Source organism: Bacteroides sp. FSHCM14E1, from assembly GCF_019633785.1.
GTDB lineage: Bacteria > Bacteroidota > Bacteroidia > Bacteroidales > Bacteroidaceae > Bacteroides > Bacteroides hominis.
Genome location: NZ_JADKYL010000002.1, coordinates 1 through 57,671, shown reverse-complemented (window position 1 = coordinate 57,671; position 57,671 = coordinate 1). Strand labels below are relative to the sequence as shown.

General features: G+C 44.2%; 46 protein-coding genes (1 of these 46 running past the window's edge). 26 read left to right on the top strand and 20 right to left on the bottom strand.

Annotation, left to right across the window (positions count from 1 at the left end):
- From ISX59_RS03220 to ISX59_RS03210, 3 genes are all read left to right on the top strand, one after another.
- Positions 1 to 1,252: the 3' portion of a M23 family metallopeptidase gene (locus ISX59_RS03220; protein ID WP_032539827.1), read on the top strand. 401 nt of this gene lie to the left of the window's left edge; 1,252 of the gene's 1,653 nt are visible here — the last part of the coding sequence; its start codon lies beyond the left edge, outside the window; its stop codon occupies positions 1,250 to 1,252.
- A 70-nt stretch (positions 1,253 to 1,322) separates the two neighbouring features.
- Positions 1,323 to 2,960: a C69 family dipeptidase gene (locus ISX59_RS03215; protein WP_032530190.1), complete on the top strand. Its 1,638-nt coding sequence runs from the start codon at positions 1,323 to 1,325 to the stop codon at positions 2,958 to 2,960.
- A gap of 106 nt (positions 2,961 to 3,066) precedes the next feature.
- Positions 3,067 to 4,812 carry a phospho-sugar mutase gene (locus ISX59_RS03210; RefSeq protein ID WP_005776243.1) on the top strand — a complete coding sequence of 582 codons (1,746 nt, stop codon included), beginning with the start codon at positions 3,067 to 3,069 and terminating at the stop codon, positions 4,810 to 4,812.
- A gap of 330 nt (positions 4,813 to 5,142) precedes the next feature.
- On the opposite strand, the gene ISX59_RS03205 is transcribed toward ISX59_RS03210, so the two are convergent.
- The 4 genes from ISX59_RS03205 to ISX59_RS03190 form a co-directional block, all read right to left on the bottom strand.
- Entirely contained in the window at positions 5,143 to 5,721 is a 579-nt protein-coding gene (locus ISX59_RS03205; protein ID WP_032539861.1) for a DUF4369 domain-containing protein, read from the bottom strand.
- Positions 5,722 to 5,809: 88 nt separating this feature from the next.
- A complete protein-coding gene (locus ISX59_RS03200; protein ID WP_220575672.1) occupies positions 5,810 to 6,709 on the bottom strand; it encodes a BT1926 family outer membrane beta-barrel protein in 900 nt (299 codons plus the stop codon).
- A gap of 22 nt (positions 6,710 to 6,731) precedes the next feature.
- Positions 6,732 to 9,131, bottom strand: a complete 2,400-nt coding sequence (locus tag ISX59_RS03195; protein ID WP_220575671.1) for a hypothetical protein — start codon at positions 9,129 to 9,131, stop codon at positions 6,732 to 6,734.
- 436 nt (positions 9,132 to 9,567) lie between these two features.
- Positions 9,568 to 10,509 carry a site-specific integrase gene (locus ISX59_RS03190; RefSeq protein ID WP_220575670.1) on the bottom strand — a complete coding sequence of 314 codons (942 nt, stop codon included), beginning with the start codon at positions 10,507 to 10,509 and terminating at the stop codon, positions 9,568 to 9,570.
- A 508-nt stretch (positions 10,510 to 11,017) separates the two neighbouring features.
- Between ISX59_RS03190 and ISX59_RS03185 the strand changes: the two genes are divergently transcribed.
- A complete protein-coding gene (locus ISX59_RS03185; RefSeq protein WP_122330305.1) occupies positions 11,018 to 11,914 on the top strand; it encodes a histidine decarboxylase, pyruvoyl type in 897 nt (298 codons plus the stop codon).
- Positions 11,915 to 12,041: 127 nt separating this feature from the next.
- Here ISX59_RS03185 and nudC read toward each other — a convergent pair whose 3' ends face one another.
- The 6 genes from nudC to cdd all read right to left on the bottom strand — a co-directional run bounded on the left by nudC (position 12,042) and on the right by cdd (position 18,166).
- Complete coding sequence (gene nudC, locus ISX59_RS03180) at positions 12,042 to 12,821, bottom strand: NAD(+) diphosphatase (protein WP_220575669.1); 780 nt, start codon at positions 12,819 to 12,821, stop codon at positions 12,042 to 12,044.
- 31 nt (positions 12,822 to 12,852) lie between these two features.
- Entirely contained in the window at positions 12,853 to 14,442 is a 1,590-nt protein-coding gene (locus tag ISX59_RS03175) for an ABC-F family ATP-binding cassette domain-containing protein (RefSeq protein WP_220575668.1), read from the bottom strand.
- A gap of 273 nt (positions 14,443 to 14,715) precedes the next feature.
- The gene (locus tag ISX59_RS03170) at positions 14,716 to 16,092 is read right to left on the bottom strand and encodes an FAD-dependent oxidoreductase (RefSeq protein WP_220575667.1); all 1,377 of its coding nucleotides are present in this window, start codon (positions 16,090 to 16,092) and stop codon (positions 14,716 to 14,718) included.
- Between the two features lie 59 nt (positions 16,093 to 16,151).
- Entirely contained in the window at positions 16,152 to 16,754 is a 603-nt protein-coding gene (locus ISX59_RS03165; protein WP_005809464.1) for a DUF417 family protein, read from the bottom strand.
- Between the two features lie 87 nt (positions 16,755 to 16,841).
- Positions 16,842 to 17,681: an AraC family transcriptional regulator gene (locus ISX59_RS03160; RefSeq protein ID WP_005776259.1), complete on the bottom strand. Its 840-nt coding sequence runs from the start codon at positions 17,679 to 17,681 to the stop codon at positions 16,842 to 16,844.
- Between the two features lie 2 nt (positions 17,682 to 17,683).
- Complete coding sequence (gene cdd, locus ISX59_RS03155) at positions 17,684 to 18,166, bottom strand: cytidine deaminase (protein ID WP_005809459.1); 483 nt, start codon at positions 18,164 to 18,166, stop codon at positions 17,684 to 17,686.
- Positions 18,167 to 18,283: 117 nt separating this feature from the next.
- Between cdd and ISX59_RS03150 the strand changes: the two genes are divergently transcribed.
- From ISX59_RS03150 to ISX59_RS03105, 10 genes are all read left to right on the top strand, one after another.
- Positions 18,284 to 19,183 (top strand): glucosaminidase domain-containing protein, encoded by a 900-nt coding sequence (locus ISX59_RS03150; protein ID WP_220575666.1) that lies wholly within the window; start codon positions 18,284 to 18,286, stop codon positions 19,181 to 19,183.
- A 298-nt stretch (positions 19,184 to 19,481) separates the two neighbouring features.
- Entirely contained in the window at positions 19,482 to 20,729 is a 1,248-nt protein-coding gene (locus ISX59_RS03145; RefSeq protein WP_005776262.1) for an efflux RND transporter periplasmic adaptor subunit, read from the top strand.
- 120 nt (positions 20,730 to 20,849) lie between these two features.
- The gene (locus tag ISX59_RS03140; RefSeq protein WP_005809456.1) at positions 20,850 to 22,115 is read left to right on the top strand and encodes an ABC transporter permease; all 1,266 of its coding nucleotides are present in this window, start codon (positions 20,850 to 20,852) and stop codon (positions 22,113 to 22,115) included.
- A 21-nt stretch (positions 22,116 to 22,136) separates the two neighbouring features.
- Positions 22,137 to 23,405, top strand: a complete 1,269-nt coding sequence (locus tag ISX59_RS03135; protein WP_005776265.1) for an ABC transporter permease — start codon at positions 22,137 to 22,139, stop codon at positions 23,403 to 23,405.
- 21 nt (positions 23,406 to 23,426) lie between these two features.
- Positions 23,427 to 24,731 carry an ABC transporter permease gene (locus tag ISX59_RS03130; protein WP_022012343.1) on the top strand — a complete coding sequence of 435 codons (1,305 nt, stop codon included), beginning with the start codon at positions 23,427 to 23,429 and terminating at the stop codon, positions 24,729 to 24,731.
- A 6-nt stretch (positions 24,732 to 24,737) separates the two neighbouring features.
- Positions 24,738 to 26,045, top strand: a complete 1,308-nt coding sequence (locus ISX59_RS03125; RefSeq protein WP_022012342.1) for an ABC transporter permease — start codon at positions 24,738 to 24,740, stop codon at positions 26,043 to 26,045.
- An 18-nt stretch (positions 26,046 to 26,063) separates the two neighbouring features.
- The gene (locus ISX59_RS03120) at positions 26,064 to 27,371 is read left to right on the top strand and encodes an ABC transporter permease (RefSeq protein ID WP_005776268.1); all 1,308 of its coding nucleotides are present in this window, start codon (positions 26,064 to 26,066) and stop codon (positions 27,369 to 27,371) included.
- Between the two features lie 3 nt (positions 27,372 to 27,374).
- Complete coding sequence (locus ISX59_RS03115) at positions 27,375 to 28,664, top strand: ABC transporter permease (RefSeq protein WP_122200236.1); 1,290 nt, start codon at positions 27,375 to 27,377, stop codon at positions 28,662 to 28,664.
- 22 nt (positions 28,665 to 28,686) lie between these two features.
- Positions 28,687 to 29,994, top strand: coding sequence for an ABC transporter permease (locus tag ISX59_RS03110; protein WP_005809443.1), 1,308 nt, complete (start codon positions 28,687 to 28,689; stop codon positions 29,992 to 29,994).
- 5 nt (positions 29,995 to 29,999) lie between these two features.
- Complete coding sequence (locus ISX59_RS03105) at positions 30,000 to 31,271, top strand: ABC transporter permease (protein ID WP_032537352.1); 1,272 nt, start codon at positions 30,000 to 30,002, stop codon at positions 31,269 to 31,271.
- Positions 31,272 to 31,447: 176 nt separating this feature from the next.
- On the opposite strand, the gene ISX59_RS03100 is transcribed toward ISX59_RS03105, so the two are convergent.
- Both ISX59_RS03100 and ISX59_RS03095 read right to left on the bottom strand, forming a co-directional pair.
- Positions 31,448 to 32,359, bottom strand: a complete 912-nt coding sequence (locus ISX59_RS03100; protein WP_005809439.1) for an AraC family transcriptional regulator — start codon at positions 32,357 to 32,359, stop codon at positions 31,448 to 31,450.
- Complete coding sequence (locus ISX59_RS03095; RefSeq protein ID WP_005809437.1) at positions 32,356 to 33,255, bottom strand: AraC family transcriptional regulator; 900 nt, start codon at positions 33,253 to 33,255, stop codon at positions 32,356 to 32,358. The genes ISX59_RS03100 and ISX59_RS03095 overlap by 4 nt, the downstream gene beginning before the upstream one ends.
- Before the next feature lie 180 nt (positions 33,256 to 33,435).
- On the opposite strand from ISX59_RS03095, the gene ISX59_RS03090 reads away from it, so the two are divergent.
- The 10 genes from ISX59_RS03090 (at position 33,436) to ISX59_RS03045 (ending at position 46,833) form a co-directional block, all read left to right on the top strand.
- Entirely contained in the window at positions 33,436 to 34,701 is a 1,266-nt protein-coding gene (locus tag ISX59_RS03090; protein ID WP_220575665.1) for a carboxymuconolactone decarboxylase family protein, read from the top strand.
- 162 nt (positions 34,702 to 34,863) lie between these two features.
- Entirely contained in the window at positions 34,864 to 35,529 is a 666-nt protein-coding gene (locus ISX59_RS03085) for an ABC transporter ATP-binding protein (protein ID WP_005819156.1), read from the top strand.
- Positions 35,530 to 35,715: 186 nt separating this feature from the next.
- Entirely contained in the window at positions 35,716 to 36,381 is a 666-nt protein-coding gene (locus tag ISX59_RS03080; RefSeq protein ID WP_005776280.1) for an ABC transporter ATP-binding protein, read from the top strand.
- Positions 36,382 to 36,420: 39 nt separating this feature from the next.
- Positions 36,421 to 37,065 (top strand): GIN domain-containing protein, encoded by a 645-nt coding sequence (locus ISX59_RS03075; RefSeq protein WP_032529882.1) that lies wholly within the window; start codon positions 36,421 to 36,423, stop codon positions 37,063 to 37,065.
- A gap of 10 nt (positions 37,066 to 37,075) precedes the next feature.
- Positions 37,076 to 38,374, top strand: coding sequence for an ABC transporter permease (locus tag ISX59_RS03070; RefSeq protein ID WP_220575664.1), 1,299 nt, complete (start codon positions 37,076 to 37,078; stop codon positions 38,372 to 38,374).
- Positions 38,375 to 38,388: 14 nt separating this feature from the next.
- The gene (locus ISX59_RS03065) at positions 38,389 to 39,633 is read left to right on the top strand and encodes an FtsX-like permease family protein (RefSeq protein WP_032536875.1); all 1,245 of its coding nucleotides are present in this window, start codon (positions 38,389 to 38,391) and stop codon (positions 39,631 to 39,633) included.
- A 96-nt stretch (positions 39,634 to 39,729) separates the two neighbouring features.
- On the top strand, positions 39,730 to 42,342 hold the full coding sequence (locus ISX59_RS03060) for an ATP-binding protein (RefSeq protein WP_044299699.1): 2,613 nt from the start codon (positions 39,730 to 39,732) through the stop codon (positions 42,340 to 42,342).
- Between the two features lie 280 nt (positions 42,343 to 42,622).
- A complete protein-coding gene (locus ISX59_RS03055; protein ID WP_005809422.1) occupies positions 42,623 to 44,095 on the top strand; it encodes a TolC family protein in 1,473 nt (490 codons plus the stop codon).
- Positions 44,096 to 44,147: 52 nt separating this feature from the next.
- A complete protein-coding gene (locus tag ISX59_RS03050; RefSeq protein WP_005776286.1) occupies positions 44,148 to 45,497 on the top strand; it encodes a sigma-54 dependent transcriptional regulator in 1,350 nt (449 codons plus the stop codon).
- A gap of 43 nt (positions 45,498 to 45,540) precedes the next feature.
- The gene (locus ISX59_RS03045) at positions 45,541 to 46,833 is read left to right on the top strand and encodes a PAS domain-containing sensor histidine kinase (protein WP_005776288.1); all 1,293 of its coding nucleotides are present in this window, start codon (positions 45,541 to 45,543) and stop codon (positions 46,831 to 46,833) included.
- On the opposite strand, the gene aspD is transcribed toward ISX59_RS03045, so the two are convergent.
- Both aspD and aspT read right to left on the bottom strand, forming a co-directional pair.
- Positions 46,822 to 48,465 (bottom strand): aspartate 4-decarboxylase, encoded by a 1,644-nt coding sequence (gene aspD / locus ISX59_RS03040; RefSeq protein ID WP_005809417.1) that lies wholly within the window; start codon positions 48,463 to 48,465, stop codon positions 46,822 to 46,824. The two genes, ISX59_RS03045 and aspD, sit on opposite strands and share 12 nt — an antisense overlap.
- Before the next feature lie 41 nt (positions 48,466 to 48,506).
- On the bottom strand, positions 48,507 to 50,204 hold the full coding sequence (gene aspT, locus ISX59_RS03035; protein ID WP_032543259.1) for an aspartate-alanine antiporter: 1,698 nt from the start codon (positions 50,202 to 50,204) through the stop codon (positions 48,507 to 48,509).
- Between the two features lie 131 nt (positions 50,205 to 50,335).
- On the opposite strand from aspT, the gene ISX59_RS03030 reads away from it, so the two are divergent.
- Positions 50,336 to 51,325 carry a lysylphosphatidylglycerol synthase transmembrane domain-containing protein gene (locus tag ISX59_RS03030; RefSeq protein ID WP_220575663.1) on the top strand — a complete coding sequence of 330 codons (990 nt, stop codon included), beginning with the start codon at positions 50,336 to 50,338 and terminating at the stop codon, positions 51,323 to 51,325.
- Positions 51,326 to 51,392: 67 nt separating this feature from the next.
- On the opposite strand, the gene ISX59_RS03025 is transcribed toward ISX59_RS03030, so the two are convergent.
- Positions 51,393 to 52,679 (bottom strand): Fic family protein, encoded by a 1,287-nt coding sequence (locus ISX59_RS03025; RefSeq protein ID WP_220575662.1) that lies wholly within the window; start codon positions 52,677 to 52,679, stop codon positions 51,393 to 51,395.
- A gap of 117 nt (positions 52,680 to 52,796) precedes the next feature.
- On the opposite strand from ISX59_RS03025, the gene ISX59_RS03020 reads away from it, so the two are divergent.
- Positions 52,797 to 53,198, top strand: coding sequence for a type II toxin-antitoxin system HigA family antitoxin (locus tag ISX59_RS03020; protein ID WP_220575661.1), 402 nt, complete (start codon positions 52,797 to 52,799; stop codon positions 53,196 to 53,198).
- 328 nt (positions 53,199 to 53,526) lie between these two features.
- On the opposite strand, the gene ISX59_RS03015 is transcribed toward ISX59_RS03020, so the two are convergent.
- The 5 genes from ISX59_RS03015 to ISX59_RS02990 all read right to left on the bottom strand — a co-directional run.
- Entirely contained in the window at positions 53,527 to 54,090 is a 564-nt protein-coding gene (locus ISX59_RS03015) for a hypothetical protein (protein WP_220575660.1), read from the bottom strand.
- Between the two features lie 179 nt (positions 54,091 to 54,269).
- A complete protein-coding gene (locus ISX59_RS03010) occupies positions 54,270 to 54,686 on the bottom strand; it encodes a hypothetical protein (protein WP_250712666.1) in 417 nt (138 codons plus the stop codon).
- A gap of 477 nt (positions 54,687 to 55,163) precedes the next feature.
- Positions 55,164 to 55,616, bottom strand: coding sequence for a hypothetical protein (locus ISX59_RS03005; protein WP_032543256.1), 453 nt, complete (start codon positions 55,614 to 55,616; stop codon positions 55,164 to 55,166).
- Positions 55,582 to 56,580 (bottom strand): hypothetical protein, encoded by a 999-nt coding sequence (locus tag ISX59_RS21110; RefSeq protein WP_234058737.1) that lies wholly within the window; start codon positions 56,578 to 56,580, stop codon positions 55,582 to 55,584. The genes ISX59_RS03005 and ISX59_RS21110 overlap by 35 nt, the downstream gene beginning before the upstream one ends.
- A gap of 470 nt (positions 56,581 to 57,050) precedes the next feature.
- The coding region (locus tag ISX59_RS02990; RefSeq protein WP_220575659.1) for a hypothetical protein at positions 57,051 to 57,671 on the bottom strand (621 nt) is incomplete at its 5' end.

Below are 57,671 nucleotides of genomic sequence, written 5' to 3'. Positions count from 1 at the left end.
AAAGGCGGGACAACAGATAGCCTGGAGCGGTAATACGGGTTATTCATTCGGACCGCACCTGCATCTGGACTTGCTGGAAACCGCTACCGGTGAATCTGTCGATCCGATGCCTTTTTTCAAATCAAAAATAAAAGATACCACTGCTCCCCGGGCTGAGGGCGTTATGTTGTTTCCACAGCCGGGAACCGGAATCGTGCAAGGCAGTTCGGAGCGGCAAACCTTCCAACCCAATGGGACGCGTCCCATCGAGGCATGGGGAGTGATCGGATCGGGTATCAAGGCTTATGATTACATGGACGGTGTTCACAACCGTTACGGTGTGCATACCGTTGTGCTCAAGGTAGATGGAACGGAAGTGTTTCGCAGTGTGGTCGATCGCTTTGCTCCGGATGAGAACCGGATGATAAACTCCTGGACCTACGGGCAATATATGAAATCATTTATTGATCCGGGCAATACGCTGCGTATGCTCCGGGCTTCGAATGATAACCGTGGATTGGTGACCATCAATGAAGAACGGGATTACAAGTTCGAATATGAATTGAAAGACGCTTTTGGCAACACTTCCCGCTATCACTTTACGGTGCGTGGAAAAAAACAGCCGATAAAGCCGTCTGAACATCGGGAGAAGTACTTCTTTGCCTGGGACAAAACGAACTTTTTGCAAGAACCCGGTTTGACCCTTACCGTCCCCCGGGGGATGTTATACGACAATGTGGCTCTCAATTATGAAGTACGTTCCGACAGCGGGGCAATTGCTTACACCTATCAGCTCAATGATGAGAAAGTGCCGTTGCACGGTGGCTGTGAGTTGCGTATCGGGCTTCGTCATCAGCCGGTTGCCGATACAACGAAATATTACGTGGCTCGTGTTACTCCCAAAGGTGGTATGTATAGTGCCGGAGGAACTTACGAGGGTGGATTTATGAAAACCCGTATCCGTGAATTGGGTACTTATACGGTAGGAGTAGATACAGTGCCTCCCGAAATTATTCCGGTGGGCAAAAATGTCTGGGGACGTAATGGGAAAATTGTTTATCGGCTGAAGGACAAAGAAACCGGCATCCGGTCTTATCGTGGCACGATTGATGGAAAATTCGCTCTGTTCGGACGTCCTAACCTGACAAAATCGTATTGGGAGTGTAAACTCGATCCTGAATATGTAAAGAAAGGTAGACGCCATACGGTAGAGATGACCGCTACGGACGATTGCGGGAACGAGACAACGGTTCGTGAAACCTTCGTCTGGTAGCTTTCAAAACCAAATAACCGGAGATTATCCGGGTAAAACAGAATAAGATATTATATTAATAATTTATTATATGAAAAGAATCTTTCTCTTTGCCGCTCTCTTGACTGCGGCAGTGGCGGAAACCTTCGCCTGTACTAACTTAATTGTCGGTAAGAATGCTTCTACCGACGGTTCGACCATTGTTTCCTATTCGGCTGACTCGTACGGACTCTTTGGCGAGTTATATCATTATCCCGCAGCTACCTATCCCAAGGGTACGATGATGGATATCCATGAATGGGATACCGGAAAATATCTGGGACAGATTGAGCAGGCGCGTCAGACTTATAATGTGATCGGCAATATGAACGAGTTTCAGGTAACCATTGGTGAAACTACCTTTGGCGGCCGTCCTGAATTGGTAGATACACTGGGCATTATCGATTACGGAAGTTTGATTTACGTAGGACTGCAACGTTCGCGCACTGCCCGTGAAGCCATTAAGGTGATGACTGAGCTGGTTCAGGAATATGGATATTATAGCAGTGGTGAGTCATTTACCATTGCCGATCCTAATGAAATATGGATTATGGAAATGATAGGGAAAGGGCCCGGCATACGGGGAGCCGTCTGGGTAGCTGTTCGTGTGCCCGATGACTGCATCTCGGCACATGCCAACCAGTCTCGTATCCATCAGTTTGATATGAATGACAAGGCAAACTGTATGTACTCCAACGATGTCATTTCCTTTGCCCGTGAAAAAGGATATTTCAACGGAGTGAATAAAGATTTCAGTTTTGCCGATGCTTATGCGCCGCTTGATTTCGGTGCCCGCCGTTTTTGCGAGGCCCGTGTATGGAGCTATTTCAATATGTTTACCGATCAGGGTGAGGCTTATCTGCCTTATATCCAGGGAAAGACCAACGAACCGATGCCTTTGTTCGTGAAACCGAAACGCAAACTTTCAGTTCAGGACGTAAAGAATGCCATGCGTGACCATTATGAAGGAACTGCTCTTGATATCAGCAATGACTTTGGTGCCGGACCTTATAAAACACCTTATCGCCTCTCTCCGCTGACTTTTAAAGTGGGCGATCAGGAATACTTCAACGAACGTCCTATTTCTACACAACAGAGTGGGTTCGTTTTTGTGGCCCAGATGCGTGCCAATCTGCCTGATGCAGTAGGCGGTGTACTCTGGTTCGGTACGGATGATGCGAACATGACTGTTTTCACTCCCGTATATTGCTGTACTACCAAAGTTCCGGTATGCTATACCCGTGTGGATGGTGCCGATTACATCACTTTCTCCTGGAATTCTGCTTTCTGGATTTTCAACTGGGTGGCTAATATGGTATATCCCCGTTACGATTTGATGATCGGTGATGTACGTTCCACACAGAATGAACTTGAAACCACCTTCAACGAGGCGCAGGAGGGGATTGAGTCTGCTGCCGTTAAGCTGTACGAGAAAAATCCGGAAGCAGCTGTGGCGCTTCTGACCAATTATACCAACATGACGGCGCAAAGCACTTTCGACACCTGGAAACGTCTGGGAGAATTTATCATTGTGAAGTATAATGACGGTGTCATCCGCAAGATGAAGGACGGTAAGTTCGAGCGCAACGCTATCGGCCAACCCGCCGGTGTGGTACGTCCGGGCTATTCAAAAGAATTCCTTGAGGAATATGTGAAGCAAACCGGCGAACGTTATAAAGTGACTGAATAAACGCTTCCGGAGAGTTTTCTCGCTAAAAGATAGGAATTTCAAACTTATTCTTTTACATTTGTATTTTGAATAGAATAATTATTAATCTCTAAAAATAGATATAACCATGGGGAATGAAGAACTAATCAAACAGGTGACTGAGAAAGCCGAGAAGTGGCTGACCCCGGCGTATGATGCCGAAACTCAGGCTGAAGTGAAACGCATGCTGGAGAACGAAGATAAGACAGAATTGATTGAAGCCTTTTACAAAGACCTTGAATTTGGTACGGGCGGACTCCGTGGTATCATGGGAGTAGGTACCAACCGTATGAATATTTATACTGTTGGAGCCGCAACTCAGGGACTTTCTAACTATCTGAACGCAAACTTTAAGAATCTGAAACAGATTTCTGTTGTGGTAGGATACGATTGCCGTAACAATAGTTCTCTGTTCGCTAAGATTTCTGCGGATATTTTCTCTGCCAATGGCATTAAAGTATATCTGTTCGAGGAGATGCGTCCTACTCCGGAGATGTCTTTTGCCATCCGTCACCTTGGTTGCCAGAGCGGTATCATTCTGACTGCTTCACACAACCCGAAAGAATATAACGGCTATAAAGCTTACTGGGATGATGGTGCACAGGTACTGGCTCCGCACGATAAAGGTATTATCGACGAAGTGAACAAGATTGCTTCTGCTGCCGACATTAAGTTCCAGGGTAATCCGGAGCTGATTCAGATTATCGGGGAAGATGTCGATAAAATATATCTGGATAGGGTGAAAACCGTTTCTATCGATCCTGAAGCTATTGCTCGTCATAAAGATATGAAGATTGTCTACACTCCGATTCATGGTACGGGTATGATGCTGATTCCCCGTGCACTGAAGATGTGGGGATTTGAAAATGTATACACTGTTCCCGAGCAGATGATTAAGGATGGTAACTTTCCGACGGTTGTTTCTCCGAATCCGGAGAATGCGGAAGCCCTGACAATGGCTCTCAATCTGGCTAAAGAAATCGATGCCGACCTTGTAATGGCTTCCGATCCGGATGCCGACCGTGTAGGTATTGCTTGCAAGGACGATAAGGGTGAATGGGTATTGATCAACGGTAACCAGACTTGCCTGATGTATCTGTATTATATCATCACTCAATACAATAAACTGGGTAAGATGACCGGTAATGAATTCTGTGTGAAGACCATTGTTACTACCGAACTGATCAAGAAGATTGCTGACAAAAATCAAATTGAGATGCTCGACTGTTATACCGGCTTTAAATGGATCGCCCGTGAAATTCGTTTACGTGAGGGTAAGAAGAAATACATCGGTGGTGGTGAAGAGAGCTACGGTTTTCTGGCCGAAGACTTTGTTCGTGACAAAGATGCTGTTTCTGCTTGCTGCCTGATTGCCGAAGTGGCTGCTTGGGCTAAAGACAATGGAAAGACTCTGTATCAGTTGCTGATGGACATTTACGTTGAATATGGATTCTCTAAAGAATTTACTGTAAACGTAGTGAAACCGGGTAAGAGCGGTGCCGAAGAGATTAAAGCCATGATGGAAAACTTCCGTGCTAATCCTCCGAAAGAGTTGGGTGGCTCGAAAGTGATTCTGTCAAAAGACTATAAAACTCTGAAGCAGACAGATGCAGAAGGTCATGTAAGTGACATCGATATGCCGGAACCATCGAATGTGCTGCAATATTTCACCGCAGATGGTGGTAAAGTGTCTGTTCGTCCGTCAGGAACGGAACCGAAGATCAAATTCTACATCGAAGTGAAAGGCCAGATGGGATGCCGCAACTGCTTTGCCACTGCCGATGCAGAGGCTACTGAAAAAGTGGAAGCTGTGAAGAAATCGTTGGGTATTTAAGGAACTTCTTTAAGCACTCTTTTAACAGATACTTTGGGTAATATAAATGTGTCCATAGTATTATAGTATTATCGAAATGCCCTGTCCTGAATTGGATGGGGCATTTCTTTTGGGATTATTCTTTTAAAGGGGCTGTGTCAAAACTCTTTTTACCACAGATTACACAGATTATCACAGAATAAGAATGTTGATAATCAATAACTTAAAAATTGCTCTATGTTACTCTGTGTCCTCTGTGGTGAGTTTCGACACACCCTCACAACACTAAAAGATCCGGGCAGACGGAGAACTAGGTGAAACTCACGTCTGTATTTCCCGGATGTATGGTTTTTAGTTAATGCCCAGATTTTTTTTTGCGATAGCCCTTTGCCCTGTGCTTAACTTGTTTCCGTATGCCGCATAGATATACTTTCCGATGGGACTGCTGGCATGTTTTATAATCTGTTCCATCAATAGCCCGGTAAAGCTTTCTTTTATTTCATGGACACTTTTTCCGGAGAAGTCGTGTTCCCCGAACTGATCGATGGCAAGAAGAAATTGCATCATCTCTGTGTTGAGTGCGGTCCCTTCCACTTGGACTACGTCTCCTATTTGCGTGCTGATTTTTCCCGCTTCGACAACGATAGGGAGAGTAACAGGAAAGCGGTCACTGTCGTTTTCCTGAATAAATAGCTCTCTGACTTGGGGAGAATTGATTTTTCCCTCAAATGCGAACCGACAGTCAATCACTTGTGTACTGTCATATCGGGTTGTGCTGTGGATAGCATCCTGCAAATAGATTGTTCTGCCTTCCATTTGAGGGTTGGTTACCATGCCACTGACATAATAGCTACCGTTCTGTCGGGCATGGTTGCATGCTGCCAGAAAGATGGTTCCCAGTATGATTCCTCCTGCTGTTATTCTTTTCATCTTGGTTGTGATGTTCGTTAAGTAAAAAATCACCCCATACATACCCGAAGGTAGGACGGGGTGATTTTTTCGTAATATCTGGACTTATTTAAAATCTAAATCCTAATTTCAAATAGGGTTGTGCAAACAAGTTTATGTTATGATGTCCCACTTTGTAAGTGGCTACCCCTTTCGGATAAATCTGAATCATGTCGTAGCGATAGGCTACCGGTTGCAGTTCAAATCCGAAAACTAGTCCTTTACCCAGGCTGTATTCGATGCCGGCTACTGCTGCCGCACGTAATCCGAATATTTGTCCGGTTTTGGTCGAAGGGATATATACTTGTAAAGGCAGTGTTTCTGCGTCATTCAAATCGTCATCGTCAGTTATTGCATCACCGTCGCTTACAGTTTCACCCGTGTTGGGAGACATCGTTTCGATTCGTCCCATTTGCCAGCCTATAAGGCCACCCACATAAAGATTGATACGTTCGTTTTTCGTATTGAAATAATAGTTTGAACCAATGTTTACCATCCAGTTGTTTTTCACCCGTCCTTCTACATATTTGGAAGCGGGGATTTGCATATCGGACACACTATTGTCGCCTTCAATGAAATCCTTTTTCGGGGTGACTCCAATGTTCATGCTGAACATCAGATTAACGTCCCAACGATCGGTCAGGAAATATTTTCCCTGCAAACCGATGATGTTGACCAAGCTATTATTATTCCAACTTCCCAGATTCAGATACATGCCCGGATCTTCAGACTTGTTGCCTGTATCATCGCCCAAGCCAATGCCCGGCGCGTTTCCGGTCCCGTTCCAGTATTTCGGTAACAAGTATTCCATACCATCGGCGAATTGCTGTGAATTGCCTAATGCGACGGATATCTGCCAGTTACCTTTTTCCGGGGCAAACGACGCATCGTCACTGCTGCTGCGTTGTTGCGCCATAAGTGGCGCAACAGTACATGCAGTCAGAAGGATTATGCATAGTTTTTTAATCATACTTTTTTCCTTTAGTTTTTATTTATTCGGCTGAAGTGTCTCCGGTCAGTGTTTTGATAAGCTGATCTTTCATCTCTTTTGCCTTGTTGAATAATACCGTCAATGCTTCGATTTCAAAAGTTTTGGCATCGATTTGAGCTTCTTTAAGTTTGATGGCTGTTGCTTGTTCTTGTTCGTAGCTACCGTCCTGTAGTGCTTTCAGCAAAGCATCGTACATATTCAGTTCAGCTTTTGCCTCTGCCAGAGTACCGCTCTTTACAGTGATGTTGCCACTTTCGTTGTCAACTTCAGAAGGTGCACCTTCGATTTTGGCTATTTCGTCCTTCAGGTATTTAATTGCATCCTCATAAGTGGACAATGGCTGGTTATTATCACCAGTCTGAGGCAAAGCCTTTTTCATTGTACCTAAGATGCAATTCAAACCGGCTTTCTGCACTTCCAGACTTGCTTTCTCCGCATCGTACTTCTCTGTAATCTGGTTCAGGGTAATTTGTGCTGTTGCCAGTTTTGTATCTGTTGCGGCGATTGCTTTATCATTGTCGGTACCCATAGCCATTAATTTTGAGTTCAGGTCGGCCCATACAGATACATTGTTGATTTCATCTGTTAAAGCATCGTATTCCTTCTTTGCTTCAAATGTTTTGTCTGCCAGCCCGTTCTGGGTTAGGGAGATTCCGTCAGGATCGAATGTAAACTCTCCTTCTCCGGTGTGTTCGGCTAATGCTTTATTGTAAGCCGCCAACCATTCTGCGTAAATTGCTGTAGTTTGGCGTTTGTTACTGTAGCCGGCGGCTTTGGCTGCTTTGACGAAATCGGCAGCGAGGCCACCTTCAGCTTTAAACAAATCCTCCACACCGAATACGGCATCATAACTTGTTGTTCCGTTGTTCTCAGTGATAAGTGCCTTCCATGCGTCCAGTTTGGCTGCATCTTTAGTAATGTCTGTTTCTTCTTTCAGCTTTAGTCCGTCCAAAGCGGTTCTGGCGGTGAGATAAGTTTTGTATTGAGCAATAAATTTGTCTAAAGCAGCTTTTTCTTTAGCTGCATCTCCGGCGGCACTTTCATAATCTTTCTGGTAAGTCTGATAATCTGCGATGATCAAGCTGCGTGCGTCGTGTCCCTCCTGACTGAGATACTTGCCTGCATCTACTGCCTTATAAAAAGCTTCAGATGCTTTTGCCCATGTACCCTCTACTTTGGTCAGCTCTGCTTGGAACGCATCATAGTCAACTTTAGCTTGTGCCTGTGCCAGTTTTGCCTGTGCCTGTTCTTCGCTGGTCTTTACTTTGTCGGTTAATAAAGTAGTGATAGCTTCTAATATGTTTCTTTTCTCCTGCATGGTTTTAGAGAAGCGGAACCCATCAGGAAAATAGTATTTTCCGGTTGCGGGATCTATCTTTATTGCTGGCCTAAAGGAATTGGCAAGGTCATTGTTGTCCAAAGTTTGTTTTTCCAGAATCATTCTGGCAAATCCATCCTGGATGGCAGCAGGAATATCGAAAGTGAATTCACCTTTTGCTTCTTTTGCTTTCCGCACTTCAGCTACCTGTTGTACGGCTGCCTGATAATCGGCGTCACTTACTTTTGATAAGTCGATAGCATTGATTTTATTGTCAAGATCCGTTTTCTTATCATTAAGTTCTTTGTATTTGGCTTCAAACTGATCCAATGGAATTTCTGCGACAATCTTCAGCTGTGCCAGGTTTTCTTCGATACCTTTTACTTCACCTTTCTGAATGGCAATCTGGTTGGTAACGCCGGCAATCAATGCTTCCGGATCATAGCTGAATTCTAATAAAGATTTCTGTCTCATCAGGTCAGCCAGTTCTTCCTGGGCATCGCTTAATGTACCGGAGAGTTCGATCAGGCCTTTTACGGTAGTCTCTTCTCCATCTTCTACACTGATTTTCCCCGATTCTTCATTGTAGGTGATCTTTTTAGGAGTATATGCAAAACTTTGCGTGTATAGCAGTTCGTTCAACTTGGTAGCATAGGCATTATCTTTGTAACCAAGTAAAGCCACTTCGATATCGATCATTGCCTTTTCATAAGCGGCCTGTGCTTGTGCAGTCTGAATTTGTAGCTCAAGCATTTTAGCTTTGAATAACTCTGCGCTTTTCTCGGCTTTTTGTTGCCAATAGGCTTTCATCGCTTCTGTTTTGGCTGCTTGAACTTCTGTTTTAAGCTTTTCCTGGGCTACTTTTTCTTCCAGGTAAGCGGCTTTGGCATTGACGATAGCAATTTGTGCCTCTTTGTAAGCCGCTTCAGCAGTTTGTACAGCTGCTTTTGCTTTAATTAATTCTGCTTTCGCTCCGCGAAGTTCTGTGATGCTTGCCGGTTCATCATTATCGATACATCCGGTAAACGTTGTAGTTGCTCCTCCCACTAAGAGTGCAGCTACGAGATAAGTCCATTTTCTCATACCTCTGTTTTTTTAGTGTTAATAAAAATGTTATGTAAGTAAATCAATGTATTCTCTTGCCTATTGCGGCTTTTCCTCTATCTGTGTAATACCTCTATCTACCGTTACTTTATAGGTAACGGGATCGAAGTCCGCTTTTCGATAAGAAGCGTCTTTGAGAGGAGTTTTTAACATTAAATTCCGGTTATATGTAGCATAAAGCATATAGGAGATGGATCATCTCGTTGGGGATTAAAAACGGGATGAGCGAATTGTGCGCATTCATGATACTAATGTAATGTACACCAAAGACTATAGTCGTCTTTTTCTTTTATAAAGGATGATTCAATGACTTATTTTAATAAATAATCGTATTTTATTTGTTTTATTGTGAAAAATGATTTATGTTTGTAGCGCACTTATAGAAGAGTTACCTATAAAGTAATGGCTCAGATAATCAAAGTATTAGTCCTGTGTATGCTTCTTTCGCAAATGATATAATATGAGCATTTGTTTCATCTAATTTCTTAATGTTGAATGGTTTCAAGTAGGTTTCTGTCACTTTGATTGACGAATGTCCCATGGCTTCACTGATGATGCCCGGGTGAATTTCAAGATGGTAAGCTAAGGTAGCCCAGGTGTGTCGTGCGGTGTATGAACTCAGGTTTTTCGAAATTCCCAATAGATGCGCCAATTGTATCAACTGATAGTTAAATGCACGTAAAGCATATTGGTATTCCTGATAATTGATATGGCTTTTTTGCTTTTTGCTCAGAATAGGAAACAAGTAAGGTGAGTCAGGGTCGGTATCCATATATTCCAGAATAATCTCCATAGCTTCGGAAGGAATGGTTACTGTAAGTTGGCGTCCTGTTTTGTGCCGGTGGTAAGTGAGGATATTTCCTTTTAAGTCTCTCTTTTGCAGATAGGCCAAGTCGACAAAGGGAAGTCCGCGTAATAAGAACATAAGTACAAACATCTTGTGGGCACGGCAAATGACTTCTGGATGCTGTGCAGTGTGGTTCATTTGCAGTAAAAGCCCCATTTCTTCTGCTTTGAGAGATCTTTTCACATCGGCTTGGGTTCCAGTATATACAGGTTTGAACAAGCGGGGAGAGTAGGGGGCCAGTTGGCGGTCCACTGCCCGGTTGTAGACAGCGCGTAAGGCCCGCATATAGGTGGAGACGGTATTCCAGCTATTTCCTCTCAGACGGAGATAATGTTCGAATCGTTTTAGTAATGCAGGTGTCATCTGACGAAACAGGATGTTCTTGCTGCCTGTGAAAGCTCCGAATGCATTCAGGCTGGCTTGATAAATATGGGCAGTTCCGAGAAAATTACCTGCTTTTTGTTCGCTGATAATGCTATCCATAAATCGGATAAAATTTTGTTCTTTCATAATACATTTTGTTTTGATGGAGCTGTGTCAAAACTCTTTTTACCACAGATTATACAGATTATTATAGAATAATAATGTTGATAATCAGTGACTTGGTATTTGTTCAGTGTTACTCTGTATCCTCTGTGGTGAGTTTCGATACACCCTCCGGATTCCTAGTTTTTCTTTTCCCAAGATATTAATTTTCTTTTGATTAATCATTAACTATTGGTTTACGTAATTAATTGTTTGGTTCCAAATGATTAACTTTAACACATCATTAAAACAAACATTCTGTTAGTATGCTATCTATAAGATAAACAGTTGATATAAACTTGATAATTGCTTGAAACGAACTCTTTGAATGATAAGCAGATTGCTGGAATATCTGTTTGAACTTACCAAATTGATAGCTTCACATTTTTTAGTATTTTGTCTTCTTCGTCTTCTTTTGCTTTCTTTATGGAGCAGAGGCTAATCATTCTTGGCAATATATTGTTCTTACTGCAACATCTAAACTTAAAAACGTATGAAAGATCTTGTGTCCGGCATCCGTTATGATGCCTCTAATGTGATTAGTCAGGCTATAGGGCCAAGTAAAGAATTTTGCATGGGATATTTGAATCCCGGAGTTGCAAGTGGTGAAGGATATATTTCGACAATGAAATTGTCAGTCGGTACAGTCGGCGTGAAAGACCTTGATGCAATAACTGAAAAGATTGTAGCAAAGGACCGCTGTGAGAAAAACGACGCATATCTCGGACAAGTCAATCTAATGAAGGCTTCTTCATTTTGTGGACAAAATGGAGCTATCTGGGGATTTGACCTGGCAATGCACGATGACATTGCCAAAAGAAAGGAGATGCCTATCTATATGCAGGCACAGCCTGAAGGGGTAGACGTTCCTGTTTATAATATCCGTCCGTTGCTGGAGGCAACCGAACGTTTGTTCGGCCGTGCCAAAGAGCGTCGTTTTCCCATACTCCCCGGAGCTTATGTGCCGGGAGGAAGCCGAAAGGTTGTAGCATGCGGTCCCACATGGGTGTGGTCTGTGATCGGACTGGCTATTTTGAAAAACCGTAGTAAAGGAGCCTGCCTGTTTGTGAAAGACGCCGGAACTTACGGGGATGATTCGACAACGGAAGGCGAAGCAATTGGTTTTTTGGAAGGGATACTCCGGAAAGCCACCAACAGCATTGTACTTTGCGGACAGGATCAGGATGTAATTTACGACCGTATTTATATTGGTTATAAATATACGTTTGTAGAACCCGATCAGGTTGGTTGTGCTTTGTCGTGCACTCCTGCTGTCTATTTGGCCCAGAATGCTGTCCCTGCCGATATGAAACCGGCTGATCTTTGCCAGATGACCATCAGTGACTGGGAAGAGAAGTTAGGGCTGGAAGAGCTGACTATTTTTGAATAGAAGTTTGACGGTAAAACACAGGCTACGAATAGGTACACAGGTTTATGATGCTGAGAACGGATTTCTTTTCTATCCGTTCCTGGTTGTTCGTTTGTGGTGGGTGTACCTTTCGTAGCTTGTCTTTTTTTCACTGTTGTGCTATCCACCAGTCAATCATCTTACGTGCCAGACTTAGCTTCCGCGGAAGTTCCGGCAGATTATTTTTTGTATAGAAATTCCCGGAACTGAGTTCGTCATCCTGCAAGCGAATGCTGCCCCCGGCATAATCGGCAATAAAACCTACCATGAGTCCGCTCGGATAGGGCCAGGGCTGATTTCCAAAATACTGAATGTTCTTCACATCCAGTCCGGTTTCTTCTTTAACTTCCCTTTCCACACATTCCTCCAAGGTTTCTCCGGTTTCAAGGAAGCCGGCCACCAAGCTATTGAATGTACCTTTAAAGTTGCGGGCATGTACCAGTAACAAAGAATCCTCTTTGCGTACCAATACCAGAATTGCCGTTGAAATGGCGGGATAGACTTCTTTACCGCAATCCGGACACTTTTTCATAATAGGCTCTTTCTGTACCAGTGGAGTTCCACATGTGGGGCAAAAGCGGTTGCTACGGTCCCAGTACAGGATTTCGTGAGCTTTACCTGCTGCTTGGTAGTGTTCGAGCGGCAGGTAATCATAAGAAGCGCGCAACCCCATTTGTACATATTCCGGTGTTTCTGTGATCGGAGAATCTATGTAGAAACTTTTGCCGGATATGCCATCGGGCGTAGTTAGGGTGTGTACGGTTGTTCCTTCCGGTATGGCGATGGGGGCGCTTTCTCTTGAAGGGATGGAGAAAGCGTTGTTTGTCTTTTCCAGTAATAACTGATCTTGGTAGAAGATGAACCACCGGTTGTTTTTTGTATGTGTCATTTTGGATAATTCTTTTTTAACCGGTGCAAAATTATAAAAAGATACTCTCTTTCATGCCGGTCTCCTTTATAAAATATTCATCATGTGATACCAGCAGTACACTACCTGTATAATTCCGGATGGTGGCGGTGATGATCTCGATGCTGTGTATGTCCAGATTATTGGTGGGTTCATCCAGGATAAAGAGGTCAGGGGTGTTATTGCTGATCATCAGGCAACAGAAAGCGAGCCGCATTTTTTCACCTCCACTAAGCTGTTTGCAAGGTTTGTCCCAACTTGCCACCGGGAAGAGAAAGCGATTCAATATGATCTTTATTTCGTGTTCCGGCAGGGCACGTACATTGAATGATTCTGCTTGTTGAAGCACCGTCAGCTGATTGCAGATGATGGAATATTCCTGATTGAGATAGACGTAACTGAACCCGGTGCGCTCCAGTGTGCCCGAAGCAGGCAATAGTTCTCCGGTGACCAGTTTTAATAAGGTAGTTTTACCACTCCCGTTGTCTCCTTCGATACGTATCCGGTCACCGCTTTTCAGTTGGAAACTTAGGGGAGCCTTCCATAAAAACGAAATTTCATAAGTGAAGTTTATATCACGGGCAGTCAGTAATATTTTTCCCGGATGTAAAGCAGAAGCATTGAAATCGGTTTTAAGCAGTGACACTTCGCCCAACCTGTTGCGTATCTGACTTCGTTCGGCGACAAGTTTTTCCGATTTGTCCCGGTGGATGTCCGCCAGTTTGGTGGTACTTTTTTCTGCCCGGTCTTTCAGGGTATTGATGGCCATACGGGAAATGCCTTTTTGAGGAGCCGCTTTTTCGCTCCGTACATTCTGCTTGTCTTTCCGCTCGGCAACCTCACGTGCAAGCTTCCGTACTTGCCGGAGTTCTTTCTCCTTTTCATTCAGTTGTTGTTGCAAAGCACTTAGCAGAAGCTCTTTCTGCTGTTTGTAGAATTCATAGTTTCCTCCGTAAAACACAAGTGCGCTACGGCTCAGTTCGCAGGTTTCGGGAAGCAGATTGAGCAGAGTGCGGTCGTGGCTGACTACAATCAGCGTAGAACGGCATTTCTTCACCCATTCATACAGTTTGTTGCGTCCTTGGCTGTCGAGGTGATTGGTAGGTTCATCCATCAATATCACGGAAGTTTCCTGCAGTTCGATGCCTGCCAGGAATACGCGTGTCTTTTCTCCACCACTCAGTGTATGCATGGGCTGGTCAAGAGACATTGTTCCGAGCCCCCATCCATTGAGAGCTGCTGTGGCTTTTTCTTCGATGTTCCAGTCGTCATCGAGGATATTGAAGTTGACGATGGAAGTATCTCCATCCAAAATGGCATGGAGGGCTTTTCGTTTTCCGTCTATCCCGAGGGCTTCGGCAATGCTCATTTTATCATATTGTCCGAAGTGCTGGGGCACATAATAAAGAGCGAATGGACGGAGTACGGTTCCCGAACACGGTTGCAGTTGTCCGGATATGATTTGCAGCAATGTTGACTTGCCACAACCATTATTGCCGATCAGAGCCAATTGCTGTCCTTTGCTGACAGAGAAACTGAGATTTTGGAAAAGAACTTCCTTATCGGGATGGATATAGGTGATTTGTTGTACTTGGATACACATACTTGTCTATTGGTTTGAAAGTAAATACTTGCTGTTGATGATAGCGGGTAGGGGAGAGACAAACACAATAGGGGTTAAACAACACGGATTCGTGATGCTTAACAATACATGAAAAGAAGCATATGTGAAAAGTGATGTTTACCGGAAAGTGTTGTCTTACTTAGATATTCTCATGGGTATACATATGAAATTAGACTGCAAAGATAGAAGATATTCCGGCAATTACAAAAAGAGAGGGGAGAAATCTGAAACTTCTCCCCTCTTCTCGTTAAACTAATCTATTGAAAACAATTCATTCAGTCCTTCGCCCATACTTGGATGTGTAAAGATGAAATCGCGAAGGAAGGTATAATGTTGTCCGGTCTTCATCGCCATGTTTACTATGTTAATGACTTCGGAAGATTCGGCACAGAACAGCGTGCAGCCCATGATGCGTCCCGAATGGCTGTCGATGATGGCTTTCAGTATACCGTCAGTCTGTTGTAAAGTACGTGCACGTGGTAGTGCTGAGGCCGGGAGACGTGATACTTTGAAGGAATATCCCCGTCTGATGGCTTCTTCTTCGGTCAGCCCGACATGTGAAAGCGGCGGATCTATAAATACCGAGTATGCCACCGGATTGCGGTCGTCGGCCGTGTGTTCTTTGTTGCCGAAAAGGTCGTCCCGGATAATCCGGTAATCATCCAGCGAAATATAAGTAAACTGCAACCCGCCTTTTACATCACCCATTGCCCAAATGTTTGGGGAGGTGGTATGCAGGTAACCGTTTACAACAATAGCCCCGTGGCTATCCACTTCTACTCCGGCTGCCTGAAGATTCAGTCCCTCAATCATTGGCTTGCGTCCCGTAGCTACCAGGATGGCATCACCTTCTATGTCAGAAGATGTACCGCCGGCGGTATCCGTATAAGTCAGGATTACACCGTCCGTTGTATCGCGGATGGATTGTGCACGGGCGTTGAGGCGGATTTCTATTCCTTTCTTTTCGAGTGCCTCTTTTACAGCGTTTGCTATATCGCGGTCTTCGCGGGCAATAAATTTGTCACCTCCTTCGAGCACGGTCACTTTGCTTCCGAAGCTTGCATACATGGAAGCAAACTCCAGTCCGATATAACCTCCGCCCACGATAATCAGATGTCGGGGCAATACATCCAGTTCCATCAATGATGTGCTGGTATATACCCGTTTGCTGTCTTTCAGCCCGTCTATTGCCGGTATAATGCTGGTTGATCCGGTATTGATGAAAATCTTTTTTCCCTGAAGTTCGATCACTTCGTCGGGAAGGGTTACTTTCACCACATCTTTTGAAACGAACGATGCCATTCCGGTGTAAATGGTCACATTGGGGAGACTGCTCAGTTTGTCGAACATATTAGCCCTTGAAGCTGCTGTCATTTCGTTTTTCCGTGCGATGGCGGCTTTATAAGCTTCGGCCTGCTTTTCGTAACTGGTTGGGTAGAGCCAACTCACCTTTTCAGCTTCGTGGATAAGGCGTTTGGTAGGCACACAGGCTATATTGGGGCAAGTACCTCCATACATCATGGCAGAGCGTTCAATCAGTGCGACTTTCCAGCCGCGTTTGGCTAATTCGGCGGTCAGCGTCTTGCCGCCCTTGCCGAAACCGATAATAATGGCATCATATTGTTTCATAATTCTTATACTTTTAGAAGGATGTATCTTTAATGTCAGTTTATAACATTCCGTAACCCTTATTTGTTCCGTTTTTCCCAGTCGGCTTTTTTGAGGGAGTTCAGTACACGCTGCGATGAATCGGAAAGCAGGGTAACGGCACTTGCCAGAATTACGATATCTTTAATTACCAGACGTCCGGCACCGGATAGGAGCGGGAAGCCATATTCTCCGCTTCCCAGGTTCGGAACCCAGACTTCGGGAGTGGTCACCAGGAAGGAGAGTGTACCGAGTGTCATGATGATGGCCAGTGTGTCGCCGATAAGCGCCACTTTGGGGAAGAAGATGCCTAAGAATACCAGGATACCGATGGACATAATCAAAGCTCCCAATCCATAAGAGAACGTGTAGGTTCTGTTCGCTTCGTGCCATTCGCGGTTGGCCGGAACATAAGCACCTTCCGGATTTTTGTGTTCCTTATATTCGGGGGCATCTTTGGCGTAGAAGAAACTCATAAACGGACTGTTGGCTACAAATGGTACAATGCCGTCGGCCTCGTAATGAAAATACTTCAGTCCGCCGATCCAAACAAAAACAACGAGGATGGCTACGCGGATAAATTTCAGCCCGAAACCTTTCAGACCGGATGCTACTGTGAGCAGAGTGATAAATTTCTCTTTCATGCTATTTCTTTTTATGGGTTTAACTTTCTGATGCAAAGATCCGGTTTTTCCCATCGGCGGGAAATAGCAATATCGCCGGATGAATTGTCAATTCTTCCCTTCTACCGAATTTCGGTATTGCACAGGGCTTTCTCCGGTCATGTTTTTGAAGAAACGGCTGAAAGAGGACTGGTCCTCAAATCCCAGAATATCAGCAATCTCTTTCGAACTTTTGTTACTGTATAAAAGGAGTCGTTTGGCTTCTGCTTCCACCCGTTCATGGATGACGCGCAGGGGCGAAGGCAGTTTACAGGAAGAAAAGATGTTCGAGAGTGTTTTGGGTGATTTATGCAGCATGTCGGCATAATCCTGCACTTGCTTTTTAGTCCGGAAGTGTTCGTCTACCAGATTATAGTATTGGCGGATGATCTCGAAGCTGTATTCCTTCTCCTGGGTGATATTCAGTCTTTGCCGGGCGATGCGTGTACTCTGGATGATGAAACGTTTAAGCAGGATGCGGAGCATCTCTTCCTGTAGATTGTCCGATACGGTGAATTCGCGGTCCAGCAAACCCACTACATCTTCCATCGACCGCCGTTCCGATTCGTTGAGCATAAATCTCACCACGTGCGAAGAACCGTTGAACAGAAATCCACTGCACGACACTTCATGGTCATTGCCGTAAATACAATAGAAGTTGCTGTTGAACAGCACCGTCAGATACTCTCCATCGATGGACAGGAACTCCAGATGCTGGAGATTGGAGAGGGAGATCACCTCGTTTTCGGCCAGTGTCACTTCCTGATGGTCTATCTCCAGGGTAATGCTTCCTTGGCGTACCCATATGAATTTATACAAACTCTTTTCTTTCTGCAAGTTCTTTTCGGTATGATAGCTTGTGGTCAATGCAAGCATACCTTTCAGTTTTGTCTGGTAAGTTCTTATCATAATCAATCCTCCATGGCTGATGCGTCAAATGACAGGGGTAATAAATGTCCCACACTCTGTATTTCGTAAATACACTTTTTGCCGTAAAGCAATATACGTATGGGTTGTTTGTATCTTTTTTCCGTTTCCAGAATCACCTGGCGACAGGCGCCGCAAGGAGGAATCGGAGTGTCGATAAAGTCTTTTTCCGTACGTGCGGCGATGGCAAGAGTCTTCACTGCCTGGTCCGGATACTGCGAATTGGCATAGAACAACGTAGTTCGTTCGGCGCAAAGTCCGGACGGGTAGGCTGCGTTTTCCTGATTGGTTCCTGTCACTATCACTCCGTTGGCCAGCAGCGCTGCCGCACCTACCGAGAAGTGCGAGTAAGGTGCATAGCTGCGCCGGGTTGCCTCAATGGCATCATCCAATAAGGCACGGTCTGCGTCATTGAGTTCGTCATATTCATATACTTTAATTACAGAGGTAATAGTCAGGTCTTTCATGTGGGTAGGTGGTTTATAGTTCTACAAATCATGTTACAAAGTTAGAAAAGAGATTGATAATCCCAATTATTTTTATGATTTTTGTGCCGCATAACCTAACATACACAAATTATATAGATGAATAGCAAACTTCTCAGGCTGATTGCCGTAGTTACAGTTCTTGCTTTTTCTGTCGGTGCCCAGGCGCAGCGCAGGAATTCCCGTTACGTAGATTATATAAATAAGTATAGTGCCCTGGCTGTAGAGCAAATGAAGGAGCACAAGATACCCGCCAGTATCACATTGGCGCAGGGGCTGCTTGAAAGTGGTGCCGGTATGAGCACGCTGGCGCGTAAAAGTAATAACCACTTCGGCATCAAATGCGGTAGTAGCTGGAATGGACGTACCGTACGCCATGACGACGATGCCCGTAACGAATGCTTCCGTGCTTATCGCAATCCCCGTGATTCGTACGAGGACCATTCGGCATTTCTGAAACGCGGTGCCCGCTATGCTTTCTTGTTTAAACTGAAGATAACGGATTATAAAGGCTGGGCCCGTGGGTTGAAAAAGGCGGGATATGCCACCGATCCTTCGTATGCCAACCGTCTGATTACGATTATTGAAGACTACGACCTTTATAAATATGACCGTAAGGGAGGATGGAGTTCGTCAAAGAGTGAACCGACGGTACTCAATCCGCATCAGGTCTACATAGCAAACGGTATCGCTTATATTGTAGCCCGTGACGGAGATACGTTTAAGTCGTTGGGTAAAGAGTTCGATATCCGTTGGAAGAAGTTGGTGAAGTATAACGACTTGCAACGTGATTATACCTTGATGGATGGTGATATCATTTATCTGAAAGAGAAGAAAAAGAGAGCGTCGAAACCTTATACCGTTTATACCGTCAAAGACGGAGACTCCATGCATACCATTTCTCAGAAATATGCCATCCGGTTGAAGAACCTGTATAAGATGAACCGTAAGGACGGGGATTATGTTCCCGAAGTGGGAGACAGGTTGAGGCTGAGGTAGACTTTGCCGCTGCGGTATATAAGAAATGTATTAATAGCAAAAGGGTGTAGCCATACTTTATGCATGGCTACACCCTTTTGCTATTAGGGCTACACCCTTTCTGCCGGATGGCTACACCCAAACGTGTGTTTTTCACCGCAGAGAACACAGTTACGCTTTGTTACGAAACTGTACAGGGTGTTCATTATCGGACACCCTGTTTCTCTTCTTCCTGCTGAAACACAGTACTTTCCTTTTTTGGCATAAGGTTTGATCATAGAAATACAAAGAATATTTGTAAATCTATAATTGACTATATATGGACAGAGAAATTCCAAAAGAGGTGCGCAATAAAGAGCGTAATAAAAAGATTATTCGTTTTTCGGCTATCGGTATTATCGGGATAGTAGGCATTAGCCTACTAATTTCGTTGTTGCGTACGGGAGTACAGAAGAAGGATCTCGTGTTGTCTACCGTTGACAAGGGGACGATCGAGGTCAGTGTCAGTGCTTCGGGCAAAGTGGTTCCGGCTTTTGAAGAGATCATCAATTCACCGATCAACACCCGCATCGTGGAAGTATATAGAAAGGGCGGTGACAGTGTAGATGTAGGTACTCCCATCCTGAAACTCGACTTACAAAGTACGGAAACCGACTATAAAAAACTACTGGATGAAGAGCAAATGAAACGTTATAAGCTCGATCAGGCGCAGGTGAACAGCCAGACCAAATTGAGCGATATGGCCATGCAGATCAAAGTGTCGGAAATGAAACTGGCGCGGATGAAGGTGGAGCTTCGCAACGAACAATACCTCGACAGTCTTGGAGCCGGTACGACCGATAAGGTACGCCAGGCCGAATTGAGCTACAATACGTCCCGCCTCGAATTGGAACAACTCAAACAACAATATGCCAACGAGAAACAGGTAGCAGCCGCCGACCTGAAAGTGCTTGAACTCGACCTCAACATGTTCCGTAAGGGACTTGCCGAAATGAAGCGTACGTTGGACGATGCACAGATACGTTCGCCGCGCAAAGCCATCCTTACTTATATCAACAACCAGATCGGTGCGCAGATTCCTCAGGGAGGGCAGGTGGCTATCATTTCGGATCTGAGTCATTTCAAAGTGGATGGCGAGATTGCCGATACTTATGGCGACCGTGTGGCAGCGGGCGGAAAGGCTATTGTGAAAGTGGGCAGTGAGAAACTCGAGGGGACCGTAAGCAGTGTCACTCCGCTTTCAAAGAACGGAGTTATCTCTTTCTCCGTGCAACTGAAAGAAGATAATAACAAGCGGTTGCGTTCGGGACTCAAGACCGATGTATATGTGATGAATGCCGTGAAAGAAGATGTGTTGCGTATAGCCAATGCCTCTTATTATGTAGGCCGCGGCGAATACGATCTGTTCGTGATGACTTCGGACGATGAAATCGTAAAACGGAAAGTTCAGCTGGGCGATTCGAACTTTGAGTTTGTAGAAGTGGTGAGCGGACTCAATCCGGGAGACAAGGTGGTGGTCAGCGACATGACCAACTACAAAAATAAGAACAAACTCAAAGTGAAATAATACGCCGAAAAAACTTTTTAAATCAAGGCACCTTAGGGTTTAAACCAAAGGCTTGTTGGTTTTAAGCCAACGGAATTTTGGTTTAAAAGGTGGATTGTGTGCCTTTTAAGATGTGAAACTATGATAACAATTTATCTCAAACAATCTTATAATTTGCTGAAAGAGAACCGTTTCGTAAATGGAATCTCTGTAGCGGGTACCGCTTTGTCGGTGGCAGCAGTGATGCTTATTTACCTCGTTTATCAAGTAAATTTCTCTGCGTATGCGCCGGAGTCTAACCGATACCGCATCCTTTTTGTCAACAGTCTGCAAGCATGCGGGAGTGACGGGAATCCCATCAATAATGGGGGTATGAGTCACAAGGTAGTACGCGAATGTCTTTATCCTTTGCAGACGCCCGAGGCAGTGACTGCTTTTACCGACAGACAACTTCCGGTCAATATACGCGGACAGCAGTTTTATGATAAATATACGATTAAGTTTACCGATGACGGCTTCTGGAAAGTATTCGATTTCACCTTTCTTTCCGGTGTCCCCTTTACACATGCCGATTGGGAATCGGGTATACGGCAAGCGGTTATTTCTGATAAACTGGCACGTAAGTTATTTGGTACGGTTGAAGCAACAGGGCAGACTTTACGCATGAATTATGCCGATTATCAGATATGCGGTGTGGTGAAAGAGGTGAGTCAAGCTGCCGAAAACGCCTATGGAGATGTATGGGTGCCCTATACGGTCAACTCCTCCTTATTAAAGGAAAATGTTAACTATTGCGAAGGAACTACGGGGGAGTTTACCTCCTGCATCCTGGCACGTTCTTCATCCGATTTCGAACCGATCCGCAAAGAGATGCTGAAGTTGCAGGCGGCTTTCAATGCTTCGCTTACCAACACAAAACTTGACTATATGTATTCTCCCTATACCCAGTGGCAGGCCGTGCTGGGTACAAATGGTTTCGATCGGGGTACAGTGGGCGAATGGTTTAAAACTACCGGTGCGACGGTTCTTTTCCTTTTGCTCCTGCCTGCCTTGAATATAATAGGTATAACGCTGACACAGTTTCGCAAACGTCGCAGTGAGATTGGGGTTCGTAAAGCGTTCGGTGCTCGTTCGTTTTCGCTGGTAGAGCAAGTGATGACCGAGAACCTGTTGATCTCCTGCATAGGTGGGCTGATCGGACTGGTGTTGTCATACGCCTTGTTATCTCTTTGCAGGTCGTTTTTCTTTTCGGGAACTATTGCTCTGACACACGATATGCTGATACAGCCCTTCACTTTTGTTGCGGCTTTCTTTTTCACGCTGTTACTGAATTTGCTGAGTGCCGCGATCCCCGCCTGGCGGGCCTCACGGATGCCTATTACAGAGGCGTTGCATGATATGGAATAATTTTAAAAACAAAGACCCGTTATGATAAAGCAAATATTTAAGATAATATGGAACCAACGCCGCTCTAACGGTTGGATATGGATGGAACTTCTGGTCGTATTCGTTGCGCTGTGGTATCTGGTAGATATGTTTGTGGTACAGTTCTATTCCTATTCCCGTCCGTTGGGCTATGATATCACGAATTGCTGGCGGCTTTCGTTTGATGTTTATCCCGAAGATGCCGCCGAGTATGTCAGCGACACTACTCAGGCTCCTACCGAAGGCGAAGCATTGGCCCGGATCCTTGAACGCCTGCGTCGTGCCCCGGAAGTGGATAATGCTTGTGTTGCTTTCTATTCCTCACCCTATTCCGGAGGTAATTCATGGACACAGATCATGCCTTGTACGGCCGATAGCGGTAAGTTCAAAGAGCAATCCTATCACCAATATACCGTTTCTCCCGAATTTTATGATGTATTTCGTATCCGGAGCCGTGAGGGACAGCTTCTGAGTGAATTATTGAACAAAAAACAGTTGGAATATTTTATTACTCCGGATCTGGAAAAAGATTTCTTCGGTGAGGAGTCGGCAGTAGGACAGAAAGTATGTTATCCCGGCAGTAGTATGCGGGAGATACGCATTGCGGCAGTGACCGTCCCGGTTCGTATGACCGAGTTTGTGAAGCCGGAGCCCGAACTTTTCTTTACTATGAGACCGAAAGAGCTGGAACGTCAGGTGAATGCTTCCGGGGTAGCTAATATGGAGATAACCGTGCGGATGAAAGAAGATTTGACTCCGGAACAGATGGGGACTTTCCTAAACCGGATGAAGAGCCAGTTGACGGAGAATAATCTCTACGTTGCCAGCATGAAGGATATGAAGCAACAACGCAGTGAACGATTGCGGTCTGAATGGCGGAAAATCAGCATTAACCTTCTGTTGTCCGTTTTCATCTTGCTGAACGTGCTTTTCGGCATTACGGGAACTTTTTGGCTACGCATCGAGCAACGGCGTAGTGAAACCGGTCTGCGGATGGCACTGGGCAGTACACGCAGGCGGGTAGGATGGTTCTTCACTGCCGAGGGGTGGTTATTGCTGACCACCGTAACTCCGCTGGTGCTGTTTGTCATGTTCAATATGATACACATGGAAATTCCCGATTTGTACAATCTTCCTTTCTCCTGGTGGCGTTTTGCTGTCGGTTTTGGTGGGGTACTGTTGCTGATGGGGCTGATCATTGCGTTGGGCACGTGGTTGCCTGCCCGTCGGGCCATGAAGTTGCAGCCGGCGGAAGCGCTGCACTATGAATAATAAATTTAGTACCGAACAGACATGATAAAACTCTATTTCAAACAATCGTGGGCGTTGATCCGCCAGAATAAACTGTTCAGCAGTCTCTATGTGCTGGGCACAGGGCTGGCCATTGCCATGACAATGATTATTGTCATTGTGTATTATGTAAAGATTGCTCCTATCTATCCCGAAACGAACCGGTCTCAGACGATGGTGTTGACGTCGGTAGCCGTAAAAAACACCGAGCAACATTCTATGACCAAGTCCTCCTGTTCTTATCATATGCTGAAAGAATGGATCTATCCGTTGAAAAACGCGGAAGAAGTGACGGCCGTTTTGGGACGTATGTTATTGGGAAATTATGTACAGCCCGAAGATGGTGGGAATGTAATTCCCGTAATGGTGAAACAGACCGATCCTGCATTCTTCCGGGTGTTCCCGTTTGAATTCCTGGGCGGACAGGCTTTCTCACAGGCCGATTTTGAAAGCGGAATCCACAATGTAGTGCTTTCGGAGAGTGGTGCCCGCCGGATATTGGGTGACACAGAAGTGGTGGGACGTACGTTCTCGCTGAATTTTGAAGACTATCGGGTAGTGGGCGTGGTGCGTAGCGGCAGTTATATGCTCAGCGACTCTTATGCCGACGTGTATATGCCCTATACTTGTATAACCGGTTATGATCGGGGGGATAAAATGGCCAATATGGTAGGTCCTTATCAGGTGTTTATCAAACTGCCTGGGGCGGATGATGCCCCGAAGCTACGTGCTGAAATACAGGAGTTGGTTCATAAATTCAACCACTCTCAGCCCGATCTGGAAATAGACTTGAACAATCAGCCTCTTCCTTATTGGCAGTATCCTCTTAAACAAATGGGGTATTCGGAGATTGACTGGGCGAACGTATTCAAAATACATGGTTGGCTGTTGCTTGCTTTCCTGTTTGTTCCGGCCATCAACCTGGGCGGGATGATTTCCAGCCGGATGGAACAACGTCTTTCCGAGATGGGGATACGCAAAGCCTTCGGAGCCAATCGTTCGGTATTGTTAGGACAGGTGCTTTGGGAGAATCTGGCGCTCACCTGTGTAGGCGGTTTTATCGGTCTGCTGTTGTCATGGGGAGGTCTGGTGTTGGGGCGTAATTGGATTTTCGGTTTGTTCAATTCGTGGCCGGTACCCATCCCCGAAGGAGTGGAGGTTAATCTAAGTCCGGATATGTTGTTCAGTCCGTTTGTGTTTGTCCTTGCGTTCGGTACGTGTGTATTGCTCAACCTGCTTTCGGCTTTTTGTCCCGCATGGTATTCACTGCGTAAAAACATCATATATTCCATCAACGAAAAGATATAAATAGCCATGAATCAATTAATACTGAAAAACTTGTGGGCGCGCCGCAGTCGCAACCTGTGGCTATTGGCCGAGATTGTATTGGTTTGTATTGTCTCTTGGAAAATAGCGGACCCTTTGGTCGTGCTTACCCATGACCGTACGTTACCTGAGGGCTTTCGTTCCGATCATTTGTTTGTTCTTGAATTGGCGACTTTGCCGGAGAAATCCGGGAAGTTTCGTCCCGAAGAAGACGACAGCCTGTCCCGCAGGGAAAACCTGGGCCGCATTTTTCAACAGGTGAAGAATTATGAAGGTGTGGAGTCTGCTACGTTCTTTTTCAATCGTATAATGCCTTATTCCGGTAGCAGTACCACTTCTCCCCAGACGTTTAAGGGAGATTCTACCTATATGCCGGCATGGCAGATCTCTTTCCTGAACCGTTCGGACTTCTTCCGGACCATGGGATTTGAAGGTGCTGAGGGGATGACGGCCGGAGAGCTGGACGAACGTATCTTTGATAAAGATGAATATGTGCTGACAGCCAATACGTCGGAGTTCTTTTTGCATCCGGAGAGTCCTCTCACCGGGCGGACGACATGGAACAACGACAGCACTGCCGAATATCGGGTGGCGGGTGTGATAAAACCTTTTCGCTATCGAAGCTATATGCAACCTCAGCCGGTCCGTCTGAATCCCCTGTCGGTTATGCCCGAACGGTATTATTCGGATTTGCCCCAGATTGTTTTCCGAATCGGGGATCGTCTTTCCGAAGAGGTGTTTTTGCATCACTTCATCCCTTGGACGGGGAAGGAGTTGAAAGCCGGAAATATATATGTGAATTCGGTGCAGTCGTATACCGATTTGCGTAAACAGTCGGAGTTCAGTGCCGGTACTACCGATACATACCGTAAAAATATAACTTTGGGCTTGTTCTTTCTGATCAATCTCTGTCTGGGGGTGGCCGGAACGTTCTGGCTGCAAACCCGTACACGGCGGGAGGAAGTCGGCATTATGCTTTCATTCGGAGCCCGGCCGCAAAACATTGTTCGGATGCTGCTGGGTGAAGGATGGGTACTGACAACAATCGGAACGCTGTTGGGATGCCTTGTTTATTTGCAATATGCCTTGAAAGAAGGACTATACTCCACAAATTGGGGATCATGGTCACCCGAAGTGGCTTCGCCTGCTTATTGGATCAATCATTTCGGTTGGCACTTCCTGGCAACTTCCCTGATGGTGTACATCTTGTTGCTGATTGTCGTTTCAGTCGGCATTTGGATACCTGCCCGGAAGATTAGCCGCATCAATCCGGTAGATGCTTTGCGTGATGAATAACTATTAAAATTACATACTATGATAAAACTTTATTTAAAACAATCGTGGATGTTGATCCGTCAGAACAAGTTGTTCAGCAGTCTGTATGTACTGGGTACGGGGCTTGCCATTGCCATGACGATGATTATTGCCATTGTGTATTATATTAAAATAGCTCCTATTTATCCGGAAGTGAACCGTTCGGTGACGATGCGGATGAAAGGGGTGAGTGCCATGCATGTGAAAGGAGGCGGAAATTCATATCTCTGTTCTTATGAAATGCTGAAAGAGTGGTTCTACCCACTGAAATCAGCGGAGCTGGTTACCGCTGTAAACGAACACTTTCTGAACCGGGAGGGGGCTTATATACAACCGGCCGGGGGAGGTGAGCAGATACCGGCTTTGGTAAAGTATACCGATCCTAATTTTTTTCGGTTATTTGAGTTTGAATTTTTGAACGGGAAGCCTTTTTCGGAAGCGGATTTAGCCAGTGGGATCCGTAATGTAGTACTTTCTGACCGGATGGCCCGCCGCATTTTTGGCAGGACCGATGTGGTTGGGCAAACGTTTAAACTGGATTTCAAAGAGTCTAAAGTCGTCGGAGTGGTACGTGAGGGCAGTTATCTGTTGCCGGCATCTTACGGGCAAATCTATATGCCCTATTCTTGCTTGCCAGGATATGACAGTAACAATGATGGCAGTCATAAAGTCGGTACCTATATCGTTTATTTTAAGGTTCGCCAGAAAGAAGATATGCCGAAACTGTATGCGGAGGTCAATGAAATGGTGCATAAATACAATATTTCCCAGAAAGAATATACAGTTGATATTTTTCATCAGCCGGATCCGTATTGGCAGACGTGGTTCAGAGAGGGCAATACGAACGAGATTGATTGGATGTCGGTCATTAAACTGTATGGAGGAGCTCTTTTGGCTTTGTTGTTAGTGCCTGCTATTAATTTGAGTGGGATGATATCCAGTCGCATGGACGATCGTCTGGCGGAAATGGGGATACGAAAAGCGTTCGGGGCCAATCGGAAACAATTATTGAATCAAGTGTTATGGGAAAATCTGCTTCTTACTTGCATCGGCGGGCTGATGGGACTTATTGTTTCATGGGGGCTGCTTGTGTTAGGGCGTAATTGGGTATTTAGCCTGTTCGACAAATATCCGACAGTTGTGTCCGACGGAGTCGATGTGGCTATCAATCCGCAAATGCTGTTCAGTCCTTTAATGTTTTGCGTAACATTTGCTTTTTGTTTGATACTGAACCTGCTCTCTGCCTGGTGGCCCACATGGCGCTCGTTGCACAACGATATTATTGACTCACTTAACACTAAGAAATAAATCATGATACGACTTATAATAAAGAACCTCTGGGCCCGTCGCCGGAAAAACGGATGGCTGTTGGCCGAATTGATATTGGTATCGATCGTCACGTGGGTGATTGTCGATCCGTTAGTAGTGTTGACACACGATCGGAATCTGCCGGAGGGCTATCGTCCCGATCATCTTTTCTTGCTTCAGTTGGCATCGTTCCCTGCCGAATCGGAGCAATTTCATGCCGAAGAGAATGATACATTGGCGCGTAAAGCCAATTTTGAGCGGTTGCTCGACAAGTTGAAACATTATGAAGGAGTAAAGTATACTACTTTCATCTTGAATGGCCAATATCCTTCATCGAATTCCACGAGTAACGGTAATACGATGTTCGATACCATTCCGGTCCGCACTCTCCGTCTTACTTTCATGCCCCACACCGATTATTTCCGGACTATGGGGATGGAGGGAGCCGAAGGTATGACGGCCGAACAATTGGATAACCGTGACTTCCGTTGGACCGAATCGGTATTGACTGCGGACGTAGCGTATCGGCTGAAGGATGGAAAACCGCTTTACGGACGTCGTTTGGGGGAAAATGGAGATGATGAAGACTATCGGGTGGGAGGAGTGATCGCCCCTCTTCGTTACCGGAGTTATATGCAACCCATGCCCATAGAGTTATGCGTGTTTGAAGAGTTTCCTGATTATATGTACTATTATCTTCCGTTAATCGCTTTTCGTATAGACGACAATCTGTCGGAGAAGGCTTTTCTGCATCACTTCCGTGAGTGGATGGATAAAGGACTGACGGTAGGCAACTATTATGTGAAGTCTGTACGGTCCTTCAGCAGCATTCAGGATCAACATGAGTTTTCTGAAGGTATCACTAACCAGTATCGCCTGAACCTGGCTTTAGGTATATTCTTTTTAGTGAACCTTTGTTTGGGAGTGGCCGGAACTTTCTGGATGCAGACCCGTTCGCGCCGTGAAGAGGTAGGCATCATGCTTTCTTTCGGCGGTAATCCTTCACATATCACCCGCCTGCTTTTATACGAAGGTTGGGTGCTGACCACATTGGGGACGTTGATAGGCTGCTTGCTCTATTTGCAATATGCGTTGAAGGATGGTCTCTATACTACCTGTACCGGTTCGGAAGAGACGATGCCTGTTTATTGGATTAACCATTTCGGTCTGCATTTTGCGGCTGTTTCCCTGATTGTATACCTTTTGCTGTTGATTGTTGTTTCTATCGGAATCTGGATGCCGGCACACAAACTCAGCCGCATCAATCCGGTGGATGCTTTGCGGGACGAATAACCAATAAATAAAATAAATTGCTATGATGGTATTATACTTCAAACAGGCCTGGCAACTCCTGAAACAGAATCCTTTATTCAGTAGTGTGTACATACTCGGTACAGGACTGGGGATTGCCATGACCATGAGCCTGGTGATCATCTGTTACATCAAGATGGCTCCGGTCTATCCCGAAGAGAACCGGAACCGTATCCTGGTCAGTAAAGGAATGACTGTTGTAGAGCAGAAAAACCAGGAGAATTGGTTCAGTTCTCACGTATCCTTTCAGGCAGTGAAGCGTTTTTATTATCCGCTGAAGAGTACCGAGGCTGTAGGGGCATCTATGGATGGGCGCAGTACATCATTACTTGAATTGCCTGGTGACGGAGATTTGAAAGAGGTACAGGTGAAGCTGGTAGATGCCGGGTTCTGGAAGGTGTTTCAATTTGCCTTTGTAGACGGCAAGCCGTTTAGTCAGGCCGATTTTGATTCCGGATTACGAAAAGCTGTCATTTCGCGTACAATGGCTCGCCAGCTTTTTGGAGAGACTCCACCGGTAGGTCGTACTTTTGTTCTTGATTCCGATGAATATAGAGTATGTGGAGTTGTAAAAGATGTTTCCTTCATTACCCCTGCTACGTATGCGGATATTTGGTTACCACTGACGGTTGATTCCGATATTATAAAGGATAATAAGGGTGGCTATGAGTTGGTAGGTGATCTGAATGTCTATATGTTGGCTCCTTCTGTCGATGCTAAAGATAAGGTAATTACAGAGGTACGTGACGTGTTCCGCAAATATAATTATTCTCAGAAAAAATACAGTGTCGATTTACATGGGCAACCGGTATCTTACTGGAAAAGTATTTTTTATGAATATTCTAATTCGGCACCCGACTGGGGAGAGCTGTTACGAGTGTATGGCACTATCCTGTTAGCTTTATTATTTGTTCCGGCACTGAATCTGGCAGGAATGATTGCTTCACGTATGAAGCGCCAGCTTTCCGAATTGGGCATACGTAAGGCTTTCGGTGCTTCCAAAACTTCGCTTCTGTTGCAGGTATTTTGGGAAAATCTGTTTCTTACTGGCATCGGAGGTCTGTTCGGTTTGTTACTTTCGTATCTGATTGTCTATTGTGGCCGGAACTGGCTTCCGGACCTGTTGTCTTTCTCGGTAGATGTGATGCCCGAGGGAGTCGATAGCTTCTTGACTCCCGGTATGTTGCTGAATCCGGTGGTGATAGGTATTACCTTCATGGTCAGCTTGGTGCTGAATGTATTGTCGGCTCTGATTCCGGCTTTACATGCTTTGAAGAAAGATATTGTATATTCGCTTAACGAAAAAAGATAAAAGATATGAACCTGATGATGATACTCCGCCAGTTGTGGAACCAGCGTGCTGCCAATGGATGGATTCTGGGAGAACTGGTGGTTGTGACTTATTTTTTATGGGGAGTAGTCGACCCTGTGTACGTATTATTATCCGATAAGGCATTGCCCGATCATTATGATCTTACCGATACTTACCTGCTCAGTATAGGTGAATATTCAACTAACCATACCAAATATAAACCGGAGATGGCTTCCGATTCGCTGAAACGTATTGACTTTATGCGCATCGTAGATCAGGTACGCCGCTATCCGGGTGTTTCTAATGTGACTGTCAGCCTTTTTAATTCTTATCCGCAAAGCGGGGGCTGGAACGGAGGACAGGTTTTCAATGATACGATCCTTGCATATTCACAGCAGATGACCTTCCTTTCCGGAACCGACTATTTTGGAGTTTTTCGTATACACGATGCACGGACAGGACAAATTCCTCCGGTACTTGCGGAAGGAGAACAGGGGATCTACCTGACTCCTGATCTCGCAGAGAAGTTGTTCGGCGAGAAATATCCGCAAAATAAATGGGTGCATTGGGGAGATACGACCCGTAAGTTTCCGTTGACCGCTATAATCGACCCCGTACAGATAAGAAGTAATAACCAACCCGGTCCTCTGATATTCAAGACTACTTCTGAATTGAAACATCTTCCGGGCAGAGTGCGGATTTGTTTCCGGGTGCGTGATGGACTCGCTTCACCTGTTTTCACTGAGACATTTAAACGTGAAATGCGTCCCCGAATGCAGATCGGGAACTATTATCTGGCATCGCTTACGGATTTCAGGACGGAAAGTAAAAATTTTGAGTATTATATGGGAACTACGGGGACTATCCGGTTGCAGACCATTCTCGCTTTATTTTTTCTGTTGTGTGTCTTTTTGGGGATGGGGGGTACCTTTTGGCTGCGTTGCAATGCCCGCCGGGAGGAAATAGGGCTCTATATGGCAATGGGGTCTAACCGCCACCGGTTGATCCGGCAGTTTCTTTTTGAAGCCTGGTGGATGGTGACTATCGCATTTGTAGTAGGAGCATTGGTACAACTTCAAATAGTATATCTGAATGGCTTTGCTTTCCCGCCGGATAATCCGAACCCGGATTATATACAGAATCGTCCGGTGTTGCACTTCCTTATTGTATCGGTTATTTCGTATGTTCTGATTCTGGCTGTTTCGTTTGTGGCAACTTATATTCCGGTTTCAAAAGCAGCACGGATGAATCCTGCGGATGCTTTGCGGGACGAGTAACCGGATTGGTTGGCAAATACCTCTACCACAGAGGAGATATGAAGTAACACAGATTATTTATATTGATCAGCAGTGACTTAAATTTTCCTCTGTGTTTCTCTGTGTTCTCTGTGGTGAGTTTTGGCACATCTCCATGATTTCAAAGAACTTTGGACGGTATATAACTTTTTTAAATATCAGTTCTGCGAATATCTGTATTCGTTGGGCGTTACTCCCGTGATTTTCTTGAAAAACAAGCAGAATAACTGCGTGTTAGAAAATCCCAGTTGACCGGCTATTGCTTTGATTGTATTCTCTTTATCAAGTAGCATTCTCTTTGCGGTTTCCATTCTTTTTAACTGGAAGAACTCCAGTAAGGTTTTACCGGTTTCAAACGTGAGTAAATCTTCAAAATAGGCAACGGAGAGCTTTAAATTTTCAGCACAATATGCGGAGGTAGGCGGACCTTCCCACTTTAGCTTACCGGAATAAATATAATCATCCAATAAACGGTCCGTTTTGTCGAGCAGCACTTTATTCTTGTTCTCCCTGGTGATAAACTGCCGTTCGTAGAACCGGGTACAATAATCCAACAATAGTTCGATGTATCGTGAAATCAGTGTTTGGCTATGGCGGTCTATCGGGTGATGTAATTCCTCGTCCATTTCCCGTAGGCATTCTATAATCTTATCCTTTTCGCGTTGGGACAGATGTAAAGCCTCTTCTTTCCGGTAGAAAAAGAAAGTATATTCTTGAATGTTTTTTTCAAGTGTGGTACCATAAAGCAGATCGGGATGGAAAGCCAGTAACCATCCCTGCTGTGGGAGTACTCTGTTTTTGTGGATGTCGAAGGTTTGTTCCGGAGGGAGGAAAACCATTGTCGCATTGGAATAGTCATAAGCTTTGCGTCCGCAACAACAGCAGTCCTCTATGTCGTTCTCCATCAACAGTATTGTGTAAAAATCGAATTTAATGCTGTGCTGTTCCACATTCGTATGGTCCAGACGGATAATGCTTGCCTGTGGATGCAGCGTCTTGCATCCCAGGCAGCGGTTGCATTGATGCACCGTTTTGATATCTAATGTTTCTTTACCGGAAGAGGCCATCATACTTGAATTATCCTGTATTCTGTCGGGGTACAGCCAACATTCTTTTTAAATATGCGTGTGAAATGTTGTGGGTATTGGAATCCCAGTTCATATGCAATCTCACTGACTGTTTTTTCTGAAGCCAATATCTTTTCTTTGGCTACATTTATTATTTTACCCTGGATGTATTCCTGAGCAGTCTTACCCGTTTCTTTTTTAACCAGGTCGCCGAAATAGTTGGAAGACAAGTTTACCTTATCTGCAAAATATTTCACTGTGGGTAATCCTTCGGTTTGCGACTGCTCACTTTGGAAGTAGAGATCCAATAGTTCTTCGAACTTCACCAGTACGTCCTTGTTCACTTTTGAACGTGTGACGAACTGCCGTTCATAGAAACGCATGCAATAGTCCAATAATAATTCGATATTTCTTGAAATCAGGCGTTTGCTGTGCTTGTCTATCGGACGTGATAATTCCAACTGGACTTTATCCAGGCAATCCTGAAAGATCTTTTTCTCTTCGTCCGAAAGATGAAGGGCTTCATTTGAAGCGTATGAAAAGAATGAATACTGTTTGATTTCCTGTCCCAGAGATGTGCCGCGTATCAGGTCGGGATGAAATAGTATACCGTGTGACTTCGGACGTATCCCGTCAGTCACCTTTACCTCTACTACCTGTCCGGGGGCAAAACTTGTTACTGTGCCTTCTTGATAGTCATACATCTGCCGTCCGTAGCGTAGATCGCCGCACTTTGTTTGTTTCAGAAACAAAGCGTACAGTCCGTAGTTGAGGGTGAAGTGTGTGGGGAACAACGTGGCTTTCGACAAGTCGACTACTGTCACCAAAGGGTGCAATGTTTCGAGACCGTACATCTGGTTATACTGGTCTACCGAATTGAGCTTAATTACTTCTTCCATAGGGCATATTGTTATTTATCTGTGACAAATGTAGGGATTTTCATCATATGTAGTATGGGTTGGAGGAATAAAACCGGAATAGGGGTAAGAATATCCGTAATTGAGGTAATTACATCCGTAATCCGGGTATACGATGAGAACGGAAAGGTGCCTAAATTTGCATCATAAATTTATAATCTTATGAAAATGAAACATTTTATATGGGTATCGGCAATGATAACGTTGCTGTGCTATACCACAAATTCTTTAAATGCACAGAATATGAAAAAAGAAGAAGTTCTACAAAATCCGAGTGTGTTTCCCATAGGAGATGCAAACGTGCAATATGCGAAGTTTTTTATAGGGCAGTCCTATCTGGCACGCTTGACACAGAATGATGAATTGAATTGTCCTGTCAGCAATGTGACTTTCGAGCCCGGATGCCGTAACAATTGGCACAGCCATACGGGCGGACAAATCCTGATAGCTGTCGGAGGAAGAGGGTATTATCAGGAAAAAGGGAAAAATGCCCGTCTGTTACTGCCCGGAGATGTAGTGGAGATAGCTCCGGATGTAGTGCATTGGCATGGAGCCGCCCCTGACAGTTGGTTTTCGCATCTGGCCATCGAATGTAATCCTGAAACCAACCAAAATACTTGGTTGGAACCTGTAGATGATCAGGCATACGCTGAGGCAACTTCCCCCCAAGGGATAGCTGCAACGAGTGTTTCCCGCAATGGCACGACGAGGTTTATCAACCTCGGAAACAACCTTGCACAGACCGATCCCGAACTGGAGGAAATATTCACTAATTTTGCTTTTGGCGAAACACAGCAATATGGTGATTTGGATACTCGTATGCGGATTTTGGTTACAATGGCTTCCACCATTGCCATGAGTACTGCGGGAGAGTATCAAAAAACACTCCAGGCCGCTTTTGTCAACGGAATTACCCCGCTTGAAATAAAAGAAGTGCTTTATCATGCCGTTCCTTATGTGGGTATGGCAAAGGTTGCGGAATTGATTTCTATAGCCAATGGATTCTTGTCGTCAAAAGGAGTGAAGTTGCCTTTGGAGCCACAGGCGGTGATAACTTCCGAAAACCGTATGGAGAAGGGACTTGCTTTGCAGAAATCCATTTTTGGCGAACGAATAGACAAAATGTATGAAACCGCACCCCAAGGACAATTGCATTTTCAGGAATATCTTTCCGCCAACTGTTTCGGTGATTATCAAACGCGTCCGGTTCTGGATGTAAAAACGCGTGAAATGTTAACTTTTGCCATCCTTGTGTCACTTGGTGGCTGTGAGGCGCAGCTCAAAGGCCATATTCAAGGCAATATAAATGTTGGCAATGATAAATCTGTGTTGCTGACTGTCATTACTCAATTGTTGCCCTACATTGGTTATCCGCGTACACTCAATGCATTGGCTTGCTTAAATGAGATTGTTCCGGAGGATAAGTAAATCAGGCAGTTCGTTAACGGGCAGTATGTTCATTATCGGACATCCTTCTGTTAGTTTAATGTGCAATTTATGAGGATGTTATTCTTTTGGCATACCATTTGACATGTCTTGTTCATATAAGCCAAAATGGAACAAAACGAATCATCTAAATAAATTAAAGTTATGATTACATTAACTTCCCTCTCAAAAATCTATCGTACAAACGAGATTGAGACAGTAGCTCTCGAGAATGTGAACCTGAAAGTGGATCGCGGTGAATTTCTTAGCATAATGGGACCTTCCGGTTGTGGCAAATCGACTCTATTGAATATTATGGGGTTGCTGGATGCGCCTACAACCGGAACAATCGAAATAAACGGCACGCACACGGAAGGGATGAAGGATAAAGAACTGGCTGCCTTCCGTAATAAAACGCTTGGTTTTGTGTTCCAGTCATTCCATCTGATCAATTCTCTTAATGTATTGGACAATGTAGAGCTTCCCTTATTATATCGTCGTATAGGCTCTTCCGAACGTCGGAAACTGGCTCAGGAGGTGCTTGAGAAAGTCGGTTTGACTCACCGTATGCGGCATTTCCCCACACAGCTTTCCGGTGGTCAGTGCCAGCGTGTGGCCATTGCCCGTGCCATTATCGGTAATCCGGAGATTATCCTTGCTGATGAGCCTACCGGTAACCTGGACTCCAAGATGGGGGCTGAGGTAATGGAGTTGCTTCATCGGTTAAATAAAGAAGACGGACGTACCATTGTGATGGTGACCCATAACGAGGAGCAGGCCAAACAGACTTCACGCACCATTCGGTTCTTTGACGGACGGCAAGTGCAATAATTCAGAAGCATTACACGAGGAATAAACGTTCATTTTTGATAAGAAAGAGAGTTCATTTGTGGGCAGAGTGTTCATTATCGGACACTCTGCCCAAATATCAAGTGGTTGTTTATAAGTGTATTAATTCTTTGGCATGTCATTTGAACATGATCTTAATAAAAAGAAATAATTTAAAACCATAAGTTTATGATTACATTGACTTCTCTCTCGAAAATCTACCGTACGAACGAAATCGAAACAGTGGCTCTTGAAAATGTGAACCTGACAGTAGACCGTGGTGAGTTCCTGAGCATAATGGGACCTTCCGGTTGTGGTAAATCGACTTTGCTGAATATTATGGGGTTGCTGGATGCACCTACTACCGGAACCATAGAGATAAACGGTACACACACTGAAGGCATGAAAGATAAGGAACTGGCAGCTTTCCGTAATAAGACACTTGGATTCGTATTCCAGTCGTTTCACCTGATTAATTCCCTGAATGTACTGGATAATGTGGAGCTTCCGTTACTGTATCGCCGTATGGGCTCCTCCGAACGTCGGAAACTGGCTCAGGAGGTGCTTGAGAAAGTCGGTTTGACTCACCGTATGCGGCATTTCCCCACACAGCTTTCCGGTGGTCAGTGTCAGCGCGTGGCCATTGCCCGTGCCATTATCGGCAATCCGGAGATTATCCTTGCTGATGAACCTACCGGAAATCTGGACTCCAAGATGGGGGCTGAGGTAATGGAGTTGCTTCACCGGTTAAATAAAGAAGACGGACGTACCATTGTGATGGTGACCCATAACGAGGAGCAGGCCAAACAGACTTCACGCACCATTCGGTTCTTTGACGGACGGCAAGTACAATAATAATCATAATACAGTCATTCATCTCAAAATTAGGAAACGATGAAAATAAGAGTAATGTTAGTGGCTTTAGCTCTCACAATGGGGGCAACTTTCAATATGATACAGGCTCAATGCAGTGATGATTGCCAATGTGGTAAAACTACCGGAAGTAAGGGAATCATTGTTGATAACCGTAAAGTTCCCGGTTTTTCTTCTATCCGTCTGGATGCAGTCGGAGATATCATTTTTACGCAGTCCGATCGTTGTTCTGTTCGGATAGAGGGCCCGCAGAGATATGTATCTGAAACTACAACGAAAGTGGAAAAAGAGACTTTGGTGATTGGATATAAAGAGAATAACAGCAATTCCAAAAATGTTAAACTGTATATTGCCGCTCCTGATCTGAAGAGTGTAAAATTGCAGGGAGTAGGTAGCTTCAATTGCCGGACCGCACTTCGGTTGGATCAATTGAAGATAACTCTTTCGGGAGTAGGCGGTGCTGAAATTAGTGATTTGGTTTGTGAAACTCTCAAAGTACGGTTGGATGGTGTAGGCAGTGTCAATATCCGGGTGGATTGTGATGAACTGACAGCTCGTGCCGACGGTGTAGGAAGCATGACCCTGAAAGGTAAAGCCCGTAAAGCTGATATTTCTAAAGGTGGAGTCGGAGGGGTTAATACACGCGGATTGAAAGTAGGAGAATAAAGAGAACACAATGATTAAACAATATTTCAAGCAGGCCCTGTCGCAACTTAAGCAACAACCATTGTTGACTACGATAAGTGTGCTGGGCACTGCACTGACCATTTGCCTGATTATGGTAGTGGTGATGCAACAACAGATAAAGACGGTTCCTTTTGCCCCCGAAAGTAACCGGAACCGCTTGTTGCACGTCAAATGGATGAGTGTAGGCAACAAAACCTGGAGTGACGACGGATCAAGTAACGGTCCGATGGGAATAAAAACGGCGAAGGGATGTTTCGAAGGATTAAAAACTCCTGAAGAAATTAGTATATATAGCATCCCCGAGACGATGCAGGTCTCTTTGTCTCGGGGAGTGCGTACAGGAGTTGATGCACTTGAGACAGACGGAGCTTTCTGGCGTATATTCGACTTTTCGTTTATCGACGGCAAACCCTATTCGGATGCTGAAGCTAAATCGGGTTTGCCCGTGGCTGTTATAACAGAAAGTGTGGCCCGCCTTCTTTTCGGTACTGCTACAAATGTGGCCGGGAAAGAGATTTTTGTGAACGATGCCCCTTACCGGTTAAGCGGAGTCGTGAAAGATGTCTCTTCAATGGCTTCGACGGCTTATGCACAAATATGGGTCCCATATCTTTCAACTAATATCACAGGAGGGGATAATGTATGGAGTGATGGTATCATGGGAGCGATGCGGGTTGTGATTTTGGCTCGTAGTTCTTTTGATTTTGATGCGATTCGGGCAGAGTGTGAACGACGTCGTTTGGCATACAATGCCGGATTGGGAGATTATTTTGTGTTTTACCGGGGACAGCCGGATGACCAGTTGACCATGTCACAGCGTATATGGGCAAATGTGCAACCGGATATGGCGGGTTATTTTCGCCAACAAGTGATCATTTTCCTTATTTTGTTGTTGGTTCCTGCCATTAACCTGAGTTCGATGACTCACAGCCGCCTGCGACAGCGTGTGGCGGAGATTGGCGTGCGCCGTTCGTTCGGCGCTACCCGCGGAGGGGTGATGGGACAGATTGTTGCTGAGAATTTGGTATTGACTTTGATGGCGGGTGTTGTAGGATTATTGTTCTGTTTGCTGATCTCCTATGTGTGGGGCGGTACGCTTTTTGCCGATTCACGGCTGATGTATCTCAATACGGCTCCGGTCATTGAGTGGAAGATGCTTTTCAAACTCTCTACGTTTATTTATGCTCTGCTCTTTTGTCTGCTGCTAAACTTGCTCAGCAGCGGGTGGCCGGCTTGGCGGGCATCCCGGATGTCAATCATAAATGCTCTTAGCGGAAAACTCACTTAAACACTACATGAACGATGAATAAGAAATTATTAAAACAAATAGTTAATGAACGGCGTTCGAATGCGTGGTTGTTCGTGGAGTTACTGTTAGTAAGTATTGTGCTTTGGTATGTGGTCGACTATATGTTTGTCACTCTTTATACTTATTTTGAGCCTCGTGGTTTTGATATAGAGAATACTTACAGGGTTGAATTTAATTATCTCACGGAAAAAAGCCCCGATTATATAGCCGGCCGTACGGAAGAGGAAAATAATGCCGATATACGTGAGTTATTAGATCGTTTGCGTCGTCGTCCCGGAGTAGAGGCAGTCAGTATGTCACAAAATTCTTTTCCTTACAATGGCAGTAACAGTGGTATGGAAGTACGTCTGGATACTATGGAAAGAAAGTATAATATCCGGCGGTGGGTGACCCCTGACTTTTTCCGTGTATTCCGTTATCGGGGAGCTAACGGAGAAACACCGGAACAATTGGGAGCTTTGCTGAAAGAGGGTACTTTTATGGCATCGCGTAATCTTTTTGAATCCCGTTATCATATAGACTTAAAAGATTATATTGGCAAAGAATTTTGTTTGGATCAGGATACAGCCCGGGGTACAAAGTTGTCTGCCGCACTTGAAGTGATTCGTTACGATGATTTTTCGGCCGCTTGCTATAGCCGGTCGGTAGTAATATTATTGCGGGAGGATCAATTGGCATATGGCAATGAAATCTGTCTGCGTACCAGTGATGGTGAACCTGCCGGATTCGCCGAACGGTTAATGAAAGACGCACCATCCCAATACAGAGTGGGGAATGTCTTTTTGTCGAAAGTAAATTCATTCCAGAATATTCGTCGTACTTTCCAGTTAGACGATATGAATACTTTACGAAACTATTTGGTGGGGATGGGCTTTTTGCTGCTTAATATCTTCCTGGGATTGTTGGGCACTTTCTGGTTCCGGACGCAGCAGCGTAAAGGAGAGATGGCTTTGATGATGGCGGTAGGCGGCAGCAAGAAAAGTGTCTTTTTCCGTTTGCTCAGTGAAGGCTGGTTCATGCTGCTTTTGGCCACTCCGTTGGCACTGGGCATTGACTATTATATTGCCAAAAGCGAACTGACACCTTCATGGCAATTCTCCACGTTCACTGTCGGGCGTTTTGTATTGTGCGAATGTATTACTCTGCTGTTGATGGCATTGATGATATTGGCCGGCATTTGGTTCCCGGCCCGTCAGTCCATGAAAATCCAGCCGGCAGAAGCATTGCGTGAGGAATAAAAGCTTATTGCAATAAATCGTAATCTATCTGCGTTGTTTTCAAGATTATAACGTATATTTGCGTCCATAATCCTGATACAACGCAGTTTTTTTACTATGAACAGACGATCGTATACTATATTTCTTATATCTATCTTTTTATTTCTCACAGAAATATCCACTGCTGCGGAACGCATTTATAATGTTCTTTTCATTCAGTCGTATGCTTCCGAAACACCTTGGCATGGCGATTTGGCCAGGGGATTGAAAGAAGGATTCAGCGAATCCGGACTGAAAGTGAATGTGACAACAGAATTTCTGGATGCCAATTTCTGGACTTATCAGTCAGAGAAACTTATTATGCGGCGTTTCTGCGAACGAGCCCGCGAACGGGGAACAGATTTGATTGTTACTGTCAGTGACGAGGCTTTCCATACTTTGTTGACTTGCGGGGATTCATTGCCTTTACAGTTGCCTGTTGTCTTTTTTAATATAAAATATCCGGAAGGCAGTCTGATCGATTCGTTACCCAATGTGTGTGGATATACGGCAAATCCGGATTTCGGGGAGCTGTTGAGGCAGGCGAACCGCCTTTTCCCGAGTCGGACGGAAGTAGTCTGTATCTCTGACAACAGCCTTCTGAGTTCTAAAGGAAGAGACGACTTTATGAACGAATGGAATGGCTTTGTGAAAGAGCATCCGGAATATACGGTAACTTTCTATAATTCGCAAACGGATACAACCAACAAAATCATAGCTTCCACATGTTATCCGCGCAATACGCACAAGACACTGATTATTGCCCCTAAATGGTCGCCTTTTATGTCATTCATCGGACGTAATTCAAAAGCTCCTTTCTTTTCGTGTGAAAATCTTGCATTGACTAATGGCGCCTTCGGGGCTTATGATGCCGATTCATATACTTCTGCACGTGAGGTGGGGCGGACAGCTTCCGATGTGTTACGTGGGAAGACTCCTTCGGAAGTGGGCATTATTGAATCTCCCTTGAATTTTATGTATGATTTCAAGCAGCTGGTATTTTTCAAGGTAAATCCCAAGCAGGTGCAGGCTATTGGAGGAACCATTATCAACGAACCATACGGAGAGAAATATCGTTTGCTCTATATCTTACTGTATAGCTCGATATTAGCTTTACTGGTGTTTTTGATAGTGTGGCTGTATCGCATCAACCGCCGCGAATCCCGTCGGCGCATCCATGCCCAGACCCGTTTACTGATACAAAACCGATTGGTTGCCCAACGTGATGAATTCGATAATGTATTCCATTCAATCCGTGACGGTGTGATCACGTACGATACCGATCTCCGTATTCATTTTACGAATCGTTCTTTACTGAAAATGCTGCATTTGCCTAAGGATGAAGCCGCGCGTCCTTATGAAGGATTACCGGCAGGCAGTATCTTCAAGATTTACAATAATGGTAAAGAGATTCTCCGTTCCATGCTCGAGCGGGTGGTAACTGAAGAGGGCAGTGTGGTCATTCCCGAAAATTCGTTTATGCAGGAAGTCCACAGTGGCAGTTATTTTCCTGTTTCCGGTGAGATCGTTCCTATCCGGGCACATGGTAAAATCACCGGAATGGCCCTTTCGGCCCGTAATATATCGGATGAAGAGATGCAAAAACGTTTCTTTAGTATGGCGGTGGACGAAAGCTCCATCTATCCCTGGCAGTATAATATCCGTACCGGTTTATTTACTTTTCCTGCGGGCTTTCTGGTACGCTTCGGGTTTGCAGAGAACAAGACCACCATTTCACGGAATGAGATGGACCGGATGGTTCATCCGGACGATCAGGAGTTGGCGTTCGAACTCTTTAACCGTGCATTGGCAGGTCTGAGCCAAAGTACCCGTATGAGTTTCCGCCAGCTTAGCGGTGACGGCAGATACGAATGGTGGGAATATCGTACTTCGGTGCTTGCAGGACTTACGACAGACACACCTTACAGCATTCTGGGCGTATGTCAGAGTATACAGCGCTATAAGACTACCGAAGAGCAATTGACCGCAGCCCGTGATAAAGCACTTCAGGCAGATAAGCTTAAATCGGCATTCCTTGCTAATATGAGTCACGAAATACGTACACCGCTGAATGCCATCGTGGGCTTCTCCGATTTGTTGAGTGATACCAGTGGATTTACCGAAGAGGAGGTAAAGTTGTTTATTGAGACAATCAATAAAAACTGTGGCCTGTTACTGGCACTTATTAATGATATTCTCGATTTGTCCCGTATAGAGTCCGGTACGATGGATTTCCAGTTTGCCGGGCACAATCTTCCGTTATTGATGAAGAATGTATACGATTCACAACAGTTGAACATGCCTTCCGGAGTCCGGTTGGTATTGAAGTTGCCGGAGAATAGTAAAAAATATCTGGTGACGGATAATGTCCGCTTGCAACAAGTGGTGAATAATCTGATAAACAATGCTGCCAAGTTTACAACACAAGGGTCGATCACATTCGGTTATACGGAGGAAGAGCCGGGATATACTTCTATTTTTGTAGAAGATACCGGAAAAGGTATTTCGGAGGATGGGTTGAGACATATCTTCGAACGTTTCTATAAAGTCGACAGTTTTACCCAGGGAGCCGGGTTGGGACTGAGTATTTGTCAAACCATCATCGGACGTTTGAATGGAGTCATCACGGTTACTTCGAAGGAAGGAAAGGGAACCCGTTTCACAGTTCGTTTACCGGATACTTGTGAATAAGTACACCGGGGGCGTCCGTCTGCGGACAAACTGTTCATTTTCGGACAGAAGAAGGAGGATTGATTTTAGACGGTGAACGATAAACGGTGAAGGATGAACAAAAGGAGTGGTGGATGACGAACAGGAGAAGAGTGACCAGGAGGGAAGTGGAGTGAGGATTATCATACACTGAACTCTTTCAAATGAATGTTTATGTTATATGGCGAGCTGGAGTGATCGCTGCAACACTCAATATTTGGCACAGGGTTTGCTTTTCTGCCGGTAAATAAACAAATTCTATATGAAACGATCTTTTCTACTCTCTGCTTTTGCCTTCTGTTCGTTGGCATTGAGTGCACAGGAAACACGGGAGATTACCTTGAATGAAGCCATTGCATTGGCGCGTACACAGTCTGTAGATGCAGCCGTTGCTCTCAATGAGTTGAAGACAGCTTATTGGGAATACCGTACGTTCCGTGCCGATTTGTTGCCGGAAGTAAATTTCAGCGGAACTTTGCCAAGCTATGGAAAACAATATAACAGTTATCAGAATGAAGACGGCTCTTACTCCTTTGTCCGCAGTAATAAGTTAGGGCTGAACGGTACGCTTTCCATTGATCAGAATATCTGGTTTACGGGTGGTAAGATAGCCCTGTCTTCTTCACTCGACTTTGTGAAACAGCTGGGGAGTGGTGGAAACCGGCAGTTTATGTCCGTGCCTATCGCTTTACAATTGACTCAACCTATCTTTGGAGTGAATGACCTGAAATGGAATCGCCGCATTGAGCCGGTTCGTTATGAAGAGGCAAAAGCAGCCTTTATCACTGCTACAGAGACTGTAACCATGAACGCGATCACTTACTTCTTTAATCTTCTGCTGGCTAAAGAAACTCTGGGAACCGCCCGCCAGAATCAGATAAATGCAGATCGCTTGTACGAGGTGGCCGGAGCGAAACGAAAGATGGGGCAAATTTCCGAAAATGAGCTTTTGCAATTGAAACTGGCTGCATTGAAAGCTCGGGCTGCCGTTACCGATGCACAGAGCAATCTGAATGCAAATATGTTCCGGCTGCGCTCTTTCCTGGCAATAGGAGATGATCAGGTATTGGAGCCGGTAATACCGGAATCAGCACCCGATCTTAAAATGGAATACAACAAAGTGCTGAATAAAGCATTGGAGCGCAATTCTTTCGCTCATAACATACGTCGCCGGCAGTTGGAAGCTGATTACGAAGTGGCTACCGCACGTGGCAATCTTCGTAGCATCGATCTTTTCGCAAACGTGGGATATACCGGACTGAATAAGGATTTCTCTGCTTCTTATCAAAAATTACTCGATAACCAGGTGGTAGAGGTCGGTGTGAAGATTCCGATTCTTGATTGGGGAAAGCGTCGTGGAAAAGTGCGTGTAGCCAAGAGTAACCGGGAAGTTACCTTATCCAAAATACGTAAAGAACAAATTGACTTTGATCAGGACATCTTCCTGCTTGTAGAGAATTTTAATAATCAGGCACAGCAACTTTCTATTGCCAATGAAGCGGATAAGATTGCACAGCAGCGTTATAAAACCAGTATCGAGACTTTCCTGATAGGTAAAATCAATACACTCGACTTGAATGATGCCCAGAATTCGAAAGATGATGCCCGGCAGAAACATATCAATGAACTCTACTGGTACTGGTATTATTTTTACCAGCTCCGCAGTCTGACACTGTGGGACTTCCAGAATAATACACCACTGGAAGCCGATTTTGATGATGTTGTGAAGAATTAGTTTGGTTTTAACCCCAAAAAGAGTAGTTTTGCAAATCAAAAAAATAACACTTATGCTTTTAATTATAGATGATGATAGTGGAGTTCGTTCTTCGTTGAGTTTCATGCTGAAACGTGCCGGTTACCAAGTGGTAACTGTACCCGGTCCGCGTGAGGCGATGGAAGTAGTCCGTTCGGAAGCTCCTTCTCTGATTTTGATGGATATGAATTTTACACTTTCCACTTCCGGAGAAGAGGGATTGACCCTTCTTAAGCAGGTCAAGATATTTCGTCCGGATGTTCCTGTAATTCTGATGACTGCATGGGGTAGTATCCAACTTGCCGTACAGGGAATGCAGGCCGGTGCATTCGATTTTATCACCAAGCCCTGGAATAATGCCGCATTGCTGCAACGCATAGAGACTGCTTTGGAGCTTACTGCAACTCCGAAGGATACGCTTCAGGAGCAAAGCGGTTCATTGAACCGGAGCCATATTATTGGCAAGAGCCGTGGATTGACAGAGGTGTTGAATACGGTGGCTCGTATTGCACGAACCAATGCTTCGGTATTGATCACCGGTGAGAGCGGAACCGGTAAAGAACTGATAGCCGAGGCTATCCACATCAATAGTCAGCGTGCCCGTCAGCCTTTTGTGAAAGTCAATCTTGGAGGAATATCCCAGAGTCTGTTTGAAAGTGAGATGTTCGGTCATAAAAAAGGAGCCTTCACAGATGCCACTTCCGATCGTATGGGGCGTTTTGAGATGGCGAATAAAGGAACTATTTTTCTGGATGAAATCGGCGATCTCGATCCCTCATGCCAGGTGAAACTGTTGCGGGTATTGCAGGACCAGACTTTTGAAGTACTGGGTGACAGCCGTCCGCGTAAGACGGATATACGGGTTGTTTCGGCTACCAATGCCGACTTGGCCAAGATGGTAAGCGAACACACTTTCCGTGAAGATCTGTTCTATCGCATTAACCTGATAACCATAAAACTTCCTGCGTTGAGAGAGCGCAGAGAGGATATACCGTTACTCGCCAGACACTTTGCCGATCGTCAGGCTGAGATCAACAACCTACCCCGTACGGAGTTTTCGTCGGATGCATTGAACTTCCTGAGTCGTTTGCCTTTTCCGGGCAATATCCGTGAGTTGAAAAATCTGGTGGAGCGTACGATTCTGGTCAGTGGCAAGGAAGTGTTGGATGCAACCGATTTCGAGAGTCAGTACCAGCGACATGATGAAAGTACGTCAACTGCCTCTTCGTTTGCGGGAATGACACTCGATGAAATCGAAAGACAGACAATTCTTCAGGCATTGGAGCGTTATAAAGGGAACCTGAGCCAGGTGGCTACAGCGTTAGGTATCAGCCGTGCGGCATTGTACCGTCGTTTGGAGAAATATGATATCAGTGATAAGTGACTCGTCGCTTATCATTACTTTTTAATCGTTAATCATCAATCACATGCCGGTAAAAGGATTTTTCTTCATACTTATCTTTCTGTTGTTTTCCATCATGGGCTTTCTGTTCTATGTATCCGAAACCATTGTGGCGAAATATCTCTATATCGCAGAAGGGTTGATGCTGTTCCTCGTTTTATATCTGATTTTGTTTTACCGGAAGATAGTGAAACCAATGAATACGATTGGCAGTGGTATGGAACTTTTGAGAGAACAGGATTTCAGCAGCCGCCTGAGCCACGTCGGTCAACAGGAAGCCGATCGGGTAGTGAATGTGTTCAACCGTATGATGGATCAACTAAAAAACGAGCGTCTCCGGTTGCGTGAACAGAATCATTTTCTTGATCTGATGATTAACGCTTCACCTATGGGTGTTGTCATTATGACACTGGATGAAGAGGTATCCCAACTAAACCCGATGGCGATGAAGATGATGGGAGTCCGTCCGGAAGAAGCCGAAGGCAGGAAACTGTCCGAGATCGATTCGCCGCTTGCCATAGAACTGGCTGCCATTCCGAAGGGAGAAACCAGCACCGTGCGACTGAATGATTCAAATATCTATAAATGTACTCATTCTTCGTTTGTGGACCGCGGCTTCCAGCATCCTTTTTATCTGATGGAAGGATTGACAGACGAAGTGATGAAAGCGGAGAAAAAGGCATACGAGAAAGTGATCCGTATGATCGCGCACGAAGTGAATAATACAACGGCAGGGATTACTTCTACACTGGATACAGTCGAACAGGCATTGTCTGAGTCGGATGGTATGGAAGATATTTGTGATGTGATGCGTGTCTGTACGGAACGTTGTTTTTCTATGAGCCGTTTCATTACCCGTTTTGCCGACGTGGTGAAGATTCCCGATCCCCGTCTTACTCCGATCAACCTGAATGACCTTGCATTCAGTTGCAAACGCTTTATGGAGGGGATGTGCAATGACCGGAATATCCGGTTACAACTGATATGTGATGAATCATTGGACGATGTGAAACTGGACGCCTCCCTGTTTGAGCAGGTATTGGTGAATATTATTAAAAATGCGGCTGAAAGTATCGGGAAAGACGGTCAGATTACCATCCGCACCTCATCACCTGCTGCTATCGAAGTGGTGGACAATGGGCCCGGCATAACAAAAGAGACTGAAGCAAAGCTCTTCAGTCCCTTCTTTTCTACCAAACCCAACGGACAAGGTATCGGCCTGGTCTTTATCCGTGAAGTTTTAAGCCGTCATGGCTGTACGTTTTCATTGCGTACATACGCTGACGGACTGACAAGATTCAGGATTTTATTTCCGTGATTCCTGCCATCTCTGGGCATATTCATCCAGTATCCGTTTGATTCCCTGGCCTATTTTGACATAATCCTTTTCATTCAGGTTGGCAAGTGATACACGTACGCTCCATTCCGGTCCGGCAAAACCGCCACCGTTCAGCAATACCAATGAGGTTTCGTTGGCGAGGCGGAAAACAACATCCAATGGGCTGTACGTTTTCTTGAGGTAGTCTACAAACTCTTCTCCGTAGAATATCTTAGCCCACACCAGCATATCTATCTCACTATAATATCCTACACGCAGCGGATCGTCCACCAGTGAGAATCCGGTATTATCCCACAGAGCTTTCAAGCGTCTCCGGATGATCTCCTGCATCTTGTTTTTATACCGGTTCTCTTTATCCAGTATGGCGAAAGAAGCGAAGAGGCTCATCTGCGTCTGTTGCGGCAGAGACAATCCGGCTGTATGATTGAGCGCCACTTGCCGACTGTCGGCTACCATGCGGTCGATGAATTTTAATCTTTCGGGGGCAAGGGTCAGGCTGGAGTAACGCTTATTGAGGATTGCCTTTTGTTCTTCCGGTAAGTGGGCTATCATCCGGTCAAAAATATTCTCTTCGTGCAGAGCGATTACGGCATCGCGCCATCCGGTAGCCCCGAAATATTTGGAGAAGGAATAGACGCACAAAGTATTTTGCGGCAGTTCGGCCATCAGCGAGCGGAAATGCGGACTGAATGTACCGTATACATCGTCTGTGATAATCATCAGGTTCGGATTGTCTTTCTTCACGATATCTACAATCCGTGCGGCAGTCTCGGGACTCAGTGTATAACTGGGCGGGTTACTGGGATTGGTAATGAAGAGTGCTTTGATCTGCGGGTTTTTCAGGCGGTCTATATCTTCGTCTTTGTATTGCCAGGTGTGCAGCCCGTCTGCTGTCATTTGGTCCGCAGATATTTCCGTAACGTTAAATTCATAGCGTCTCAATTGAGGGATTTCAATATAGGGGGTGAAGACAGGTACCATCAAGGCGATTCCATCTCCTTTATTGAGCAGGAAGTTTTCTTGCAGAGAGTCGAAAACGTAGCACATGGCTGCCGTACCGCCTTCGGTGGCGAACAAATCGTATTTGCCCTTTGGCGGACGACTGTCGCACATTTCCTGTGCCAGATAGTCTTGTACAATCATCTCGGTAAACTGGAGGATGCGGTCCGGTACCGGATATTGGTCACCTATTACCCCTTCTGCCCATTCGTGGACAAGGGTGTCCGGGTCGGCGGCATGTTCCAGTAACATGTATTGATAGGTTCCTTTTAATAGCTCCGCACCCGGCTGGCTATGATTGGTTTTGAGAAAAGTCTCAAAGCGGGCGGCAATCCCGTCTTTTTGCGGGATACCAGCAATTCCTTCCGGCAAGTACATCACGTGCCGACATTCTTCCAGTCCGAATTTACCTAAAAGGAAGAAAGCTTCACGTGGAGTGGTGGCAATCCAGTTCGGGTTTCCACGTCCGGCATTCAGCATGGTATGAGCTATCTTTTTGATGCTCTCATCAGCCATTTCAATCAGTCTGTTTTTCAGTTCGAAAGGACTGATACTCTCCATCTTTTTAGCAAAACTTTTAGTTACTGCTCCGTTGTTTTCATTACTTTTCATTATTATGTCAGGGTTATGTTTAGTTAATATCAAAATCTATTTTACATGAGTAACACAATTACGACTCCCCAGATAATCAGGAGAGTATTTCCCACAGCATACGTCACTGTATATCCCAAAGCGGGAGTCTCGCTTTCGACAGCTTCCTGGATGGCACCTAATGCGGCGGTAGTAGTACGTGCACCTGCTGTGCATCCCAATATCAGTGCCGGGTGGAATTTGAAGAGATACTTTCCCATAAGTATGCCTACTATCAGAGGAATGGAAGTAGCCAGTGCGCCTACAATGAACAGGCTTAGCCCCACTTCTTTGAATCCCTGTACGAAGCTGGGACCTGCAGCGATGCCCACGACAGCAATAAACATGTTCAGACCTACGTTGTCCAGTATCCAGAGAGCAGGTTCGGGAATACGTCCGAAAGTCGGATGTTTGCTCCGTAGCCAGCCAAAGAACAATCCTCCGATCAATGCGCCCCCACTGGTGCTGAGACTGATGGGGACACCACCCATGTGGATACTCAGGGCACCTATCAGTCCTCCGATCAGAATACCCAGACCAACGAAAATCATATCTGTCTGGTTGGTTGGACGGTCAGCGTACCCCATTTTCTTGGCAGCTTCATCCACTTCGTGTTTGGTCCCTACCAATTCGACAATATCACCTGCATCCACAATGGTTTGTGGCAGTACCGGTATATCGATTCCCGCCCTTTTGATACGGCGTATGCTGACACCGTGCATGAATTTCTGTGAACGTATTGAACTTATTTTTTCTCCGGCAAAGGTTTTCCGGGTTACCATGACGGGCAATACTTCAGCCGGAAAGTCCAATAACTGAGGATCCAGTACCTCGGGACCGATCCAATCTTCCTCGCCGATAACATATTCACGGCGACCACTCAATACCACCTCATCCCCTTTCCTGAGAATCAGGGTCGGGGTGATTTCTTTTACGATAACTCCGGCTTGTCTGACACGTTCGACAAACAAGTGCTTGTCATTCTCCTGGAAATAGCTTTCAAGATCTGATACCCGTTTTCCGTCACCAAACCACTCATTATCTATTTTATAAGCCCGGAAAGTCACCGGACGTGCAGCAGGCATAAAGCCGGGTTGATCCGCTTCGCTATTCCCCATTTTAGCCTCCAATTCTTTACAGGCGGCTTTTACTTTATCGAGTCCGCCCAATAACTTGGGGCCGAGAGAGCCCAATACCCATGCCGAACCCGCCGTGCCGAAGATGTAAGTTACGGCATACGATACCGGGATAATATTATTATAAGCCTCTTTTGTTTCAGGAGATATGTTTAGTTCATTGATCGTATCTCCTGCCACGCCTATGACAGCCGATATCGTCTGTGAACCGGCCAGTAATCCGGCTGCTTCCCCTACATTGTAACCCATAATTTTAGCCAATATCCAAGGAATAATCAGACAGAATACACACATGATGGCAGCAAACCCCATTTGGGGGAGTCCGTCCTTTTTCAGTCCCCGGAAAAACTGCGGACCTACTTTATAGCCGATAGCGAATAAAAAGAGTAAAAAGAAAACAGATTTAATGGGGCCGTCGACCGTAATGTTCAATTGCCCCACAAGGACACCTACCAGCAATACGCTTGTAACGACACCCAGGCTGAACTTTCCGATTTTTATTTTGCCAATCCAAAACCCTACGAAAAGGGTCAAAAAGATGGCAAGCTCGGGGTGAACCCTAAGTTGATGAATAATCCAATCCATAGTTAATTTGTTTAGGTTTAAATTCTCATTAAAAACAGCTTGTGCAAGAAAGTGTTTTGTTAAACGGGCTATTCTTATATCATTGTATAAATTATTAACGTTATCTTTGATGCGTTAAATTGTATATTGTTTTGAAGAGTAAATTTCGTAATTTGTTTTTGGCCTTTGGCATCCTGGCCGTCATCATCATGCTGTTCACTTTCGATGTGTCTTATGATGAACTGCTGGACAACCTGCGGCGTGCCGGATTTTATCTGCCGCTGGTTCTGGTCCTTTGGCTTTTCATCTATCTGATTAATACCCTTTCGTGGTATATCATCCTTCGTAGCAGTGGTCCGGTGAATTCATTGTCGTTCGCCCGGCTCTATAAATTCACGGTTTCCGGTTTTGCGTTGAATTATGTCACTCCCGTAGGACTGATGGGAGGGGAGCCTTACCGGATTATGGAGCTTACTCCCTATGTCGGAGTGGAGCGTGCCACATCTTCGGTCATCCTGTATGTGATGATGCATATCTTTTCGCATTTCTGTTTCTGGCTCAGCTCGGTGTTGATTTATGTCTTTTTTTATCCGGTCGGTTGGGGGATGGGCATTGTCTTGGGGTTGACCACACTCTTCTGCCTCTTGCTTGTCACTCTTTTTATCAAAGGCTACCGGAACGGTATGGCTGTGGCATGCGTACGTCTGGGTAGTCATATCCCTTTTTTGAAGAAGCGTGCAGTCCGCTTCGCGGAACTTCATAAAGAAAAACTGGAGACTATAGACAGTCAGATAGCTCTGCTTCATCAACAGCGAAAAAGTACCTTTTATTTGGCATTGGGTTTAGAGTATACCGCTCGCATAGTGGGGTGTCTCGAAGTCTGGTTGATTCTGAATGTATTGACTACGGATGTCAGTTTTGTCGGTTGCATCCTGATCGTCGCTTTCTCTTCCCTACTGGCCAATCTGCTTTTCTTTCTTCCCATGCAATTAGGGGGTAGGGAAGGAGGCTTTGCCCTGGCGGTAGCCGGCTTGTCTTTGTCCGGAGCATATGGGGTATTTGCCGCTCTGATTACGCGGGTGCGGGAGATGGTCTGGATTGTTATCGGGCTGATGCTGATGAAGATAGGAAATCGGAAATAGAGTAATGATGAAAAGCTGAATTTCTGAGAAATTTCTATCATTAAGGATTATGAATGTGTCTAATCACTCAGTTCATTCTTAAATATGAGCAATATTTGGCAAGCAGATTCTCTAATGGGAGGTTGCCATTTTCAAACCGTTTTGCGTCCAGTGGCAAAATTCTTTCGCGTACATGTATCTTACCCTTATAGAGAGCTTTAATGTATTTATTACCGTTTTTCTCTTCAACACTGATTTCAGAAAAAAAGGCAGTAATGTCTTCCGGATCATATATAATAGAATAGCTCGGACGTTTAGCACCGGGAATATCCTCTCGAAGAATGTCTTTTTCTACAAGGTCTTGAATATCTCGTATGGCTGTGTCTTTGGAACATTTAGCCAATGTTGCCCAAGTCTTGGAAGTTATTTTAGCCTCATAACCGTCAAGGAACAGGTTCAATATATCGGTCTGCCTTTGGCTTAGTGGAATGGACGAAGTCTTTTGCCAAAAGAAACTTTTGTTCAAAATAGTGCTGACGATATTTTCCGCTTCATCAAGTGCAGCAGACAGCGTATTGGCATACCAACATATCCATTCAGTGATGTCACCATCGCCATGTTGAGCCTTTTCCAAAATATCGTAATAGTGGTTCTTATCCTTATTTATCTGCGAGGAAATATTGTAAAATCGGAACTCGCTCTTGTCGGCACGGGCCAACAGCATATCAGAAAGTATGCGTGCCAATCGTCCGTTACCATCTTCAAATGGATGAATACTAACAAACCAGAAATGTGCAATAGCCGACCGAATAACTGAATTTACATTTTCCTGACTGTTAAACCAATCAAGGAACTGTGCCATTTCCTCATCCACACGTTCCGGTGCAGGGGCAATATAATGGATTTTCTCGCGACCGAACATCCCGGAAATTATATGTTCCTCGTTTGTACGATACCTACCAACTTCAATCTGTGAGCCCTCGCTGAAACCGGTTGGGAAGAATGCTGCTTGCCATGCACAAATTTTCTCTTTTGTCAATGTCTGGTTGTAATGATTCACTGCATCAAGCATAACCGCCACAACAGAATCTACATAGTGTGACGGTACTGTCTGTTTTATGTTTTCAATACCCAATTTTCGAGCTATGGATGAGCGTACTTCGTCTACATTTAGGCGTATGCCTTCAATTTCTGACGAATAAACAACATCATACGTCAAGTTCTCTGCCATCGCTTTTAACTTGCTATCAAAGCCAAGCGAGGCAAGTCTGCCGTACAACAAGCCTTGTTTACGATTCACTTCTTCAAGAAGTACTGTCAGTTCAGAAGCGTTCCAATGGAATACTGTCCAATTGTCTCTTTCGTGTATATACATGCTTAGAATATGGTTGATGCGTCATTAAGCCATGAATAATGCCGCAATATTTGCGACGAAATTAATCATTTATTGTCGTATTACCAAGCAAAATAGTGTAATGTCGCAAAAAATGCGATGATTTTAGGCGCAAAACGTCTGGTTGTCACGATTTACATTCAGTATCACTTATGCCTAAAATATGAATTTGCTTTGGCGAGAGTGGAAGAACTTCTGCCATTGGTTGATGATAATATCCCTGCGAATGATAAGAATGCAGTGGAACTCTCTGTCATGTCCGACATAGTTATTGCATACGAAAAAGAACATTATCCGATAGAAAAACCAACTGTTGTAGAATTAATAGAACTTTATCTTGAAGAAAAAGGAATGAGCCAAAAGCAACTTGCGATTGAGATTGGAATAAGTCCTTCACGGGTGAATGATTATATTGCAGGACGTTCAGAACCTACTTTAAAAATAGCCCGTTTGCTTTGTCGGGTATTGAATATTCCTCCCGCTGCAATGTTGGGTTTTTAAATTGAGGGTTATGATACATGTAAATGAAAAGGCTGGATTTATGTGGCGTGTTGCTCCGCAAAGTTTCATGGTTGCTAGTGTGAATCTTCGGATTGTGTTTATTACCGACATCAAATTCAAATATAAGAAATCATTTTGGATATAAGTAAGTTCCTGTTTAAATTTTTGTTGGAAGAGAATAATTGTTATTATACTTAATCCGGGATAGTTTTGATAGAGCCAGTTGGAGCTATCAAAGCTATCTCAGATTTTAGACAATTTCCCTATGATAATAAGAGTAAAATACCTCATGTATCTTTTATTACCATAAAGACTTTTGAAATCATTTTTAGAAAATCACTCCAATGCCTAAAGACAAGGAGCTTCTAGTACTATTCTCACGCTGCATTATATCACTGGTTACATATGAATTAATATTTCGGAATTGTTTTAGATTATATCCAAACTGGAAATTAAGTCCAAAATGTGAACGAAACATCTTTTTATAACCTATTCCTAAATCCCACATCATACCTGTATAAGTCTCTTGTTTACCTATTACCGCATATCCTATATTAGTAAAGGCATATAAATCAGTATGTTTTTTAAAAGGCGCATAATGTAAACTAGCGAACAAAGGAAACGTATTATAGCCTGGATTTTCATATCTGTCAGCTCCTACTCCTACACCCGCGGACAACTGCTGAGTAAAATTATACAATGCAGATAAATGTAAAGAGTTACCATACATCTTACTATCTTTCCTCGAAATACTATATCCTGCTTTCTCAAATAACCCAAACTGGTAATGATAATCTAAGAATATGTTTATTTTAGATTGAGCAAAAGAAGATATAGGGAGTATACCTAATAGGAATAGAATTACACTTAATGTTAAAAATCTTTTTTTCATTTCTTGTATTGTTTAAATTTATATATAAAAGTTTATACCTGCAGCATAGGGAAGTGTTTCTTTTGAATAATATTTTTCTCCCGATGGAATATTGCCGTTTAGAATATTATCTAATCTAAGTGTACTTCCACCAACCCACACGGTAAATTTACACCCTTTTGGCGTTTTTAAAGTTAAGCCTATTTTACTGTATAATAAAATTGAAAAAGTTTACTATTTTTCCTTACGTGAATAGAGTTTTGATCTTTAATGTTTGCAAACCCATTTAATAATGAGAAGTCATTCTCTAAAGAAAGAAGTATATTATTATCTGGATTGAGCGAACAGTATACTTTGGGTGATATACTAGTTGTAAAACAAGTTATACCGTAATTTGCAACGACAGCAGTACTAAGTGTACTTGTCTTATTACCGCCAAAATATCCAACTCCTATCTTAGGTTCTACACTCAAAAAAGATATTCGATGAAAAAAGAAATCATATCCTCTATGTAATATTCCACCGCCTGACTTCTGATTAGAATCAAAATCTCCAAACAAACCATCCAATCCAATAGAGATAGTAAAAAAATAAATAGAAATACTTTTCATTCTCATAATTAAGAGGTTGTTTTAAAATATTTGAAATATAATTTTATGAATGTTTTCGTATCAGCCCAATATTTGCTTTATTAGAAGTGACTGAACACAAAACAAATATGTATCAGACTTATTTAACAGAAATAGGCTGGTGATATATAATAAAAGTGTTGAACCTGCAAGCAAGAAAACGAAAATATGATGTAATCTTACCGTCATCCTTCTTTTCAGTAGATGTAAGTATTTCTATGACAGTCAAGTTTCCGCCCCATTTATCCTTGTCGGCAATTAGTTCCTCCCCACGGAATATGCGGCGTGTCCTTGACTCGATCCTGCCATGCTCCGAGTATGGGACTGCCATGTAGGTATCTGTTTTCAAAGAAAGAAACTATCCGACTGATATGGAAACTTCGTTAAAAAAAGATTTTAACCATTTTCAGACAGGCTCTAAGTGTAAAAAATAGCTAGTCCTTTTGTAAAACTACCCTTAAAAAATTATTTTATGTCTATAATTTTTCTTTTACTATCCATTTTCATTATTGTTGTGGGATAAAAAAGGAATATGGAGTCTAACAATGTGTCTTGAATATCAATGATAGATCTTGAAACTGTTTCTATTGATATTGATCCATCGTTATTTATAAACACAAATGTATTTATTCCATCAGAGATTGCATTTTCCTTTATTTTATTTAAATCATGCTTTCTCAACTTTATCCTATTTAATGCAGAATTGTACTGTTGATACGGTGGAATAATATAGCATTTTTGCCATTTATCATTTCTCAGAGAATCGAATCTAAATTCGGTTTCTGGTTTTATTCCTGATAGCTTTCTTTCGAAAGTTACCTTTGATACCACCTCTTTTTGGCAACTAAGCAAAGAAAATAAGATTGCTAAAAACAGATATGGCTTATGGATGTAATTTTGTTTGTAATTTTCCATCATTTTTATATTTTATTATTTCCTTAAATAAACGTTCTTCTGACCATTTATTTTGTTTTGCTAGATCTCCCAGTTGATAACCAATGGAGTTATTAAATAGATCCATATTCTTCTCTGCAATATCTTGTCCCGGATTTTGTTCATGTGCATCACCGAACTCTTTTGCCAGATTTGCATTTTCTGAAAGCGTGTTGAGAGCACTCCAATAAACATGTCTTACCGCATCGCCCTCTCCATTGTGCTGTCCTGGAAATTTTTTAGCTGCTTCACTAGCTTTTCTTGCGTTATCATGAAATTTTTTAATTACTTGTGGATGTCGCATAAGGAAGCGCTTTTCTGCTTCAGTCAGCCGACTATAATCGCCACCAGATGAAGAACTATCTGAGGAACTTTCATTGCCATGTTCTTTAAGCCATTTGCTGTGTAGGAACTCAAGAAAAGCTTCATCATATGGATCTGAACAGATATGACTCATTTGTCGACATAAATCTCCAAGAATTGTAACTTCGGGAATCCACCCGGCATCTATAATACCGGCTCTGGTAATAGGAGCATTTATAATATCCCAAAAATTTTCCGGTAGCCCAATGATGGTAAATCTTATAATATTTGCTGATTTGATCTTTGAAATAAACAAATAATAGGAATTGCGTTCAGGATTGTCCTGTGCTAGCAGAGGAACACATAAATGGAGTGTGTCTTGTTTCTGAAGAACCATAGAAACATTTTCCCATTTAGGGCTTAAAATCAAGTTCTTATAAAGTTCTGTATTATTAAAGTTTTCATCAAAATTGATTTTGGAATAATTAATGATGTCAGTTATTTGGCTCTTTAATAGTCCTGAGGAATCAGATTGTTCATTAGGAGTAATAATAGGGATATTATTATCCCAAGCATTGTCTTCATTGCCACAGGACATAAAAACTAAAAAAAATAGACTGAGAAAGAGTGATACAAAATACTTCATAATGTTTAGGTTAGGTTATAAATTATCTAATGTATTTGCCGCAAATATATTATAATGCAACTTAATTTAAGTTCTTAATCTTACAGAAAATGTTGGGCAAGATAAAAAATACCTAATTGTAGGTATTTGTTGGAGGTGTGGAAAATGTTTTTGCAACAAGGGTATGTCCCTAAGTGAGAATAATATCGTAACAATTAACATTGTTAACTCCCCTTCTCAGCCTTTTTATTCTTGTGTGCAAATAACAAGTCTTTTGCATTTAAAACACTTGTTATTTGCATCCAAAGAATAAACTTTAACTTTGTGTTAAAACAAAGCTTTTACTGACAGATGTTTGGAACTTTTGATGGTTTGTATTTCAGCTTATTAAGTTTGATCTTTACTTCTTAGGCTCACTGAAGATCTCTGTAGACTAAAACCGATATACTTGCTTTTTTGTCAACTATACACGGGGGATTTGCACTATCCGTTTATTTCCTTTTTGCCTTATTTAGCGCTGCTATCAGATATCTTCCTTTTGCCCCTATGTCACTCCAGCAAGTGTTGGCAATCAGCCGCCACACCGTCGTTCCCTTTCTTCCATAGTCCGACAGCCTGAGAATGGCATTTACCTCGCTTACCTCGTTGATCCCCAATCTTTGGAGCGTATCCGTCAGTCCCGGATAATTGTGCGTCATCGTATTGAAAGCGTATCCCGGTATCGGGAGAGAAGCAGAATCCTCCTTCCTTTCTTCCTCCTTCCCCTCGGGGGGAGCTGAGGGGGGTAATTCTTTATTTTCCTTTGCTCTACTTTTCTTTACTTTACTTTGTCCGGAATTGCATGCATTTTTTGCGTTAACGGCTACATCGTGTACTACATTTCCCGGGCTAACGGTTACGTCTCCTGTGCCGACAGCTACTTTTACTTCTTTAAGCGGCTTGGGTCGTTCAATTTCCTGTTGTGTGGATACATTGTCCGGTTTATCGTTTTCCTTTTCCGGTTTCACCATCAGGTAGGGGAGTTCCGACAACTCTCTCTTTCTCCGCTTTGTCGCCTCCATCCATACCTTTTGTATACTTTCCGAAGTCAGTATTCCGTTTTCCAGATAACT

What these genes read in the sequence shown, in the direction of transcription:
- ISX59_RS03215 (WP_032530190.1), top strand. Translation starts at nt 1,323, where the DNA reads ATGAAAAGAATCTTTCTCTTTGCCGCTCTCTTGACTGCGGCAGTGGCG.
- ISX59_RS03210 (WP_005776243.1), top strand. Translation starts at nt 3,067, where the DNA reads ATGGGGAATGAAGAACTAATCAAACAGGTGACTGAGAAAGCCGAGAAG.
- ISX59_RS03205 (WP_032539861.1), bottom strand. Translation starts at nt 5,721, where the DNA reads ATGAAAAGAATAACAGCAGGAGGAATCATACTGGGAACCATCTTTCTG.
- ISX59_RS03200 (WP_220575672.1), bottom strand. Translation starts at nt 6,709, where the DNA reads ATGATTAAAAAACTATGCATAATCCTTCTGACTGCATGTACTGTTGCG.
- ISX59_RS03195 (WP_220575671.1), bottom strand. Translation starts at nt 9,131, where the DNA reads ATGAGAAAATGGACTTATCTCGTAGCTGCACTCTTAGTGGGAGGAGCA.
- ISX59_RS03190 (WP_220575670.1), bottom strand. Translation starts at nt 10,509, where the DNA reads ATGAAAGAACAAAATTTTATCCGATTTATGGATAGCATTATCAGCGAA.
- ISX59_RS03185 (WP_122330305.1), top strand. Translation starts at nt 11,018, where the DNA reads ATGAAAGATCTTGTGTCCGGCATCCGTTATGATGCCTCTAATGTGATT.
- nudC (WP_220575669.1), bottom strand. Translation starts at nt 12,821, where the DNA reads ATGACACATACAAAAAACAACCGGTGGTTCATCTTCTACCAAGATCAG.
- ISX59_RS03175 (WP_220575668.1), bottom strand. Translation starts at nt 14,442, where the DNA reads ATGTGTATCCAAGTACAACAAATCACCTATATCCATCCCGATAAGGAA.
- ISX59_RS03170 (WP_220575667.1), bottom strand. Translation starts at nt 16,092, where the DNA reads ATGAAACAATATGATGCCATTATTATCGGTTTCGGCAAGGGCGGCAAG.
- ISX59_RS03165 (WP_005809464.1), bottom strand. Translation starts at nt 16,754, where the DNA reads ATGAAAGAGAAATTTATCACTCTGCTCACAGTAGCATCCGGTCTGAAA.
- ISX59_RS03160 (WP_005776259.1), bottom strand. Translation starts at nt 17,681, where the DNA reads ATGATAAGAACTTACCAGACAAAACTGAAAGGTATGCTTGCATTGACC.
- cdd (WP_005809459.1), bottom strand. Translation starts at nt 18,166, where the DNA reads ATGAAAGACCTGACTATTACCTCTGTAATTAAAGTATATGAATATGAC.
- ISX59_RS03150 (WP_220575666.1), top strand. Translation starts at nt 18,284, where the DNA reads ATGAATAGCAAACTTCTCAGGCTGATTGCCGTAGTTACAGTTCTTGCT.
- ISX59_RS03145 (WP_005776262.1), top strand. Translation starts at nt 19,482, where the DNA reads ATGGACAGAGAAATTCCAAAAGAGGTGCGCAATAAAGAGCGTAATAAA.
- ISX59_RS03140 (WP_005809456.1), top strand. Translation starts at nt 20,850, where the DNA reads ATGATAACAATTTATCTCAAACAATCTTATAATTTGCTGAAAGAGAAC.
- ISX59_RS03135 (WP_005776265.1), top strand. Translation starts at nt 22,137, where the DNA reads ATGATAAAGCAAATATTTAAGATAATATGGAACCAACGCCGCTCTAAC.
- ISX59_RS03130 (WP_022012343.1), top strand. Translation starts at nt 23,427, where the DNA reads ATGATAAAACTCTATTTCAAACAATCGTGGGCGTTGATCCGCCAGAAT.
- ISX59_RS03125 (WP_022012342.1), top strand. Translation starts at nt 24,738, where the DNA reads ATGAATCAATTAATACTGAAAAACTTGTGGGCGCGCCGCAGTCGCAAC.
- ISX59_RS03120 (WP_005776268.1), top strand. Translation starts at nt 26,064, where the DNA reads ATGATAAAACTTTATTTAAAACAATCGTGGATGTTGATCCGTCAGAAC.
- ISX59_RS03115 (WP_122200236.1), top strand. Translation starts at nt 27,375, where the DNA reads ATGATACGACTTATAATAAAGAACCTCTGGGCCCGTCGCCGGAAAAAC.
- ISX59_RS03110 (WP_005809443.1), top strand. Translation starts at nt 28,687, where the DNA reads ATGATGGTATTATACTTCAAACAGGCCTGGCAACTCCTGAAACAGAAT.
- ISX59_RS03105 (WP_032537352.1), top strand. Translation starts at nt 30,000, where the DNA reads ATGAACCTGATGATGATACTCCGCCAGTTGTGGAACCAGCGTGCTGCC.
- ISX59_RS03100 (WP_005809439.1), bottom strand. Translation starts at nt 32,359, where the DNA reads ATGATGGCCTCTTCCGGTAAAGAAACATTAGATATCAAAACGGTGCAT.
- ISX59_RS03095 (WP_005809437.1), bottom strand. Translation starts at nt 33,255, where the DNA reads ATGGAAGAAGTAATTAAGCTCAATTCGGTAGACCAGTATAACCAGATG.
- ISX59_RS03090 (WP_220575665.1), top strand. Translation starts at nt 33,436, where the DNA reads ATGAAAATGAAACATTTTATATGGGTATCGGCAATGATAACGTTGCTG.
- ISX59_RS03085 (WP_005819156.1), top strand. Translation starts at nt 34,864, where the DNA reads ATGATTACATTAACTTCCCTCTCAAAAATCTATCGTACAAACGAGATT.
- ISX59_RS03080 (WP_005776280.1), top strand. Translation starts at nt 35,716, where the DNA reads ATGATTACATTGACTTCTCTCTCGAAAATCTACCGTACGAACGAAATC.
- ISX59_RS03075 (WP_032529882.1), top strand. Translation starts at nt 36,421, where the DNA reads ATGAAAATAAGAGTAATGTTAGTGGCTTTAGCTCTCACAATGGGGGCA.
- ISX59_RS03070 (WP_220575664.1), top strand. Translation starts at nt 37,076, where the DNA reads ATGATTAAACAATATTTCAAGCAGGCCCTGTCGCAACTTAAGCAACAA.
- ISX59_RS03065 (WP_032536875.1), top strand. Translation starts at nt 38,389, where the DNA reads ATGAATAAGAAATTATTAAAACAAATAGTTAATGAACGGCGTTCGAAT.
- ISX59_RS03060 (WP_044299699.1), top strand. Translation starts at nt 39,730, where the DNA reads ATGAACAGACGATCGTATACTATATTTCTTATATCTATCTTTTTATTT.
- ISX59_RS03055 (WP_005809422.1), top strand. Translation starts at nt 42,623, where the DNA reads ATGAAACGATCTTTTCTACTCTCTGCTTTTGCCTTCTGTTCGTTGGCA.
- ISX59_RS03050 (WP_005776286.1), top strand. Translation starts at nt 44,148, where the DNA reads ATGCTTTTAATTATAGATGATGATAGTGGAGTTCGTTCTTCGTTGAGT.
- ISX59_RS03045 (WP_005776288.1), top strand. Translation starts at nt 45,541, where the DNA reads ATGCCGGTAAAAGGATTTTTCTTCATACTTATCTTTCTGTTGTTTTCC.
- aspD (WP_005809417.1), bottom strand. Translation starts at nt 48,465, where the DNA reads ATGAAAAGTAATGAAAACAACGGAGCAGTAACTAAAAGTTTTGCTAAA.
- aspT (WP_032543259.1), bottom strand. Translation starts at nt 50,204, where the DNA reads ATGGATTGGATTATTCATCAACTTAGGGTTCACCCCGAGCTTGCCATC.
- ISX59_RS03025 (WP_220575662.1), bottom strand. Translation starts at nt 52,679, where the DNA reads ATGTATATACACGAAAGAGACAATTGGACAGTATTCCATTGGAACGCT.
- ISX59_RS03020 (WP_220575661.1), top strand. Translation starts at nt 52,797, where the DNA reads ATGATTTTAGGCGCAAAACGTCTGGTTGTCACGATTTACATTCAGTAT.
- ISX59_RS03015 (WP_220575660.1), bottom strand. Translation starts at nt 54,090, where the DNA reads ATGAAAAAAAGATTTTTAACATTAAGTGTAATTCTATTCCTATTAGGT.
- ISX59_RS03010 (WP_250712666.1), bottom strand. Translation starts at nt 54,686, where the DNA reads ATGAGAATGAAAAGTATTTCTATTTATTTTTTTACTATCTCTATTGGA.
- ISX59_RS03005 (WP_032543256.1), bottom strand. Translation starts at nt 55,616, where the DNA reads ATGATGGAAAATTACAAACAAAATTACATCCATAAGCCATATCTGTTT.
- ISX59_RS21110 (WP_234058737.1), bottom strand. Translation starts at nt 56,580, where the DNA reads ATGAAGTATTTTGTATCACTCTTTCTCAGTCTATTTTTTTTAGTTTTT.